Genomic DNA, 57671 nt, shown 5'->3' on the forward strand with positions numbered 1-57671 from the left:
CTGTTCCAGATTCATGTACCTGCGAGCCCAGTCCGGATACGGGGTCCGCTTGATGTGACCCCAGAGGTCGATCAAGTCACCGTCCGCGTCGAGCAGCACGTCCAGCTTGCCGTTGACGTCCTCAGGAGGGACCTCGTTGCCCAACTCAAACTGGGCGATACGGCTGTGAGCGATCGGGATCTTGTCACCGAGCTGCCGCTGCGTGAGCCCGGCGCGGATGCGGAGCTTGCGCAACTTCGCGCCGTAGAGCGCGGCGAGGGAGGCGCTTGGGTCGAGTTCCTTCGGGGCGGGCATTGGCGACTCCCGTTTTCGTTCCGATGCTCCGAAAACCGTTACCCCTGGTGAGCGTAGCGCTACGCCTCCATGCTCATCGCTGAAAGACAGTGATCGGCAAGGAGGCAAGCGGACATGGATACGGGCAGGCGCGGGCGCTCGGCGGAGAAGGCGCAAGAGGCGGAGGCGGCACGGGACGAGCTGCGCGAGGCGTTGGCGGGGGTGGATGTGGTGCTGCCATCACTCGGCGTCGATCTGGTGTCCCTGACGAGCGACTACCTGTCCCCGCTGGTGGAACTCGGTTGCTGCCGGGCCGATGTGGCGTGGAAGTTGGCGGCGGCCCTGAGGAAGTGCGCCCAGTGACCGAAGAATCAGCGCCCGAGCCGGAGGAGGAGACCGACTCGGCCAAAGACGCCACTGTCGGCGTCGTGTGCCACGAGGTACTCCTGGCCAAGGTCCGCGAGGCCAACAAGCGAAGCCTTGCGCCTCGGCGGTAGGAGGTCGGGACATGCAGCGCTTGATGCAGACCCTGGAGGTCATGCCCGATGAGGTGCGGCGAGGGGATGTGATCGCCGTGGGTGGCATCCCGCATCGGGTACGGGATGTAAGGGAGTTGCGGGGGCGGCGGAAACGGCTGGAGTTCGAGGACGGGAACGTCTTCGTTCTGGGCCCGTGGGTCGCGATCAAGGTTTCCCGTGACCGGAACACCGGCGGCGGACCGGTACGCCACCGACGCTGACCGGCCCACCGCTCCCCCACCCTCGCACTCAGAACAGGCTCGGCGGCGCCTCCTCCGGAGGCTTCGCCTTCCGCTGGGTGGGGGCCGCCGCCTTCTTCTTGGCGCCCTTCTTGTCATGCAGACCGGCGGCGACTTCGGCCGCGTAGCGCCGCTGGTTCTCTTCGAGCAGCCGGTCAAGAATCTCCTGCCGGACGACCGGGCCGACGGTGTAGCGAGGCCCCTGCCGTGTGTCGTGAAACCCGTGGTCAAGTCCGCCAGGCTGACTCAGGAGGTCGTCCCAGCTGTAGGCCCGGGCGACCTCCTCATCGATGGCACGGTGGATCTGACGCAGTTCAGCAATGTCGTCCTCCGTACATTCCTGTTCGTGGACGAGGTTGTACGTGCTGGTGAGACCGCCATGCAAATTCACAATCCGGCTACGCCGCTGTTCCAACCGCATCCCCAGCTCGTCAAGCATGGCGGAATACTCCGGACGCGGGAAGGTGGCAGTGACGTCTGAAGGCGAATAGCTCAGATCAGCCTTCATAGTGGCGCTATACGCAATGCTCCACCAATAATGAAACGTGCTACTCAGTACAGCTAGCTGCGCAAAACTATCCGACGGAAATACGACGATTTTATGCGAATACACCAAGCCGGTAGGCATCATAACCGGCATCACAGTCTTACTCACCTGAGCCAGGACGATCACCCGACTCATGCCCTGGATCGCAGCCTGCAAAGCCGGCCGCTTGTCTGCGTAGTGCCAATAACGCTGCGGGAGCGGATTCCTCAATGTGAACGACCCGTCGGGCTTCCTGCGCTGCCGCTCAGGCTTTACCCCTTCTTCGATAATCTTGAACACTTCTCCGTACTGTCGCGCCCGCTCCTCGCTCCAGTCATGGAAATTGATCACCCACCGGCGCGCCGAACCATCTGGCCGCGAGTTAAGGTCCTGCCCAGTGAGATAAGGGAAGAGCACATCGCGATTTCTTGTATCCTTCGCGATCAACGCCTGGGCAGAATCCGGATCCATGGTGAACCCAAGTCCCAAAATATACGAACCGATGAACGCTATAGCCTGATTCCCTGCCAGTCGCTCAGGCGCACCAGCCACCCGCGAAGCCGCCTCCAGCGAAGGAGTAATCTTCCAGACTGGATTATCGTCAGCCAAACGGGGTACACCATCTGAGACAACTGCCTGGCTAATCCACACGGCACAATACTCCAGTACCGCACTTCGAGAAGGCCAGGGCGAGCTTTTCACAGACTGTCGAATTTCCACCCCTTCAGCCACCAGTCGATCCAGTCCAATTTCGCGCGTATCACCCTGCGCCAAAGTATTGGTCGCAATAAGGCCAGCCTGCCCGTTCAGGTTAAGAAACCCGTATGCACGAAGAAGGAAATAGGCCACCAAATCGGCGTTACCTCGAACCCCTCCGCCCAGGTTTTCGACCAAATGCTCACGATAGCTGATACCAAGAGAGCCTGTAAGCTTCTTTCCGCCCAGGAACGGCGGGTTACCCACCACCGCATCAAACCCGCCCCGCTCGTCCCAGACCTCCGGAAACACCAGCGGCAAGTGCACCGCCTCGCGACCGAACGCCCCCGCCGGCTTGCCGGTTGCCAGCCACCCCCGAGCCAGCGTCTCCGCACGCCGCAGCTCGGCAGTCGCCAGTTCCTCGTCATCCCCCGCGTCGGACACCGCGTGCGCCGCCGTCACCGCCGCGAACGACAGCTGGTCCTGATCCTTCTCGGACCGCCCCGCACCCGCCAGCGCCGCGCCCACCACCAAGTCCGCGAAGACGCTCGCCTGGCGGGTCTTCTCACGGACAGACGCCAGCATGGCGCGCTTCCGCTCCAGCTCCTCCAAGCCCGTGCCCGGGATGCCGGCCAGCTTGCGCCGCTCCTCCGCCACCTCCGCAATCAGTTCACGTACGCCGCCCATAAGGAAGGTGTTCTCGTGAAGGCGACGGCCCCGCACCGGATCCAGGTGCATGGCTTCCAGCTGCTCCACCGACGTGATGCCCAGCAGCGAGTCGCCCGCCACCAACCGGTCGTCCAGGAACGTGAACGGCCTGTCCCGGTCCATCGAGACCAGCCACAGCGACAGCTTCGCCATCTCCACGGCCATCGGGTTGATGTCCACGCCGTACAGGCAGTGCTCGATGATCTGCCGACGCGCCTCCACCATCACCGGCTCGGCCTCGGCCTCCACCGCCGACGCGGACAGCGAGTCCGCCGCCTCCAGGTACGCCACCGCCCGCGCGTCGCCCTCCCGGCTCCACGCCTCCACCAGCGCGCCCGCCAGGTAACGGCAGGCCGCCACCAGGAACGCCGCCGAGCCCATCGCGATGTCCGCGACCTTCAGCTTCAGGATGTCCGTCGAGGACTTGGGCCGCCACTGGGTCCGGTCCGACGTCTGGAGCGGGCCGTACTCGTAGACCAACGGCTCCAGCGCGCCGTCCGCGACCTGCTGGGCCAGGGACTTCGGGGTGTAGTGCGTACCGGTGTTCTTCCGGAGCGAGGACTCCGTCACGTACAGCCCGCCCGCGCCGATCACCACCGGCAGGTCCCGCAGGTCGCGCCGGATCAGACGGTAGAACGGCAGCAGCCGCTCCGTCAGTTCGGCGTCGCTGCCCGTCGCCGCCAGCAGCTTGCTCCGCGCCGCCGCTCGCTCCACATCGGACAGCGGCTCCAGCAGCTTCGTCACCTTGGCCGCGCTGCCCAGCCCCGTCGCCTTGTTGTACTCCTCCGCCAGCGCAGCGCCCAGCCCCTCGCCCTCCGTACGGGCCAGGGACTCCAGCCGGGTCAGCAGCACCTCTGCCTCAAGGCCGGCCTTGCCGACGAGGCCGACGACGGTGTCCTCGGCGCGGCGGCCCTGGTACGAGAGGAGGCCCTCGTACACGTAGCCGATCTGCTCGACGTCCAGCGTCCGGAAGGTGAGCCGACGCCGCTCCCGCTTCTTGCCCGTGCCGATCCAGACGTGCTGCACCGACTGGAGCATGTGCAGGACGGTCCGGTCGTCGATGGGCAGCGGGTCCGTCGGGTCGCCGTCCGCCGTGCCCCGGCCCTCCAGCCACGGGAAGGCGTTCGGGTCGAAGATCGAGCCGTCGTACGCGTGCATCCGCAGCGCCGGGTGGTCCACTCCCCCGTACACCGCGTTGAACAGCGCGATGAGCCGGTGCCAGCCCACCCCGGTCTGCTCCAGGTCGTCCTCGGTGGTCTCCCGGGCCCGGTCCTCCAGCTCCTGGCAGAGCCGACCGGCCGAATACGCCTGCACGTACAGCTCGTTGTCGCTCGGCAGCAGCCCGCGCTCCTCGGCGAAGAGGAGGAAGACGACCCGCATCATGACGGCGACGGCGCCGCGGTAGACGTCCTGGGCCGGTACGTCGGCCAGGCCGTTGCCGCCCCGCGCGCGCTCGGTGACGTCGGCGCGGCCGATGGCCTCCACCAGCAGTTCGACGGCCTGGCGGACCTGCACGCCGAGGGCGTCGGTGACGTCCTCCTGGCTGTCCAGCGACTCCTTGAGCAGCGGCAGCAGCGTCTCGGCGTCCTCGACGGCGAAGAAGCGGCGCCTGCTGAGCAGCGACATGAAGGCGCGCACGACGACCCGCTCGACCGGCTCGGTCCAGGCGACCGTGTCGAAGAGCGCCGATGTCGTCACGCCGCCGCGCGGCGCCCAGACCAGGGTCCACCAGCGGCCGTCCGTCACCAGGCCGAGCTCCACCCCGTGGTGGCGGCACAGCTGTGCCATGCGGTCGACGGGGGTCGCCGCCCAGGCCGAGCCGGGGACGCGCTGGGACGGGTGCCGGCCCGCGGGGACGGTCATGCCCAGGATGGCGCAGTCGGCGACCAGGCCGGCCGTGTCCTCGGCGGTGCTGCCCGGTTCGAGGAGGGCGAAGGTGGGGGCGATCCGCTCGTCGTGCTCGGGGACGTCCACCGCGAGCGCCTCGGAGAGCTCCGTGCCCTCGTGCAGCGCGTCGCCCCAGCCCAGGAGCTCGTTCAGGACGAAGTCCGTCCAGGCCCGCTGCCCGGCCGCCGGGGCGGACTGCCAGACCCCGTGCTCGTAGCGCAGCCGGGCCCGAAGCGGCTTGTCGATCGAGTCGAGCTGCGGCCAGGTCTTGAGCAGGACGGGCAGGGTCAGGAAGGGTCCGGACACGTCGACCAGGCTGAGCCAGTCCAGGTGGTCCTGCCGGCCGTCGGGGGCGGGGGCGCCGCTCCGGGTCCGTCCGCGGCCCGTGTTCGTACGGTGGGTGGTGCTCACTTCACGGCCTCCCGGCGGGGAACGACGAAGACGACGGCGACGGGGAACAGCAGGGCCTTGGGCCGGTCGTACCGGGCGGCGATGGCGGCGAGCTCGCGCTGCTTCTCGCTCTCCAGCGCGTCCCGGCGCTGTTCCCAGTTCTCCCGGTCCCGGCGCTGCTGCTCGACCTCGTCGAAGGCCAGCTCCAGCTGGCCTTCCTCCTCCTGCTCCGCGGGGTTGCCGATGGCACGGCGAAGGGACTCGCGGAAGCGGTCGATCTGGGCGGTGATCCGCTCGGCCTCGACGCGGCGGCGCGTCTCCAGGCGGGTCTCCAGTGCGGTCTGGCGGTTGCGGGCCCGCCATTCCAGGGCCGAGACCAGGCCCTCGCTGACGTGCGGCCAGGCGTCGGCGAGCCTGCCGCGCAGGACCGGGGCGGCCTGGGTGGCGTGGTCGGCGAAGGCGTCGTCGAGGATGTCGCGGACCGTGGTGGTCTTCTCCAGGCGGCTGAAGCGGGGCTGGCCGGCGCCTTCCGCCGCGCGGAGCCAGCCGCCCGCCTGGAGGACCTCCTCGTGCAGCCTCACGCCGTCGGCGCCGATGAGGACGAACCGGGCGAAGGCGCCGACGAGGGTGGTCTCCAGCTCCGGGTGGTCGCTGATCACAGCGCTCACGCGGGCGAGGTCGATCTGCTCCTTGTTCCACACGGCGGCGCGCAGCAGCCGGGTGGACATGGAGACGAGGGGGTGCCCGAGGTGGGCGAGGACGACGTCGTCGCGTTCCTTGCCGCGGCTGTCCTTGAGGTTGGCCGCCTCGAAGGTGACCGGGCGCTGGATCTCGGGGCGCAGCTTGTCGGCGAGGCCGTGGGTGGCCCGCTCCCAGGAACCGGTGAGGGTGGGTACCTCGTAGAAGCCCTCGGCGCCGTCCTTGTCGTCGAGGACGGGCCGGATGTCCTGCTGGCGGGCGAGCGGCAGCGCGGTGGAGACCACGCGGGCGATCCGTTCGGGAGTGATGCCGAGGGCGGCCACCGTGCCCGCGACCTGCTCGCTCAGGCGCTGGGCCTGGGCCTGGGCGTCGCGCTCGGCGGCGACGTTCCCGCCGCCCTTCCTGGCCTTGCGGCCGGCGTAGACCTCGGCGCGTTCCACGTCGAAGTCGGTGCCGAGGTCGCCGGTCATCCGGCGCTGTACGGCGTCGGCGAGGACGGCGTTGACCTTGCCGAGGTCCTCTTCCATGCGGGCGACCTTCACCGCGACCCGGGCCAGGAATTCGAGGTCGGCCTCGTAGGTGTCGGTGCTCTTCTCGTAGCCGCTGCCGACGAAGTGCACGACCTCGGGGGCGGTGAGCTGGCCGTAGCGGTCGATGCGGCCGATGCGCTGTTCGAGCTTGTTGGGGTTGAACGGGATGTCGTAGTTGACCAGCCGGTGGCAGTGCCGCTGGAGGTCGATGCCCTCACTGGCCGCGTCGGTGGCGAGCAGGATGCGTACGGGGTTCTCCGAGGGCTCGGCCTGGAAGGCCAGGCGCAGCTGCTCCCGGTCCTCGGTGTTCAGACCGCCGTGCAGGAGGGCGACGCGGTCGCCGCCGAGTCCGTGGTCGCGCAGCAGGTTCTGGAGCCAGATCTGCGTGTCGCGGTACTCGGTGAAGACGACCACGCGCTCGTTGAGCCAGTGCCCGCCCTCGGCCAGGCAGTTGGCCTTGAGGTAGGTGATGAGTTCGCGGGCCTTGGAGTCGGCCTGCGCCTGGTGGCGCTGGGCCCAGTCGCGCATCTGCTCCAGCAGGGCCGACTCGTCGCCGTCGGTGCCGGGCTGGAGGGTGGTGGCACGGGCGATGGCGTCGTCCTCGGCCTCGGCGAGGGGTTCGTCGTCGTAGTCCGCGTAGTCGTCGAAGAAGGTCTCCTGCCAGTCCTCGACCTTCTCGGCCGCCTGCTGCTTCTTGGTCCGGAGCGTCTCCAGGTAGACCTCGATGGTGCGGGCGAAGGCGTCGGGCGAGGAGAACAGCCGCTTCTTGAGCAGCAGGGTGACCAGGTCGGCCGCCTTGCGGCCGCCCTTGAAGCGGGGGCCGAGCTTGGCCCGGCGGAGCTGGGCGTACTCCTTGAGCAGGGCGTGGATGCGGCGCTCGTCCTCGGTGTACTCGACGGACAGCGACGTGGTCCTGCGTTCCAGGAAGCGCCGCTCGCCGGTCTCCGGGTCGCGGATGTCGGTCTTGAGGCGGCGGACGACGGTGTCCTCGACGGCCTGCGGGTCCGGCTCGACGCCGCGTGCGAAGCGCTGGTTGTCGATGATCTCCAGGAGGGCCGTGTACGACTGCTGGTAGCCGTTGTGCGGGGTCGCCGACAGGAAGAGCCGGTGCTCGAAGTGCGGGGAGAGTCGGCGGATCAGCTTCGTCTGCTGGGAGTCGACGGGGTAGTACTGCTTGGGCGCGGAGGGCGCCACGTGGTGGGCCTCGTCGAGGATGAGCAGGTCGAACGCTCGCTTGCCGGGGACGATCGCCTCGGCGTCCTGGGCGGGGAGCACCTCGGCGAGCAGCCGCTGGGCCTTCGGGCCGCGCAGCCAGGGCAGGCTCACGATGCTGCGCGGATGGATGTTGAAGGGGTTCGCGGCGCTGCCGTGGGTTCGCCGGACCTCGGCGGCCCGCTCGGAGTCGATGATCGTGAAGTCGAGGCCGAACTTCTCGGCCATCTCGTCGCGCCACTTCACGGTGAGGCCGGCCGGGCAGACGATCATGATCTTGTGGGCGCGGTTGCGGAGGATCAGCTCCAGCGCGACCAGGCCCGCCTCGATGGTCTTGCCGAGGCCGACGTCGTCCGCGAGGAGGAGGTTCACGCGCGGCGCGGCCACGGCCCGGGAGACGGGTTCGAGCTGGTACGGCTCGACGGCGACGCCGGAACGGAAGGGCGCCTGCAGGGTGCGTACGTCGGCCGAGGTGACCGCTGACCACCGGACGGCGTCCAGGAAGGCGGCCAGGCGCTCCGGCGGGTCGAAGCGGTGCGCGGTGACCTCGGGAAGGGAGCCGGCGAAAAGACGGCGGCGGCCGGGCTCGATCTCCCAGATGACCGAGAGGGTGTCGTTGTAGCGGCCGTCCTCGACGCTGTTGAGCGTGACGAGGGTGCCGGGCGCGCTGATCGCCGCGGAACCCGTGCCGTGATCGACGTCGGCCACGACCCAGCGCTGCCCGCGCACCTCGACGAGATCGCTGATCTCGGGTACGGCAGTGTGGTCCTGCGCGTCGGCGCGGCGGCGTACCGCCCGCTGCGCCACACCCGCCAGGTCGGTGGTCGGCGTCGTCATCGGGTCTCCGCCCCTCCATACCGCCCGGCCAGGGCGATTCACGTCAATCACAGTCATTCAAACACGTACGAAAGCCCGCCCGGCCACACTCGTGGAACTTCGGTGCACCGGCTGCGGCCGAGCCGTCACAGCACGTCGAAGGCGGTGATGCGGGTCAGCTCGTAGTAGGTGCCTCGGCGTGCGAGATCGCCTTCGATCTTGAGCGTCCTGCCCTGCGCATGGGCATCGGTGGCACGGGTGTACTCGTCCTCCGCCAGCGTCACGTGGATCTGGCGCTTCGGGCCGATCTTGCCCGCCACTCCGAGTACGAACGCCTCCACCGTCACCTCGCCGGGGCCGTACTCCGCGGCGCGCTTGAGCTTGGTCGAGCGGCCGATGACGGTCACTCCGGGCTCCGGCTCCTGCTGGCGCAGGTCCTGGGCCCCTTCGCGAAGGACTCGGACCAGGCGGGGTGAGAAGGGTGCCAGGGGTTCCATGGGCGGCACGCGCCACCTCGGGGACCAGGCGAAGTCGATCGAGAAGGCGTGCAGGGTGCTCGTGCCCCGGCCATCGTGTCCGCCGATGCCCGCGAGCGCCTCGCACACGTCCGCGGATACGCCGTCCCCGACGGCATCCGTGAAGGGAGCCGAGTCATCGGCGTCCATCGCCTCCTCGGCCGCTGTGTGGGCTGCCGCGACCGCCTGGTACATCCTGCGCGAGACGCTCCGCGCGAAGGGTTCCGGGTCGTCGCCGAAGAGCGATGGCTGTACGTCCCGCTCCGGCAGCGGCACCTGCACGCTCAGGATGTAGCTGCCCGGCACCGTGGGGCCGAAGCGGGCGCTGTCCACGAAGTCGCGCGCCGCACGCGGCTTGCGGCGCGGCTGGACGAGCCTTGGCTCGATGGTGTGGCAGGCCGCCGCCATCAGCAGGTCCCGGGCACTGGTCACGGCGAGTACCCCCGCCTGAACGGGGATCGTGCCGGACGGTGTGCTCGGCATGGTCCTGATGTATTGCACATCGAGACCAGTCGCCCGTAGGTCCTGGAGAACGGCTGCCGGCGGCCGGGCCTCCAGCTCCGCCAGCGCTCCGACAAGATCCGCCATGCGGTCCGCGAAGTCCGCCAGGTCGGTGTCCATGGGCAGCAGCAATCGCCGCGCCCGACCGGCCCAGTCCCTTTCCCAACGGCGGCTGTAACGGACCTGTCCGACTTCCTGCCAGCCCCTGCTGCGAAGGTAGTGCGCGACGTCATGCGGCCGCAGCCGCTCCAGCTCGTCCTCGGGTACGCCGATCGTGGTCATGGTGCGGGCACCTCCTCACACGCCCGGGCGAAGAACTCGTGCAGAGCGTCGACCGTGAGCAGATTGTCGCGCGGAACAGTGACAGTGACACTGTCCCGGCCGGCCTGTGCGGGGACGTGATGTTGGAGCGAGACCCAGTACGCGCAGCGGCGCAGGACGAGGGCGTTCTCATCCGTGCGGATGTAGTCCGCCGGGTCCGTGGGCACGAGCACGACGACCAGGTAGACGGGCACCTGCCGTTTACCGCGGAGGCGTTTGAACTGCGCGACCGAGAGTGTGACCTTGACCCCGGTGTCCGTGTCCGCAATGCCCTCGACCCGGCGCGTCTTCACCTGGAGCGCGATCTGGACATCGAGCTCGGGCTCCTCGTGATCCCGGCCCAGGATCAGGTCCTTGCCGATGTCCGGATACGGCACAGCCACCTGGAATCCGGCCGCCGCGGCGATCGCGGCCACGAAGGTCTCTCCGTACCAGCCCTGGTGGTTGTTGTGCTCCATGCGCCCCCGTGCTCCGGTCGCAGGCCACCCGCCACGCACCCACGTCCGGAGTGACACCCATCACTGCTCGGGCAGGCTACCCGAGCAGTGATCTTCCGGTAAGGGCCGGATCCGGCCAGGTGAGGACGGTCCGACCGCCGCCGCGTCAGAACACGGCCAGGTCGCCGTCGTCGATCGAACGGCGGGCTTCCGCCAAGGCGACCTCATGGATGAACCACTCCAGTACGGAACGGATCTCCTCGGTGTGCGCGGCGAAGACCTCCAGCGGGAAGGAGGGGCGCAGGTCGAGCTTCGCCTCGGCGAGGTCGATGCCGTCGATGGCGTTGAACCGCTCCATCAGGGCGCGGCGCAGCGGCTCGTCATCGAACGGCGGGCGCCGCTTGAGGTACTGGAAGACGACCTCCGCCGTCCCGGTCACCGGGTAGATGCCGATCGGCCACAGAGCACGCGACGAGCCCGGCCCGCCCGCGTCCACGGTCGGGAAGCAGCTGGTCTCCGTCGCCTTGCCGTAGACCTGGTAGCCGCCCTGCTCCTCCCAGAAGCGGAGTGCTGCCAGGACTCCCTCGACGACCTCCGGCGTCTGGTTGGCGCGCAGCAGCGTTTCGAAGCGGGTGCCGGCCTCGTCAGCGCCGGTCTGCGATGCGGCCGACCCCGACGGGGTCTCCTCCGGCAGCTCCTTGCCCACCAGGACGGCCAGGTCTGTGCTGCTCAGCCGGTGTGCCTTCGAGGCACGACCGTTCTCGTCGAAGGGCACGCCCTCGGCCTCCAGGATGACCTTGGGGTCCCCGGAATGCCGGTCGTCGGTCCACCGGAACCCGCCCGCGATCCGGCCGTCGGCGGTCAGCACGCGGTACGCGCAGTGCAGTCCCGTCCTGGCAGCCACGTGGTTGCCGACCGCGATGGCGCTGGTACCGATGAGGGCGGCAAGCTCACCGTACGACGTCCAGGTCCCGGCCGGTACGGCCAGGAGGATCTCCCGCAACTCCCGCCAGCCCGACCACTCGTCGTCCGACTGCACGACTTCGTCCAGAGGCCCGGGCCACAGGCCCACGACCCGGTCGGCCAGTTCCTCGGCCCTGGCGAGGATCTCCTTGCGGCCCCAGCGCTCCTGCGCGGCGATCTCCTGGTTCATCCGCAGCGCACTGGAGTCGAGCAGCTCCTGCTTGCGGTGGAAGGGGTGGTTGGAGAGTCGTGCGTTCTCACCCGAGAGAGTGAGGTTGCCGAGGGTGTGCACGAGCAGGTTGTGGATCTCCTGGGGGCTCTCGCCGTCCGTGGCTTCCTCGGCCAGCAGGTCGAACCACTGCTGGGCCGGGCTCTGGGGCAGGACGTGTTCGACGGTGAGCGGCGCCTTGTCGTAGTCGACTGGCTCGCTCGATCCGTAGCTCTCCTCCAGCCGGCGCAGGATCTGGAAGCGCTGGTTGCTGCGTCCGGTCTTGTAGAAGGGACGGGTGCGGACGGCGTCACGAACGGCGTCGTCGCCCGGCCACACACGGGCGCCCGTGCGGGGGCGCGAAAGGAACCGGTGTACCGCCTCGGACGGAGAGTTTTCCTTGTCCAGTTCCTTCGGGAGTTCCATGAACACCCGGTTGCTGCCCGTCGTGGACAGGCCCGCGAAGAGGCGCCGCACCATGTAGCTCTCCGCGAACGCGAGCGCCTCAGCCGCCTCCCAGGCCGTGGTCCTGCCCTCGTCCAGGAGGTCCAGGAGGTGCAGGGCCAGCGGGTAGTGGGTCTGGCCGCCCCAGCGCGACAGGCGTTCCAATACCGCCCGCAGCCCGGGATCGCCTTCCCTCTCGGGCTCCAGGATCCGCATGAGGCGGTCGGCGCGCAGGGCGAACCGGGCGATCTCGGCTTCCAGCGCCGCCTCGTCCCCGCTCAGCGGCTCCAGGCGCTTCTTCTGGTCCCGGTAGATCTCGCTCTGCCGGGCGCGGCTGTTCCCTCCGACGACGAGGTCCAGCCACACCAGCAGCTCCAGACGGGCGGGGCCGAGCAGCTCCTGCATCGGGAGCCACCGCTTGCGGTAGACGTCCTCGCCCCTGCTCGGCAGGCACATGAACAGGTAGTTGCGCAGAAGGTCGCTCTGGCTGAGCCCCACGCCGGTGTTGTTGATGGACTCGAAGATGCGGTAGACGTTGTCGCCCTCGGCGGCAGTGATCGCAACGATCGAGAGGCAGTCGCCGAGGACGGACTCGACCGCGTCCGCCCAGGCCTCACCACCGCTCTCCGTCCCGTCGGCCAAGGCAGCGATGAAGAAGCGGTAGGCAGCGCCCACGTTTCCGGCGCCGCCGGCCTTCGGGAGGCTGTCGATGCAGGCCGTGTACGCCTCACGGTCCGCCTGCGTCGGCAGCAGCCGGTAGCTGTCGTACTTTTCCTGGTACGTGTTGACCAGGATGAGGTCGTTGATACGGGCGGCCTTTTTCACCGAGCCCCGAGCACGGTGGTGGTCCCGCAGAGCCGTGAACGCGAGCATCAAGGTGGTCATCCGCTGCTGGCCATCGACGACGAGCCAGCGCTGCATCCCGCCCGCGGCGACGCGCTCGGGCGCCAGCACGACCGAACCGAGGAAGTGACCCGAGCCGGGCCGCCCTTCCTGCCGGTCCTCGACCAGCTCCTGCACGTCGCCCCACAGCTGCTGCAGCTCGTCGCGCTGCCAGCTGTAGGTGCGCTGGTAGAGCGGTACCTGGAACTGCTGCTCCCCCTGGACCAGCTTGCTGAACGTGGTCTCCTGAGCGTGCACGCCCGTCCTCTTCCCAAACCCTAGACGCCGAGCCGCCATTGTCGCCCCATACCGTACGGTGATCAGTCGAAACGTCGGCACACGCACGCCCCGGGGGCACACATGGCGACACTGGGGATCCACAAGGACTTCCTCCTGGAGTTCGCCAAGCTGGAGAAGCCCGTTCAGAAGCGGGTCCACGAGGTCTTCGACAAGTTCCGCGAGCACCGCCATGCCGGGCTTCACCTGGAAAAACTGGAGAACCCCCGTGACTCCCGGATCCGCACCATCCGCATCAGCAAGTTCATGCGCGGCGTCCTTCTCGCACCGGACTCCGGAGACAGTTTTCTCCTCCTGAAGGTCATGGCGCACGACGACGCCATCGCCTGGGCACTGAGTCATCGGGCGACAGTGAACTCTGCGACCCAGGGCATCGACTGCGCGACGACATCGCCTTGGAGCAAGCAACCGCCGACGTGCACCACGCCCCGACCGAGGCGGAAAGCCGGCTCTTCACCGATGTCGCGGACAAGGAACTGACCCGCCTCGGCATCGATCCCGATCTGCTCCCCCTCGTACGGAACCTCAGCACCGAGGCTCATCTCGACGCGCTCCGCAAGATCCTTCCCGAGCAGCAGTACGACGTGCTCGCCGGCCTGGCCGCGGGGCTGACCCCGGAGGACGTCTGGCGCGAGTCCGTGGCCGTGCACGCCGAGCGCACCGCCGCCACCGAGGCGCGGCAGACCCCGGCCGAGGACGAACTCGCCGCCTCCATGGCCCGCTCGCAGGGACGCATCGCCCTGCTCTCCGGGCCCGAGGAGCTGCTGGACGTCCTGTCCCGACCGTTCGACGCGTGGCGGATCTTCCTGCACCCCAGTCAGCGGCGCATCGCGTACCACCCCTCCTACAACGGGCCTGCCCGAGTGACGGGGGGCCCCGGCACCGGCAAAACCGTGGTCGCCCTCCACCGCGCTCTGCATCTGGCGCGGCAGTTGCCGGATGACGCACCCGACGAATCGGTGCTGCTCACGACCTACACCCGGAACCTGGCCGCCGACCTGCGCCACGGACTCGAACTGCTCATCCCGGACCAGGCACTGCGCGCGAAGATCCGTGTCGTCAACATCGACGCCCTCGCGAATCAGCTCGTACGTGAGGACCGGGGTGGCCCGCTGACCATGCTGACCAGCCAGAAGGAGATCAACTCCCGCTGGAACGCCCTCGCCCGCCGACTCGGTCTCGACTACAGCGACGTCTTCCTCGACCAGGAATGGCGACAGGTCGTCCTGGCCCAGGACCTACGCTCGCCCGAGGCCTACCTCAAGGCGTCACGCAGCGGTCGGGGCACGGCGCTGAGCCCGCTGCGGCGCGCACAGGTCTGGCGTGCCGTCGAGGGGTTCACGCGGGACCTACGCCAAGCCGGGGAATGGACGTTCCTCCAAGTCTGCGCCGAGGCCGCCCGGCTGCTGGAGCCGCGCACCGACCGCCCGTTCCGCCACGTGGTGATCGACGAAGCCCAGGACCTCCACCCGGCTCAGTGGCGCCTGCTGCGGGCAGCGGTCGCCCCCGGACCCGACGATCTGTTCATTGCCGGAGACACACACCAGCGCATCTACGGCAACAAGGTGTCACTGCGCAGCCTCGGCGTGAACGTGAGCGGCAGATCCCACCGGCTGCGTATCAACTACCGCACCACGCACGAGATCCTGCAGTGGTCGGCCTCCCTGCTCAGCGGGCAGAGCTTGGACGACATGGACGGCGGAACCGACTCCCTGACGGGGTACCGCTCCGTGCTGAACGGCGGGAACCCCGAGCTGAGGGCATCGGCCGACAAGGCCGAAGAGATCGCGGACCTCACGTCGCGCGTCGCCCAGTGGGTGAACGACGGTGTGGAACCGGGCGAGATCGGGGTGGCCGTTCGATACATGCAACTGGGCAAGGAGATTGCGCAGGCGCTGGAACGAGCCGAGCTGCCCGTTCGCCTCCTCGGCACCGCTCAGGCATCCGGTGACGGCACCGGTGTATGCATCGGGACCATGCACCGCATGAAGGGACTGGAATTCCGCTTCGTCGCTGTCGCCGGTGTGAGCGACAGCGTCGTCCCTCTGGCCTCGACCCTGACACCCGCAGAAGTGGATGCTCAGCAGCACCGAGAGGATCTACTGGGCGAGTTGAGCCTCCTTTTCGTCGCCTGCACTCGCGCACGTGAAGTCCTGCGGGTCTCCTGGCACGGCGCACCGAGCCCGTTCCTCGCAGCGTGACGCAGACCCCGGCCTGCATGTCCCTGCCTTCAGCGGTCGGTGGACACCGCGGTCGGTTCCTGCGCACGCAGAGCACAGACCACATTCCGCGAATCCAAGCGGCCTGTGAGGAGGTAGGCGTCGACGCGTTGGTTGACACACGCGTTCACCAGATCGGTGACACCGTGAGAGCCTGCGCCGCTGTCCGTGATCAGCCGCGAACCTTCCAGTCGCTTGTGCAGCTCCACGGCGCCGGAGTAGGGCGCGGCCGCGTCGCGGGTGCTGTGGACGATGAGGACGGGAGGCAGACCGCTGCCGCTGCGAACGTCGACGGGAGTGTTCGGGCGGATCGGCCAAGTGGCGCACGGCAGGTTCTTCCACGTGTTGGCCCAGGTCATGAACGGTGCCCGCCGGTGGAGGCGGGTGGCATCACGGTCCCAGGTCTTCCAATCGGTGGGCCATGCGTTGTCATTACAGCCCACGGCCGTATACACGGCGTTGGCATTCTCTGCAGCGACGGCGTTGGTGGACTGCGTGGCGGCCGCGATGAGAAGTGTGTCGTCCCCGACACGGTGCGAGCTCCAGATGGAGGCGAGCGGGGCCCAGACCATGTCGTAGTAGAGGGCGTTCTGGAAGAGGGTCGTGAGCTCGGCGGGACCGACGGTGCCGCCGAGCGGGTGTGCCTTCACCTCGGCGTGCAGCTCTTCCCACCCCGCCTGGACGGCGGCTGCGGTACCGCCGAGATGGTAGGTGGCGTCGTGCCGGGCCACCCACGCAGTCCAATCCTGCCAGCGCCTCTGGAACCCCAGGTTCTGCTCGAGGTTGGCCCGATAGCCGAGCTTGGCACGCGAGGGGTCGATGGAGGAGTCGGCAATCATCCGGCGGACATGGCGGGGGAAAAGAGTCGCGTAGACGGCGCCGAGGTAGCCACCGTAGGAGACCCCCACGTAGTTGAGCTGCTTCTCGCCCAGCGCAGCGCGAATGACCTCGAGGTCGCGGGCCGTGTTCTCGGTCGTCAGGAACGGCATCAGTTCGCCACCCCGGACGCGGCACCCTTCGGCGTAGCTTCTGGTGAGCTTGCGTTGGGCGGTCTTGTCGGCCTCGCTGTGCGGAAGCGGGTCGGGCTTGGGCGTGTCGGCGAACTCCCGCGGGTCCTGGCAAGAGAAGAGACCGGAGTGTCCAACGCCGCGAGGGTCGAATCCCACGAAGTCGTATGCCCGGGCGGTCCGGGCCCAGATCGGGTTTCCGTTGGTGACCTGGGTCGGGAAGAGCAGACCAGAGACTCCGGGACCACCGGGGTTGTGGAGCAGGGCGCCCTGCCGCTCCGCCGGGCCGCCGGTGTTCGCGATCCGGTCCACGGTCAAGGTGATGGCTCGGCCATCGGGCTGGGCGTAGTCGAGCGGAACGGTGACCCGACCACACCGGATCGGCGCGGTCAGGCCTGTGTCCGTGGGACAGTCCCGCCAGTCGATGCCGGCCGCGGCAGCGCGTTCGGCAGCGATCCTGGTCCCCTGGTCCACTGCACTGACGTGCGCCGGCCGGGCGTCGCGCGCAGTGGCGGGCGCGGCGGTGACCACTCCGGCCACGAGCGCGCCGACGACCAGGCCACCGGCGGCTCGAAGTGCTGCTGAGCGTTTCACAGCGTGGTTGTTCCTTCGGCTGGGAGCGCCTCACGCCTCGGCGGGCGGCCGTGCGGCGGCACTACGAAGCCTGATTGCTGCGGAGCCATGCGATGCCGCCGACGATGCTCATCGCGCCTGCGCAGGGGATCACGATGGCGGTCAGACTGTCACCGAACAGCGGTGCGACAACAGCAGCAAGCAGACATGCGGCCGCAGCCGCCCACATCAGTCCCTCACCGCGGGCCTTCATCTGGATCCGGCTCTTGGTCATGTTGTTTTCTCCCTTGTTCTGGATGAGCTGGCCGAGCGTTCAGGACGCTTCGTAGCGGGTGAAACGGATCTGTCCGAGCGCAGCGAGGATCACGGTGTAGGCGCCCAGCACCAGAAAGCCCAGCAGGGGCGACGGAGGGCTCATGCCCGCCGCTGCATCGATGACGGTTCCACCGCTGGCCGTGTCTCCTGCCCCACCCGGAAGGTATGCGCCAAGCTGTGCGTACCCGACACGTGCCGCCCCCATCCGCACCATCGGCTCGATGAACCGGGTGACCAGGAGGATGCCGACGATGGCCACCACCTGGTTGCGCACCAGGGCACCGATCGCGACGCCGATCGGCCCCCACAGCGTGAGGACGGCAAGGCTGCCGAGAAGTGCGCTGATCACCTGGGAATCCGCGAGGTGGGGGTCGGCGCCCTGAGCGGAGAGCATCACGGCCGTGACAGCGGCGGAGAGTCCCACCGAGACGACCCCGTAGACGAATGCCACACCGAGCCCGGTCAGCAGCTTGGCCCCGTACACCAGGTGCTTTCTCGGCTCACCGAGCAAGGTGTGCACGATCGTACGGGAGTTGTACTCCTGCGTGACGAGGACGACCCCGAACGCCAACGGGAAGACGTAGGCGATCGCGACGGGCAGGTTGTACAGAAGAACGATCTTGCCCGGGGAGTCGAGACGCAGCGGACTGGCCGGGGCGTGGAGAGCGGCGTAGACGAGGAACGTGCCGAACCCCGTGGTCAACGCAACCATTGCCAGGAGCAAAAACCACCACAACCTGGTCGAGGTGATCTTTGTCAGCTCCGAACCCAACTGGATTTTCACAGCCGCGCTCCGTTGTCCGCGCCGGTCAGGGCCATGAAGGCGGATTCGAGATCGCGGCGCTCGCCCCCGGCACGTTGCAGCAGTTGGTCAAGGCTTCCGGTGTAGAGGAGGCGGCCACGGTGCAATAGCAGTACGTCGTCCACGGTCTGCTCCATCTCGCGCAGGAGGTGGCTGGAGAGCAGGACGCTCCGGCCCTGCTCGACGAACTCACGGAGGAAGTGCCGGAGCCAGAGGATTCCTTCGGGATCCAGACCGTTGGCGGGCTCGTCGAGAACCAGCAGGTCCGGTTCACCGAGCAGCGCCGTGGCGAGTGACAGCCGCTGCTTCATACCCGTCGAGTAGCCGCTCACCGGGCGTCGAGCCGCCTCGGCGAGGCCGACCAGCTCCAGGAGTTCGTCGACGCGCCGGCGAGGGCATCCGGCGGGGCCGGAGTAGCAGCGCAGATGGTCGCGTCCGCTGCGTCCGGCCACGAAGGCCGTACCCTCCAGCGCGGCGCCGATACGGCGGGCCGGACGACGGTGGGATCCGTACGGACGCCCGAAGACATGGGCATGGCCCGTTGTGGGCCTGGTGAGCCCGAGCAGCATGCGCAGCGTGGTGGTCTTGCCCGCCCCGTTGGGTCCGAGAAAGCCGGTGATCCGGCCCTTGTGGACATCGAAGGAAAGGCTGTCCACGGCTCGCACCCCACCGAAGTCGCGGGTCAGCTCCCGGACCGATATGACGGGATCCTCTGGGGCGTTTCCGTCCTGTTTCACTGGTCGTTCTCCTGTGCGTAGTGCTGTGACGTACGGTCGGAGGCTCATACGGGCTGCACGCTCACCTGCGAGTGCACCAGGTCCCGATAAGGGCCCGACAAGGCCACCAGTTCGTGGTGCCGGCCGGTCTGCACCACACGTCCGTCCTGAAGGACGACGATCAGATCCGCGTTCATGATCGTCGAAAGGCGGTGGGCGATGATGATGCGGGTGCACTTCAGGCCGGCGAGGGCCTCGGCGATCCGCGACTCCGTCACCGTGTCCAACGCGCTGGTCGCCTCGTCGAGTACGAGCACACGGGGCTGACGGATCAAGGCGCGTGCCAGGGCGACGCGTTGACGCTGGCCTCCGGACAGGCTTCCGCCCATCTCCCGGATCTGTGTAGCGTACCCCAATGGCATCGCCTCGACGTCCTGGTGGATCTGTGCCTGGCGTGCTGCCCGTTGCACGGCTTCCGGGTCCGCGTCAGGCACGCCGAAGGCGATGTTCTCCGCGATCGTCCGGTTACTGAGGACGATCTCCTGGGGAACGTAGGCGACCCGCCGGTAGAAGGAGTCAGCTCCGATGTCACCGATCGACACCCCGTCGTAGTCGATGCCGCCGGACCCGACCGGGTAGAGCCCCATGAGGAGCTTGCCCAGTGTGCTCTTGCCCGAGCCCGAACTGCCTACGACAGCCACGCTCTGCCCTGCCCTGACGTCGAAAGTGACGTCGCGCAGTGCGGGCGTCCTGGCGCCCGGGTAGGAAAAGCCGACGCCACGCAAGGAGACCGCACCTTCGATGTCCACTTCCTGCTCACCGAACACCGGCTTGACCGGGGGCTGGTGAAGGATGTCGGCGACCCGGGTCACCTGCGCGTTGGCGATGACGAACTGGGAGAAGGCGGTCGACAGCGAGGTCACCGTGCCCAGGCTGGTGGCCGTCATGGCTTGGACCGCCACGGCGGTCCCGAGGTCGAGGCGTCCCCTCCAGACCAGCCACAGTCCGGCCGCCAGCACCAGCAGAGGGCCGAAGACCTGGAACACGGCGTGCCCGCTGGAGGCGGCACCCTGCAGGACGATCCGCCGACGGGTCCGGTCCATCGCACCGGCATAGACCCGCTGCCAGTTGGCGAAGAAGGAGTCCGTCATACCGGAGACCTTCAGCGTCTCGATCGACGACAGGGCCTCCATCTGCAGTGAGGATGACTCGGTGGTCTCGTTGATCTCGAAGGTGGTCACCTTGCGGATCGGCCGGTAGCTCACTGCGGCGACGGTGACCATGCACAGGAACACCGCCACGGCGAGGAGTCCCAGTGGTACGGACTTGATGAAGATGTACCCGAACACGACCACCAGGCTGCCCACGTCCAGCAGCACGGCCGAGACCTGGCTGGAGAGCATGTCCCGCACCGACGCGATGCTGGACAGCCGGAACATCAGTTCGCCCTGAGAGCGGTTGGCGAAGTACTTGTACGGGAGGCCGAGCAGGGTGCGGAAGGTCCGGCCCATCATCAGCTCACCCAGGCCCCGGATGACCGAGGCCAGACAGGCCGACCGCAGCATGGACACTGCGAAGTACCCGGCCATGGGCAATAGGAGGAGCGCCCCCACCACTGGCACCGACAGCTCGGTGAAGTATCGGGCGAAGTGGTTGATGACGTGCTCGATCGCCATCGGCATCAGGACGGTGAACACGTACAGCAGCAGCGACATCAGGGACGCGTGGATCAACGGCCACTTCGCACCGCGCATGGCCCGCAGGAACTCCCACCACACGCTGGGCTCGTGGTGCCGTACCGGCGTGTAGGCGTCGGTGGGTGTCGCTTCCATCACCAGGCCGGAGTAGTGCTTCTCGAACTCCTCGACCGGGTGGGTCCGACGTCCCCCGGAGGGGTCCACGACGGTGGCGCGCCGCTCGGTGAGCTTCTCCAGTACCACCAGGTGGCTGTCGTTCCAGTAGGCGATGAGCGGGAAAGCCAGTTTCCTCAGGCTTCCGGTGCTCGCACGAAACGTGCGGACCTCCATTCCGTGACCGCGCAGGATGTCCGCGGTCTCCTTGATGGTCAAGCCGTCCCGGCCGGTCTCGTACTCACGGCGCAGCCGTGTCACGGAGTTGCGGGAGCCGTGGGCGGACAAGATCATCGCAATGCAGCACAGCGCGCACTCGGCCGGCGCGAACTGGTGGACCTCCTTGACCCGGCGGACGCGCATCAGCGGCCTCCCAGACACAAGGGAAGCCGTACACTCTCGTCCCGCAGCATGAGCTGCGTGTAGTGCCAGCCAGAGCGCCCGTAGAGGAAGGACGGCAGGTCGGTCACGGATCCGATGCCGAACGTCCAGCCCCCCTGTCCATACCGGTCGAGGAAGCGCTCGCTCAGGGCAACCGCCTCGGACCGCAGCTGCGGCCAGCCGAGGTGGTCGGCGAGCCAGCACAGCATGGCCAGCCGCCCTGCGACCCCGTGGCAGAAGCTGATGTCGGGACTGAGGTCGCCGGTGATGATGTGCTCCACCTCGGGCGCGATGGCCTCGCGGGTCTGCTCGGCCGAACAGCCGACGGACCGCAGGAGTTTCGCGGCGGCGAAGGCGGCGCCGGCGTGGCCCTTGCACCATCCGCCGGTGCTGCGGGCGTCCCGCAGTGCCTCGTCCGTCCACCGGTGGCGGAGGTACGACGAGGCGAAGGCGGCCAAGTGCTCGGTGGCACGGCCGCTGGGGTCGGCCCCGCGCAGGACGAGCGCGCTCATCGCCGCGATGCGTCCGAAGCGGCCGTGGGCCAGGCCCAGCGGACCCTGATGTGTGTCCGGCGGGCCGTCCAGTTCGACGAGACGGTCGAGCAGCAGTCCGGTGTCCGGTCCGGTTGCCAGGAGGCCCGCCTCGTCGGCGTACTCGGCGCGGTAGAGGAGGTAGCCGCCGAAGCCGTTGAGGTAGTCGAAGTCCTTCACGGTCAGGCCACGGACGTCGAGGTCCCCAACGGACAGGTCCGGCAGTGGGATGCGGGACGGGTCCACGCCACGGCGGACCAGTTCCAGTCCCGTGACGACGGACGAGAGGGCTCCGGTGAACGGGGAGAAGTCCGTGGGTGCCGTCGTCTCAGGCAGTTCCCGCGGCATCGCCGCGGCATAGACCGCACCGGGGTCCGCGCCGATCACGGGTGCACCGTGCACCCTGGCGGCCTCGGCCAGGTACAGCATCAGCCCGCCGCCCTCGTGCAACGGTGTGTTGACGCTGCCGAGGCGTAGGCCGTCACCGTCCAGCTTGGGCATCAGCCAGGTCGGTTGTTCGTCCTGGCTGACGACTAGTCCGGCGAGCACCGCGTGCCAGCCGCTCGCGTCGGCGAGGCCGGGGCAACAGCTGCCGTGGACGGGCGTGCGGCGCTCCTCCCACACGTCGTCCACCGAGCTGCCCAGGGCATAGCCGATGTACGTCAGATCGCGAACTGCCGGACGCTCGAAGAAGTCGCGTACCGCGCGCTGTACAGCCTCCGTGGGGGTGCTGCCCACGTCGGCGGTGCGGTGGGAGGCGGTGGTGACCGGTTCACCACCGTTGCCGCGCAGCGCACGCGCATCGCATGGCACGTCGAAGAACGGGATGTCGAGGTCCACGAGTTGCGCCGCCTCCGCGTGACGCAGCGCCTCACCCGCCTCCACCCCCTCGACGCCCCGGTGACGCTGCGGCATTTTGCTCAGGAGATCCGTCCGCGTCGCCGTACTGCTCAGGTACGCCGGGTGTGTGGAGGCGTCAAGGAAGCGGGCGTAGACATAGGTCGGGCGGAGCACCTGGCGGACCGACCAGCCCCGATGCCGCTCCACCGTGTCTTCGATCGCCTCCCGGTGGGTCCGGAGCCGTTCCCGGGCCTCGTGGAACCCTGCGGTGATCTGGTCCGACCACAGTCGCGGGTCGAGCGGCTCGCCGGCCACCGTGGCCATGTTGGTACCGTGCGGGGCGCCTGCGGCTACCTGATCGAACCTGATCCGGTCGGTGCCGGCGTCCACCACGCGGTGGGTACGCAGCCGACGCGAGTCCGCCGGCCGGATGCATCCGACAGCCGACATGTCTACGTCCAGAGCGGCGCCGCTGAAGCGTGTCGAGAACAGCATCGTGTTGAGCACCGACGCTTCGGTCTCACGGCCCAGGGCTCCGGCACCTCCTGTGCCGTGGTGTCCGGGCAGGGACACCAGCGTCTCGGTGTCGATGACGACGGGGCCGCCTGGCGTGGCCAGGACGTTCTCATGGTGCAGGTCGGTGGCACCCATCATGGTCAGCAGGGCGGCCGCGCGGCCGAACCGCCTGAAGTACCCCGCTGCTCCCAGGGTTTCGTCCACGTCTCCGTGCCGGACACACTCCTGCCACAGGTATGCGGGGCGGACGATGGCCCTGGGCACGAGGGGACCGAAGAACGCGCCGTCCCGGTCGGCCAGATCGCGGACCGCCTCCAGGAGGGGCTGGGCGCTCTCCTGCTGGGGCTTGTGGATAACGGTCACACCGTTCTGCCAGCGCAGCGAGGACACGGTCCGGCCACCCCGATGGGAGTCCCCCAGGCCCGGGACGAGGGAGATGATGGGGCCGTCTGTCCCATAGGCGGCGCCCAGCTCCGCACGATCCTGCCAGGCGGCGTCCAGGACCTGCTGTGCATGCGTCAGGTGGCGCTCCGCGGTCAGGCGCAGCAGTCGGTCCAGTTCGGGGTAGAGGCCCAGCAGTCTCTGTCGGCCCTCCACGCCGCTCAGCCATGTGTGGAATTCGTCGTACGCCATGGCTGCGCAAACGGGGTCGCTCTCACGGGAACGGAAGGCCGATATGAGTGTGCGCACGCCGGTGCGGCAGTAGGCGTCCATGACGGCACGCAGGAGAGTGCCGGCGACCTGCGGAAGGTCGACGAAGCAGCTGCGCCCTGTTTCCCCCGGCCCGTCCCATGCCCGGATCCCCCGCGCGCACTCCGTCAGGAACGGACGGTAGAAGCCGCCGAACTCCCCGGACCGGTCCTCGACGCACCGCTCCAGCAACTGCTGGAGGACATCATCACTCAACTGCACCATGACACTCGCTGTTCGCTCTCTGCACGGGTGCCGGCCCCGGGACGTCCCGGGGCCGGCATGCCAGGTTTCCGCCTGCTGAGTCCTCAGCAGCGGCCGGTGCAGCCGCTGGTCGGGCACCCGCCCTGCATCGCGGCGCTGAAGGTGGTGATCGCCGTGGTGATACCGGCGCCACAGAGGATGCCGGAGGCGGCAGCGCCGGCGGCGAGCTCGCTCGGCTCCTCGGCCAGCTGGACCAGCTCCTCCTCGGAGACGAAGCCCGTGGTGGCGTCCTTGACGATGTTGCTCATGTTCTGTCCTTTCTCGTTGTGATGCGGGGTACTTGACGAAGGCTCCCGAAGGCTTCGGGAACCCCGTTCAGGAGCGGCCGCGGTGGACTGGCTGCCGCTGTTGCGATCCCGCGGCCGCAAGCAGTGGTGCGGGTCCTACCCGAGGTTCAGCACGCAGGGGTAGCTGTCCGGGGCGATGTGCCGGAGGATCGACCAGGCGAAGCCGGCGCGTCCGACGAGCAGACTGCTGCTGTAGGCGTACTTGGTGTCGGCCCGCTCTGGGTAACGCTCGACGACGTCGGTGAACAGCCGCGGATACAGGTCCTCGTCCAGGCATCCGCCGAAGAGCCCGGGCTGTTCCCGTTCGGCCATGGCGACAATCTCCGCACTGGCGAGATCCCCGTGGCAGTACGTCGGATTGTTGCCGAAGCCACGCTGCAGTGTCAGTTCGGCGAGCCGTTCCATTCGGGCCCGCGGTACCGCGTCCGGCGCGTGCCGGACGGCTGCGAGGGCGCCCAGGAGCATGCCGGGGGCGCCATGGCACCAGCCGTAGGAGCGGTCGGTACCGCCCCAGCCGCGCGGCCAGTCCCCGTCACGCACGTCGTAGGCGTCGAGCACGTCGGAGAGGATGCCGAGTCCGAGGTCGCGCGCCTCCGGGTCGCCGAGAAGCGTTCCGTACTCAAGGAGTACCGGGGCTATGCCCATGGCGCCATGGGCATAGCCGGTGTAGGGCGTGACCCGGCCGTACTGGGACCGGAGCCCGTTGAGGATCGCGGCCTCAGTGCCGGCGATGGAGCGTGCCGCCGCTTCGACGAGTTGCCGGTCCCCGTCGTCCTGAGCGCTACGGTGGAGGACGAGGCACACGGCGAGCGTGCCGGCCATACCGCTCACGAAGTCGCAGCCGACGTCCGGAGCTGCCCGCCGGGCCAGTTCCCCTGCCAGCTCACCGGCGGTCATCGCGCCGCCTGTGCCCAGTAGTCGCCGGACCGTGCTGATCGCGTAGACGGTACCGGCCAGACCGGTCATACCGCCCACCGATATCTTCGGCCCCTCCAGGGCTCCGCGCCGCAGCTGGTCCTCCAGAGGGTCGAGGACCCTCAGCGCCGCTTCGGCGTAGCCGCTGTCCCCGGTTTCCCTGGCGAGTCCGGCCAGGACGAGAGCGAGACCCGGGCTGCCTCCGTACAGGTCGTAGCCCAGCGTTCCCGGGCTCCACTGGCTCTGTTCGGCGGTCATCACCTGAGGGGCGATCCATGTGGCGGGGAAACCTTCGTGCCGGCTCGCGACCATGGTGGCAACGAACTCGTCGCCGATCCGCAGGGCCTCATCGAGCATCCGCTGACGAGACACGTCCACGTGGGGGGAGCCGACGGTACGAACCGGGGTGAAACCGGTGGTCTCCCCTTCTTCCGGCAGCTTGTTGACGAATGCGAGGTCGACCATGTGCAGCTCTCGGTCGATCACCTCCGGGCCGAGTCCGGTGATGCGTGCTCGGACAGCGTCCATGGGGGGTTCGTCGAATGCGTCAGCGCACACCGCGATGCTTCCGACCTGGGAATCCGAGCGGGAGAACAGCGTGGTGGACCGCGCCGTGTACTCGAAGTACGGCACGTCCCAAGCGGCGAGTTGACGGGCTTCATCGTCCACCAATTCGTGGGCGTCTCCCGTGCGCAGAACAACCCGGTGGAGCAATGCGCTGCGCACGACGGGGTCTCGCAGAGCGGTGGGATGGGTGACCATCCGAAGGAGCTGCGAATAGAAGACCGTGGGAATGTTGACGTAACGGAAATGAGCATCGCCGAGGTGTGATTCGATTGCGCCCAGCACCTCGCCGGGATGCGTCCGCGCATACTCAAGAATGCGACGGAACTCCGTCTTGATTATCTCTCGTTGCACTGATACCGCAAGGCCGGCGGCACCGAACACGGACAGGTTCGCGTTGACTGCCACTGTCTCGGCCTCGGCCAGCTCGACGAACATGTCGTCGCGACCCGAATTGTGCACCGCAAACGTACGGTAGGGAATCTTTTGCCCCGGGTCGTAGCCGATGGCACCGATATCCATTCCCCGGTCCGAGTCGCTCGACTTCACGACCATCGGCAGGATACCGATTCCGGCGACCGACTCGCTTATGAACGTGGCGGCCTGGTGCGCCGCAGAGCTCTCACTTTCCGTGACGGTACGGCTCAGGCGCGGTGTCAGCAGCGTCTCGGTGTCGACGACGACTGGGCCGTCCACGCAGGTGACCACATTCTCGTAATGAATGTCCGTGGCCTTGAGTAGATAGAGAATGCCCGCCAGGCGCCCTATGTGGGCAAAATATTCCTTTGCGTCACCGGAAAATTCCTCAGTGCGCACGTACTCGACGAATCCACCTTCGCCGGTGGACACCGCGGTGATGGTGCGCAAACCGGTGCCCAGACGTTCGTTCACCCAGCGGACGAATGCGTGGTAGCCGATCTCCGCCCCGATCGGGTGCGGCTTGTAGAGGATCCGGCTGTTGTCCGCAAACACGATCCGGGCGGCAGACTTTCCGCCGTTGTGGGTGTCGCCCTCGCCCATGTGGATGGCTGAGATCAGTGGCCGGTTGGCGAGGCCTGGAATCTCGGCAGCCAGCCGGTCACGGTGGGCCTCGACCTCGCCGACCAGGTGCAGGAGATAGGACTCGGCCGCATGCACACGGGCACGCGCCGCCCGGAAGAGGCCGGCGTTCCGCCGCAGCAGTTCGGCGTGGCCGGCATCACTGTTGGTCCAGACACGGAAGTCCCGGTACCGCGCCTCAGGCGTGTCGCCGACCAGCAGACCGGCGGCCCGGCGACGGTTCAGTTCATCGAGGAGCGTGCGCAGCATCAGGGCCGCCGTGGCCCCCGTCTGGCCAGTAAGGAAGTCTCTGACCAGGCTGTTCTGGGGGGAGACCACGGGTGAGGCGGCCACCGCGCGATCCAGCCGGTCCGTCCAGCTACGCACGTGGTGCGCAACGTAGTCATGGAACCGGCCTTCGATGTCGAGCGCGGCATCATAGGCGTCCGGCGGCGCAGCATGGACACCCTCCACTCCCCCGCCTTCGGCGCTCGCCGCCTCGCTGAGGAGCTTCCGGTGCAGCCGGTCCCACATCTCACCGGCCGGAAGCTCGGGGAGATAGGTGCGCAGAACTTCCGTCACCGCACTCGCTGTTATTGCACTCGTCATGGTAATTCCGGTTCCACGGAGAACCAGGTGCCGGACTTCACAGGGCCCGGCACCCAGGTCGATCAGCGCTGGCAGTTCTTCTGGCACTCGACTGTGACGGTGCACAGGTGGCCGTTGTTACCCAGCGCCCAGCTGGCCACGGTGTAGGTGACCGTCTCGAAGATGGTGCCCGCACTCAGACCGTCGAGGTTCTGCTCGTTGATTTCTTCAAGAATATCGACATTGCGGTTATGCATGAGACTTGACCTCTTCTTTGACTCCCGAGGACGTTTTCCCCCGGCCGCCACTAGTGTCGATCAGGGTCAACTAGCGCCACTATTGTCGTCAGCGACAGTCTTCGCCAACGCAGCACGACAGCCGAAGTTGTGCGAATGAGAGGCAAGGCAGAGCTGAAGCCGCGAATCAAGCTCGAGCTTCTCGGATATGTTGCTGATATGGGCCCGCACTGTCCGCTCGCTCACGTAGAGCGAGTCGGCCAACGCCTGGTTGGAAACTCCCTGCGAGAGCAGAGCGAACACTTCACGCTCTCGGGAGGTGAGGCGGTCGACGCGCGGCAGAGCTGCCACCCACACCTCAGTCGACTTTACTGCGATCAAACGATCCATCTGATGCTTCCACTCGCAACTGTCCTCGCGAGCCGTGGCCGACGCCGACAGGCTCGCACGCCGATGACTTCAGGCTTCAGGTAACAGAAGGCGAGTCAGATACTGCTTCAGTCGATGCCACCCGAGCAGCGGTGTTGTGCGCGTCGCGCGTGAAATACATGAATTTCCCCCAGAGTTGCAAGCTGGTGGTCAGCCAGCAGCGTCACGCTACCAAACAGGAGAGCGGCCGCGATTAAACCGCCCTTGTGATCTACACCGCAGAATGAACGAACGCGTTGATCTAATGGTCCGTCAACAACGGTACACACAGGCCATGTTCGGTGCATCAGGCGACGCCGGGACTACTCCCTCGGACAAGCGGTCCAGCGCAACTCGATTGATCCGGGGAGATGTTGTCGGCCTCTTTTTGGCTGAAAAATTCCCTGAGGCCTGTGAGGTCGTCCTCGAGAGGGAGCGGGACCCAAGGGGCCTGTCGGCAGACCGGTGAGCCGCAACCTGCGGGGTGCGCGAATGCGGTGACCGGCGCCGGCACAGCGCGGGGTAACGCGGGGTGCACAACCGTCGGGGCGTCCGCCGGACCGATCCGTTCGATCAGAGGGTCGGACACGAGTAGGAAGTAGCGAGGGGCCGACTCCAAGACGCCGTCGGACCCTCTGGGCATCTGCCACGCTGAGCCCGGAAGCGCTTCAACGCCGCCCGCCACGACGGCCGATGACCGATGGCCCAACCCGTCCCAGGGGGACCGCATGACCAAAACGTGACCAACAGTGCCCAGTAACAGACAGAAACACCTGGAAGAGGGCTGACACGGAGGGAAGTTCAGAACCTACGCCACGCCGATAGAACTGCAGGTCAGGGGTGGCACGGGCCGGTTCCATCGAGGGGGCTGCCGTTCACTCATGAGCCTCGAGAAGCGCAGCGAGGCGGTCCACTACCGGCACAGCCGCTCCTGCCTGGCATGGCCCGGTCCTCCCTCCCTGTTCACCACACAGGAGCTACGAGCGAAGATGATCCGGAGGAAGCGCTGCGAGCTGCGCGGACCTGACCCGTGTAGGCCCACTGCCCACATCAGCCACGAGTCCGACGAGCACCTCGCCCGCAAGGAATGCGTCGCGAAGGACTCCGAAGATCACGGCTTCCACGCCGGCATCGAGTCGCACACCGCAGACGGGCACGCGCGCCTCGATGTACGCATCAACGGCGCCAACGGCATCGTCCTTGGCTACGATCCTCAGCTGAGCGCCCAGACAGCCCGCGGAATGCGTGCACGGGAGGGGTTCCGGCGCCCGTGGCGGTGTTCAGTCGGTCTGGGACTTCGCCGACCCCGACCACGCAGGCATCGGCACCGTCCCATACGCCCGCACGCCCAACCTGCCGACCTCCGTCATCCGCGTGCAGAAGAACCACATCGCGCTCCAGGACGGCAACTTCGTCCTGGAGGAGGGCCAGTGCAGCCAGAACGGCGCGCTCACCCGGTGCCCGGAGAAGCCCTACGACCCGGAGAACCCCACCGACGCCGGGTACTGCGGGGGCTGGCACCGCGTCCTCGTGCCCGCCCACCAGTCGAGCACCTTCACGGGGGAAGGCGGTTTGACCCCTTACCCGGTTCATCCTGGAAGCTGCGGCCGGTGAGCGGATCCCGTTCCAGCGGGGCGGCCACCACGGTTGGCTCCCCGCACAGCAGTGGCAGCAATACCTCGAGACGAACGGGCCCGCCCTGGACCACAAGGAGCGCCAGCCACTCGTACGACAGGGGGACCGGCGCGACAGGTGCACCGAGGACCGTCCGGCTTCGGAGGTGCGGGCTGAACCACCGAAGCAGAGACGTGGCGGACGCGCGATCGTCCTTGAGTCCCGACCCCGGGAAGCCGAGGCCGCCAGGGTTCCGGTCGATGCCTCGGGTCAAGCAATCCCGCTCGGCCGCTACGGCCGCGGTCAGCCCGCAAGCCTTCCAGGACCCGAAGGGCTGCCCGAGCACTTCTCGTGCCGCAGGAATCATGCGGCGTGATCTATCGGCCACCGCTGACTGCCCCTCGCTGCGTCACCTGGCGCGAGAGCCCCCTACCCCGGTTCGGGTGGAGGATGTCGTATTTCCGCCCGAGATATCGGTCCTCGGTGCCACAGTGGGCGCAGCACACCCAGCACCCTTTTCCCGAGGAGCAGACCGTGGCCCAGAGCACCACCTTCCGCACCAGCACCAAGCAGGACACCCTCACCAACCACGTTGTGGAGTTCCTCAGCCGGGCCTCCCGCGCACTCCGGAACTTGGCCGACTCGGCTGACCACGCGGCGAAGATGGTGCGAAAAGCGGACTCGGCACGGCGAAGCTGAACCGTCACACCCGGGTAGGCCAGCGGACGTGCTCTCCGCGCGAGCGGAGGTGAGCCGCCCCGCGGAGGAACAAGGCCGGCCGGCCTCCAGCGCACAGCCCTGGCCCCGCCCTACGGGGCCTGGCTCGCCCAACAGGTCGCCTGACTCCCCATCAGAACGAGCGTCATTTGAGCGTCACGAGCGTCATTTCAGCGTCAAGATATCGCCCGTAACGCCCACAATGCACATAACGCACACCGGGAAACCTGCAGGTCAGGCGGCCTTCGCGATGGGTTCAAGGATCGCGACGCACTCCACGTGGTGCGTCATCGGGAAGAGGTCGAAGACGCGCAGGGTGCGGACCTTGTAGCCGTTCTCCTTGAAGTAGCCGAGGTCCCGGGCCAGGGCCGCCGGGTCGCATGCCACGTACGCGATGCGGCGCGCCGAGAGGCCCGTGATGTGGCGGACCGTCTGCTTGCCCGCGCCCGCGCGCGGGGGGTCCAGGACGACCAGGTCGCACTCCGTGATCCCCGTCTTCGGGAGGATCTGCTCGACCTTGCCCTGCTCGATGCGGACCCGCGGGAAGTCCGCCAGGTTGTGGCGGGCGTCCTCCACCGCGCGCTTCGTCGACTCGATGCCGAGGACGGCCCCGGTCTCGCCCAGGCGTTCCGCGAGGGCGCCCGCGAAGATGCCGACGCCGCAGTAGAGGTCGAGGGCCATCTCGCCCTTGCGCGGCATCAGGCCCTGCATGACGGCCTTGATCAGGGTGTCCGCGGCCTGCGGGTGGACCTGCCAGAAGCCGCCCATGCCCACGCGGTACGTACGGCCGTCCGCGCGCTCCCGTACGAAGGGGCGGCCGTGGACGCGGTGGACGCCGCCGTCCTTCTCCTCCACGCGCAGCACGGAGACCGGCTTGTCCAGCTCCACGAGGGGGAGGCGGCCGCCGGGGCGGGGGGTGAGGACGACCTGGCGGTCCTGGGAGCCGGTCGCGGCGATCGCCTCGACGGTGGCCATCTGGGGCCAGTCCTGCTTCTCGATGCCCAGCTCGCTGACGCCCGGCGCCGCGATCATGCAGTGCTCGATGGCCTCGATCTCGTGCGAGCGGTGGCGGCGCAGGCCGACCGTGCCGTCCTCGTCGATGGCGAACTGCACGCGGGTCCGCCACTGCGGCACCTGCCCGGCCGGCAGCTTGTCGCCCTCGGCGGGCATCACGGTGCCGTCCCAGCCGGCTTCCTCCGGGGTGAGGCCGGCGAGCCGCTTCAGCTGCTCGGTGACGACCTCGCCCTTGAGCCGGCGCTGGGCGCCGGGCTTCGCGTGCTGCCAGTCGCAGCCGCCGCACTTGCCGGGGCCGGCGTACGGGCAGGGGGCCTCCACGCGGTCCTTGGAGGCGTCGAGCACGGTGATCGCGTCGGCGCGCAGGTAGCGGGAGTCGACGTCGCCCTCGGTGACCTTGGCGACGACCTTCTCACCGGGCAGGGTGTGGCGGACGAACAGGACGCGGCCGTCCTCGGTCCTGGCGATGCAGTGACCACCGTGCGCGACGGGGCCGACCTCGACCTCGTACTCCTCCCCGACCAGTGACTGCTTCTCGTTCTGCTCGACGCTCGTCATGGTGGGGAGACTCCAAAAAACTGAACCAACGGAAAACGGCCGGACGACCGACCCACCAGTTTACGTGGATCTCGTCCGGCCGTTCACCAACCGGCTCAGCCCTTCGGGGTGGGCTCCTTCGGCGGCCGCGGCGGCCGAGGCGTGTCGACCGGGCCCCGGCGCACCGCACCCGGGGCGTTCCAGTCCTGGCGCTTCTTCGCCCGCCGCTTGGCGAGCTCCGAGGACTCCAGCTGGTAGGGCACCGAGGTGACCATGACACCGGGCGTGAAGAGCAGCCGGCCCTTGAGGCGCAGCGCGCTCTGGTTGTGCAGGAGGTGTTCGTACCAGCGGCCGACGACGTACTCGGGGATGTAGACGCTGACCGCGTCGCGCGGGTTCTCGCTGCGCAGCCCCTTGACGTACTCGACCACCGGGCGGGTGATCTCCCGGTACGGCGAGTCGAGGATCTTGAGCGGGACGTTGATCCCGCGCCGGTCCCACTCCTCGCGCAGCGCCTTGGTCTCGGCCGGGTCCACGCTGATGCTGAGCGCCTCCAGGGTGTCCGAGCGGGTCAGCTTGGCGAACGCCAGGGCGCGCAGCGTGGGCTTGTGGACCTTGGAGACCAGGACGATCGAGTGGACCCGGGAGGGCCGCACGCTGTCGTCGCTGGGGCCCTCGGCGGCGGCGATCTCCGCGGAGACGCGGTCGTAGTGCTTGCGGATCGCGCTCATCGTGCCGTAGAAGATCAGCATGCCGAGCAGGGCCACCCATGCACCGTGGGTGAACTTCGTGGCGAGGACGATGACCAGCACCATGCCGGTGAAGAAGGCGCCGAAGGCGTTGATCGCCCGGGAGCGGTGCATCCGGCGGCGGGCGGCGACCTCGCGCTCCGTCTTCAGGTGGCGGTTCCAGTGCCGGACCATGCCGATCTGGCTCAGCGTGAAGGAGACGAACACGCCGACGATGTAGAGCTGGATCAGCTTGGTCGAGTCCGCGTCGTAGACCCAGACGAGCAGGATGGCCGCGCCGGCGAGGAGCACGATGCCGTTGGAGAAGGCGAGCCGGTCGCCCCGGGTGTGCAGCTGGCGCGGAAGGTAGCGGTCCTGCGCGAGGATCGAGCCGAGCAGCGGGAAGCCGTTGTAGGCGGTGTTCGCCGCCAGGAAGAGCACCAGTGCGGTGGCCGCGGCCAGCAGGATGAAGAGGAAGCTGCCGTCGCCGAAGACGGCCTCGGCCACCTGCGAGATCACCGGGTTCTGGATGTACTCGGGGCCGACCGGGACGCCGTTCGCCAGCAGGTCCTCGGCGGGGTTCTCGGCCATCCTCACGTCGCTGGCCATGGCCAGGCCGATGATCCCGCAGAACATGGTGACCGCCAGGCCGCCCATGTAGGCGAGGGTGGACGCCGCGTTCTTGCTCTTCGGCTTGCGGAAGGCGGGTACGCCGTTGCTGATGGCCTCGACACCGGTCAGGGCCGCACAGCCGGAGGAGAAGGCCCTCAGCAGCAGGAAGACCATCGCGAAGCCGGCCAGCCCCTGTTGCTCGGGTTTGATCTCGAGGTCGGCGGTCGGCGCCGTCAGGGTCTCGCCGAGGACGATGCCCTTCCAGGCACCCCAGCCGATCATGACGAATACGGCGGCGACGAAGACATAGGTCGGGATCGCGAAGAGCTTGCCGGATTCCTTCACACCGCGCAGGTTCATCAGCGTGAGCAGAAGGATCATGACGGTCGCCGAGAGCACCTTGTGCTCGATGACGAAATGCACGGCGGAGCCGAGGTTCTCGACTCCGGAGGAGATCGACACGGCAACGGTCAGGACGTAGTCGACGAGCAGGGCGCTCGCCACGGTCAGGCCGGCCTTGGGTCCGAGATTCGTGTTGGCGACCTCGTAGTCGCCGCCACCGCTCGGGTAGGCGTGGACGTTCTGACGGTAGGACGCCACGACGGTGAACATCAGCACGACGACCGCGAGTGCGATCCAGGGGCTGTACTGGTACGCCGACACGCCCGCGATCGACAGGACCAGCAGGACTTCGCCAGGGGCATATGCCACGGACGACAGCGGGTCGGAGGCGAAGACGGGAAGGGCGATCCGCTTGGGAAGGAGTGTTTCTCCGAGGCGGTCGCTGCGTAGCGCCCGGCCGATCAGGATCCGTTTGGGCACGTCGGTCAGTTTGGACACGCAGAGGATCGTAAGCGTTCGAAATCAGACTGACGAACCCCCCACCCCCTGATACCGCAATCCCGCCGCAATTCCTCCCCGGCGGCACCACGACTGCGGCGCAAGAGGCCCCACCGGTGACCGCCCGTGTGTAGCTTGGGCCATGGTCTGAGACCCTGTTAAACCAGAGCATGCAATGAGGCTGGGAACCAGCGAGTCGCTGACAGCCGGAAGGACGGCCGTGCACATCGTCATCATGGGTTGCGGAAGGGTGGGCTCCGCCCTCGCGCAAACCCTGGAACAGCAGGGGCATACGGTCGCCGTCGTCGACCAGGACCCCACCGCATTCCGCCGGCTCGGCGCCGGATTCGGCGGCCGCCGCGTCACCGGTGTCGGCTTCGACCAGGACACCCTGCGGGAGGCGGGAATCGAGGACGCGGGCGCCTTCGCCGCCGTCAGCAGTGGTGACAATTCCAACATCATCGCCGCCCGCGTGGCCCGTGAGATGTTCGGCGTCGAGAACGTCGCCGCCCGCATCTACGACCCCAAGCGCGCCGAGGTCTACCAGCGTCTCGGCATCCCCACGGTCGCCACCGTGCGCTGGACCGCCGACCAGATGCTGCGCCGGCTGCTGCCCTCGGGCGCCGAGCCGCTGTGGCGCGACCCGAGCGGTGGCGTGCAGCTCGCCGAGGTGCACACCTCCTCCGCGTGGATCGGGCACAAGGTCAGCCAACTCCAGGAGGAGACGGGCGTCCGCGTGGCGTTCCTCACCCGCCTGGGCGAGGCGATGCTGCCCACGTCGGCGACGGTCCTGCAGGAGGGCGACCTCGTCCACGTGATGATGCGCACGGACGAGATCGACAAGGTCGAGGCGGCATTCGCCGAAGGCCCCGAGGAGGCACACGCATGAGGGTCGCGATCGCCGGGGCAGGTGCGGTGGGTCGCTCCATCGCGGGCGAACTGCTGGAGAACGGCCACGAGGTGCTCCTCGTCGACAAGGCCCCGACCGCCATCTCGGTGGAGCGGGTACCGCAGGCAGAGTGGCTGCTGGCCGACGCCTGCGAGATCACCTCGCTGGACGAGGCCGCGCTCCAGCGCTGCAACGTGGTCATCGCGGCCACCGGCGACGACAAGGTCAACCTGGTCGTCTCGCTGCTCGCCAAGACCGAGTACGGGGTCCCGCGCGTGGTGGCCCGCGTCAACAACCCGAAGAACGAGTGGCTCTTCAACGAGTCCTGGGGCGTCGACGTCGCCGTCTCCACGCCGCGCCTGATGTCGGCCCTGGTCGAGGAGGCCGTCAGCGTCGGCGACCTGGTGCGGCTGCTGCGCTTCAGCCACGGCGACGCCAACCTCGTCGAACTGACCCTGCCGGCCGACTCCTCGGTCGCGGGCACCCAGATCGGCGACATCAGCTGGCCCGAGGACACCTCGCTGGTCACGATCATCCGGGGCAACCGGGTCCTCACCCCGCACGGGGAGGAGACCCTGGAGCCGGGCGACGAACTGCTCTTCGTGGCCGCCCAGGCCCGCGAGGAACAGCTGGAGATCCTCCTCCAGGCCCGCCGCTAGCCCTTGGCCCTGCGGGCACGCTCGACGACGAAGGGGGCGCGCCCTGCGGGGCGCGCCCCCTTCGGGCTTCCCGCCGCCGGTCTGCGTGCCCCTGCGCGACCGCGCTGTACGACCGCGGGCTCTCGCTCCCGCGGCTGTCCCGGCCCGGTGGCGCGAAAACCGTGGCCGACAGCCCGCCCCGGCCGCCCAGCCGCCCGGCATCGACCTGCGCACGGCACGCCTTGCCCGGCAGGCGCGCATGCAGCGCTACTGCGCCCTCCGCGACCCGGGCATGCCCGCCCGGCGGCGCGCCACCGGGCCGTCGGCCCTGCCGCGATCCCGGGGCGCGCCCGGCAGCCGCCCGAGTCGTCACGTCAGCGCCCTGCGGACCCCACCCCGCGCCGGGGGCCGTCTGTCCCGTCCGGCCCCCCCTGCGCCCCCGCAGACGCGCGCGTTCCGCCGCCGGGGTCGCGGCAGTGCGTACGCAGTACGAAAGGGGCGGGACCGGCCTGCAGGCCGGTCCCGCCCCTTTCGTCAGCTGTGCGCCGTCAGGCCTTCGGCCCCTTGGCGGCGGCTTCGGCGGCCTCCTTGGCCTCCCACTCGGCGATCACGTCGATCGGCGGCGGCGCCTTGGCCAGGAAGACCCAGGTGAAGTACACCGCGAGCACCATCGGCGGCAGCTTCAGCGCGATGAGTACCCAGCCCAGCTGCGTCGCGTCACCCCACCAGTACAGCGGGAAGAGGATCGCGTACTTCGCGAGGAAGATCAGGCCCCAGGCCAGGCTGGCCTTGACGTACGCCTTCTTGCGCCCGGGGTTGCGGGTGCGCCAGGACAGGTTCTCCTTGAACACCGGGCCGAGGATCACGCCCAGCAACGGGAAGCCCACCAGCGCCGAGACCGTGAAGGCCACGCCCAGGCCGACGCCGTAGATCATGCCCGGCAGGTAGAAGCCCTTCGCGCTGCCCGTGAACAGGGCGAATGCCACGCCCACGCCCACGCCGAACACCCCGCTGAAGGCGTGCTTGACCGTGTCCTTGCGCAGCAGCCGGACGATCACCAGCAGGATCGCGACCGCGCCCGCCGCGATGGCGGACCACTTCACGTCCTTGTTGATCGTGTAGATCATGACGAAGAGCAGCCCGGGCAGCATCGTCTCCACGGTGCCCCGGATGCCGCCGAAGGCATCGAAGAGCGCTGCCTGGGTCACGGCCTTCTGGTCCTCGGACGGCGCGGCCGCATGTCGCGGCCCGGCCGGTTCCGGGGTGGTCGGTTTGTCGAGTGACGTCACCGGTCAGTGCTCCTGTCCGAGCGGGCGGAGTTCGTACTTCGGGTTGAAGAGCACCCGACGGCCGTGGGTCATGGAGATGCGCCCTGAAGCAATCATGCGTCGGCCGGGCTCGATTCCCACGATCGAGCGACGCCCGAGCCAGACCACATCCAGTGCGGCCGAGCCGTCGAAGAGCTCGGCCTCCAGGGCGGGAACGCCCGCACGCGGCCGCAGGGTGACCGTACGCAGGGTTCCGGTCACCTTGACTATCTGACGGTCGTGGCAGTCGCAGATCCGCGTACACCCCGCGGCTTCTGCGTCCTCCTGCAGCTCCGCCGAATGCAGCTCCTCCTGGGAGGTGGACAGCCGCTCAATCATCCGGCGGAACCGGCCCGCAGGCCTGGCCGGCTTCGCGGGCTTCTCGGGACGCGGTTCAGCACTCATACAGGAAGCGTACCGGCGTGCCCACTACCGCTCGAAGCGGTATCCCATGCCCGGCTCGGTGATGAAGTGCCGCGGGTGCGAGGGATCCGCCTCCAGTTTCCGCCGCAGTTGGGCCATGTAGACCCGCAGGTAGTTCGTCTCGGTGCCGTACGAGGGCCCCCAGACCTCCTGGAGCAGCTGCTTCTGGCTGACCAGCTTGCCGCGGTTGCGGACCAGGACCTCCAGCAGGTGCCACTCGGTGGGCGTGAGCCGTACGTCGCGCCCCTCGCGCACGGCCTTCTTCGCGGCCAGGTCCACCGTGAAACCGGCGGTCTCCACGATCACCTCGTCCTCGCCGGCGCCCGCCGCCGGCTCCGCCCGGCGGACGGCGGCGCGCAGCCGCGCCAGCAGCTCGTCCATGCCGAAGGGCTTGGTGACGTAGTCATCGGCGCCCGCGTCCAGGGCCTCGACCTTCTCGTCGGAGCTGTGCCGGGCGGAGAGGACGAGGATCGGCACCCGGGTCCAACCGCGCAGGCCCTTGATCACCTCGACGCCGTCCATGTCGGGCAGCCCGAGGTCGAGGACGACCACGTCGGGGGGGCGGGCCGCCGCGAGTTCCAAGGCGCTGGCGCCGTCGGCCGCGGCGTCGACCTCGTACCTGCGTGCCTTCAGGTTGATCACAAGCGCGCGGACGATCTGCGGCTCGTCTTCCACCACGAGCACCCGGGTCATTGAGGTCCTGCCTTCTGTCGCGTCATCCGATCACGGTCGTGATCAAGTTCCATCGGTTCTGTCGGTTCTGCGGGTGCTGCGGGTACTGCGAATGCCGCGGGCTCTGCCGGTTCCGCGGCCGCGGCCGTGCCCTCGCCGCCGTCCACGGTGGCACGGTCCGGTGCCCGGCCGCCGCGCACGGCGCGCAGCGTGAGCACCATGGTCAGCCCGCCCCCGGGAGTGTCCTCGGCCGTCAGGGTGCCCTCCATGGCCTCGGCGAAGCCGCGGGCCACCGCGAGCCCGAGGCCGACACCGGCCCCGCGCGGGGCGTCCCCGTACCGCTGGAACGGGGCGAAGATCCGGTCCTTGGCCTCGTCGGGCACGCCCCGCCCGCGGTCGACGACCCGTACCTCGACCCGGTCGCCGAGGCAGCTGGCCGCCACCAGGACGCGCTCCCCCGCCGGGCTGTACTTGACGGCGTTCTCCACCACGTTGGCCACGGTCCGCTCCAGCAGCCCCGGGTCCACCGCCACCATGGGCAGCGCCTCCGGCACGTCGAGCGCCACACTGTCCTCCGGTACGCCGCCCAGCGCCATCGGGACCACCTCGTCGAGGTCGATCTCCCGGATCAGCGGGGTGACGGTGCCGGTCTGCAGCCGGGACATGTCGAGCAGGTTGCCCACCAGGTGGTCGAGCCGGTCGGCGCCGTCCTCGATGCCTTCCAGGAGCTCGGCCCGGTCCTCCTCGGACCACTCCACGTCGTCGGAGCGCAGGGAGCTCACGGAGGCCTTGATGGCCGCCAGCGGCGTACGGAGGTCATGGCTGACGGCGGCCAGCAGCGCGGTGCGGATCCGGTTGCCCTCGGCCAGCCGGCGGGCCTCCTCGGCCTCGCCGACCAGCCGCTGGCGGTCCAGGACCACGGCGGCCTGCGCCGCGAACGCGCCTAGCACCCGGCGGTCCTCGGCGGGCAGCACCCGCCCGGACAGGGCCAGGGCCATGTGGTCCCCGATGGGCATGTCCACATCGGCGTCCTCGGGCCGGGCGGCGGGGCTCGGGCCGACGCTGCCGGCCGGGCGCCAGGGCTCCACGTCGCCCGCCCGTTCCAGCAGGGCCACGGACTCCATGGCGAAGGTCTCGCGCACCCGCTCCAGCAGCGCGTCCAGGGTGGTCTCCCCGCGCAGCACGCTGCCGGCCAGGAAGGAGAGGATCTCGGACTCGGCGCGCAGCCGGGCCGCCTGGTGGGTGCGCCGCGCGGCCAGGTCCACCACCGAGGCCACCGAGACGGCGACCCCGAAGAAGACGACGATGGCGACGATGTTCTTGGGGTCGGACACCGTGAACCGGTGCAGGGGCGGCGCGAAGAAGTAGTTGAGCAGCAGCGAGCCGAGGGCGGCGGAGGCCAGGGCCGGCCAGAGCCCGCCGAGCAGCGCGGCGGCCACCGTCAGCGCCAGGAAGAGCAGCATGTCGTTGGCGATCCCGAGGTCCGCCTCGACGTGCGTGAGCAGCAGGCACAGCAGGACGGGGAAGATCGTCCCGACCACCCAGCCGGCCATGATCCGGGTCCGCCCGAGCCGGGCCGCCGAGCGCACCACGGGCAGGCCGCGCCCCTTGGCGACCTCCTCGTGGGTGACGATGTGGACATCGAGGTCCGGCCCCGAGTCGCGGGCGACGCTCGCGCCGACACCGGGGCCGAAGACGTACTGCCAGGAGCGGCGGCGGCTGGAGCCGAGCACGATCTGGGTGGCGTTGACCCCGCGCGCGAAGGCGAGCAGGGCGTCGGGGATGTTGTCGCCGATCACATGGTGAAACGTTCCGCCCAGGTCCTCGACCAGGGTCCGCTGGACGGCGAGCTCCTTCGGCGAGGCGGCGGTCAGCCCGTCGCTGCGGGCGATGTAGACGGCGAGGATCTCGCTGCCCGAGCCCTTGGCGGCCATCCGCGCGGCGCGCCGGATCAGGGTGCGCCCCTCCGGTCCGCCGGTGAGCCCCACCACGATCCGCTCCCGCGCCTGCCAGGTCGAGCGGATGTCGTGCTCGCCCCGGTACTGCTGGAGGTACTCGTCCGCCCGGTCGGCCACCCACAGCAGCGCGAGCTCGCGCAGTGCGGTGAGGTTACCCGGCCGGAAGTAGTTCGACAGGGCCGCGTCGACCTTCTCGGGCCGGTATATGTTCCCGTGCGCCATCCGCCGGCGCAGCGCCTGCGGGGACATGTCGACCAGCTCGACCTGGTCGGCCCGGCGGACCACCTCGTCCGGCACCGTCTCCCGCTGCCGCACCCCGGTGATCGACTCGACCACGTCCCCGAGGGACTCCAGGTGCTGGATGTTCACGGTGGACACGACGTCGATGCCGGCCCGCAGCAGCTCCTCCACGTCCTGCCAGCGCTTGGCGTTGCGCGAGCCGGGCACGTTGGTGTGCGCGAGCTCGTCCACCAGCGCTATGGCGGGCCGGCGGGCGAGCAGGGCGTCCACGTCCATCTCGGTGAAGGAGGCGTCCCGGTACTTCAGGGCCCTGCGCTCCACCTGTTCGAGGCCGTGGAGCATGACCTCCGTGCGCGGCCGGCCGTGGTGCTCGACGAAGCCGACGACGCAGTCCGCGCCGCGCTCCACCCGGCGATGGCCCTCGGAGAGCATCGCGTAGGTCTTGCCCACACCGGGCGCCGCGCCGAGGTAGATCCTGAGCTTGCCGCGTCCCATGCGCCCCATTCTCCGGGACGTCCACGCGGCGCACGCACCGATCGGCACCCCCGCGGCGATCCCTGACGGATCCCTGACGCGGCGCGTACAGCGGCGCGCGTACCAGGGGCGGGGGCGGGGCAGTGGGTGGGGGCAGGGGGCGGACACAGGCTGGACACGGGGCGGGCACGGGCGGGGACAGCGAGCGGGCACGGGCCGGGACAGCGAGCGGGCACGAGCGCGAAAAGCAGGTGGGCCCCACCCCGAAGGAGTAGGGCCCACCGGCCGAAACGCATGACGGTCCCCCCTGTGCGCGGGGGCCGTCCGAGGTCAGCGGACCTCGGTGATCTCCGGGCCGCGTTCGAGCTGCCCCATGCCGCCGCCGAAGCGGGAGCCCTCCTGGTCGTCCGTCTGCACGCCGTCCGGCACCATTTGGGCGTCGTTGGGCAGCTTCAGGACGATCGGGTCGCGGGGAGCCATCGGGCCGTCGCCGCGGACGACGACGGTGTCCCGGAAGATCTGCTCCAGCACACCCGCCGATTCGGGACGCACCGCGCCCTGGCCGGAGATGACACCGCGCAGGAACCAGCGAGGGCCGTCGACGCCCACGAAGCGGACCAGCTGGGCGCCGGTCTGCCCGTCGGGGAGCGGTACGGGCACCTGTGCGCGCAGCTCCCAGCCCAGCGAACCCTGGGCCTCGTCGATGATGCCGCCCTGCTGGGTGATACCCGTGGCGATCTCCTCGCGGACCTCGCCCCAGATGCCCTCCTTCTTGGGCGCGGCGAAGGCCTGCAGCTGCACGGCACTGTCGCCCAGGACCACGGTCGCGGCCACGATCGCGTCACCGGCGACCTCGACGCGCAGCTCCATGCCCTCGACACCGGGTACGAGGATGCCGCCCAGGTCGACCCGGCCGTCGGCCGGGTTCCCGAGTACCTCGGAGACGTCCCAGGGGCCGTCGGGCCGCGGGGCCGGCGGCAGGTTCACCCGGCGCGGCTGGGCATCGCTGTCCTGCCCGCCCGCCTCGTCCTGCTCGGCGACGCCGTCTACGACCTGCTCGGCCGCGCCGCCGTCATGGGCGGAGTCGTTCTTCTTGCGACGTCCGAACACGTCACTGTCCTTCCCGGTCGGTTACGACCGAAGCGTAGCCATTCCCACCCTGCTGACCAGCCCCGGATCCGGCCACGGCCGCATGACCGCCGGTGGAGCCGAAACCCCCCTCGGCCCGGGCCGAGCCGGGAAGTTCCGCCACCTCGTGGAAGCGCACCTTCTCGACCCGCTGGACAACCAGCTGGGCAATGCGGTCGAAACGCTCGAACCGGACGCTCTCGCGAGGGTCGAGATTGACCACGATCACCTTGATCTCCCCACGGTACCCGGCATCCACCGTCCCCGGGGCATTCACGAGCGCGAGCCCGCAGCGGGCGGCCAGGCCCGACCGCGGGTGCACGAAGGCCGCGTACCCGTCGGGCAGGGCGATCGAGACTCCGGTGGGCAGGACGGCGCGCTCGCCGGGCTCCAGCTCGGCGGCCTCGGTGGTGACGAGGTCGCAGCCGGCGTCGCCGGGGTGCCCGTACGCCGGAATCGGCACCTCCGGGTCGACGCGTCGGATCAGTACGTCGACCGGTCGGCGGGAGTCGTGGTTGGTCTGGGACATCAGGGGTTCACCTCAAAGGCGCGTGCGCGCCTGACCTGGTCCGGGTCGGCCATCGCCGCCCGGATCTCCTCGGGCCGTCCGTTGTCGATGAAGTGGTCGACCTTCACCTCGATGAAGAGGGCGTCGGCGCGCACGGCGACCGGGCCCTGCGGTCCACCTATCCGGCCGACGGCCGTGCAGTAGATCTTCCGTCCGGCGACGGCGGTGACCTCGGCCTCCAGGTACAGCACGGTGTCCACCGGCACCGGCCGCACGAAGTCGGTCTCCAGCCGTCCCGTCACCGCGATGACGCGCAGCAGCCAGTTCAGGGAACCGAGCGTCTCGTCGAGCGCGGTGGCGAGCACCCCGCCGTGGGCGAGACCGGGTGCGCCCTGGTGCGCGGGCTTGACGGTGAACTCCGCGGTGACGCGTACGCCCTCGCCCGCCCGGGCCTCCAGGTGCAGTCCGTGGGGCTGGCCCCCGCCGCAGCCGAAGCAGTGCTCGTAGTGCGCACCGAGGAGCTCGCCGGGTGCGGGCGCGTCGGGGTGCCGGACCGGTGCGGCGGCATCGTCCGGGGGCGTCAACACTGTGTTTCGTCCACTCACAGCCGCAGACCTTACCCGCGCGGCTACCCACCGGTCGCCTCGTGGCAGGCTTGGCCGTATGCAGCTCTCCACCGCGCACCACGACGAACGCCTGACCGCTCCCCGCGCCTGGTGGGGCATCGCCGTACTGATCGGCCTGGCCTGCGCGCTGATGCTGCTGCCGCTGGGCACGATGCCGCTGCTCGCCGGTCTGGTCGGGGGCACCGCGCTGGCCGGCCTGGCGGTGAGTTCGTACGGCTCCGCGCGCGTGCGCGTGGTGGGAGGTGCGCTGGCGGCCGGGAACGCGCGGATCCCGGTGACGGCCCTGGGCGAGCCCGAGATCCTGGACGCGGAGGAGTCGCGCGCCTGGCGCACGTACAAGGCGGACGCCCGGGCCTTCATGCTGATGCGCAGCTACGTGCCGACCGCGGTCCGGATCGAGATCACCGACCCGGCCGACCCGACCCCGTACGTCTACGTCTCCACCCGCGAGCCGCAGGCTCTGGTCGCGGCGCTGCTCGCGGCCCGGACCCCGGCGGCCTGACCGCTCGGCCCCGCCGTCCTCCGCCGGGGCGATCCGCCCCGGCGGAGGACCTCAGCCGTGCCCGGAGGGATCCGGGGCCTCCAGTGCGGCCCTGGTTGCCTCGGGAAGGGGCTGTACGGGGTGCTCCAGGGGCGGCAGGGACCGCAGGGCCTCCCAGCCCACGGCCCGGCGGCGCAGGTCACCACGGACCTTCTCGGCGAGTTTGCGGGTGTCCCGCCGGTTCATGACCGCGCCGACGGCGGCGCCCACCATGAACGGCATGAGGTTGGGCAGGTTGCGGAACATCCGCTTCATGATCTGCTGGCGCAGTTCGCGCTTCACCTGCCCGCCGAGCGCCGCGTTCAGCGTGGTCGGCTTGGTCAGGTCGACCCCGCGCTCCTCCGTCCAGGCGGTCAGGTAGGCGAAGCTGCGTTCCTTGAGGTTGCCGTGCGGCCGCTGGCCGTAGACCTCGTGGAGCTCGGCGATGAGCTTCAGCTCGATGGCCGCGACCGCGGTGATCTCGGCCGCCAGCTCCGCCGGCATCGCGGGCGGCACCGGCAGCATGGCCGCCGCGCCGACGCCCGCACCCACGGTCGAGGTGGCGTTGGCGGCGCCCGAGATCAGCTTCTCGGCGAGCTGATCGGGGCCGAGGCCCGGGAACTGGGCGCGCAGTGTCGCGAGGTCCCGAACCGGAACGCGCGGAGCGTTCTCGATGATCCTGTCGGTGAGGTACAGGGCGGCGCCCCTGACGGTTTCGCCGCCCTTGCGTACACCGTTCCGGACGGCTTGCATCCGACGCGCCCCGAAACCACGCCGGGACCCCTCGTCGGCATCGGTGGCCGACGGCACCGCCGGGGCGGTGTCGGAGGGCACGGCTATCGCCGCACTGGCGGAGCCGCCGGGAGCTCCCGGACCCGTTTCCGGATCCATGGGTGCCACCTGCGTCTCCGCCGATTCACCAGCCTTTCGGAAGCGACCCTTCCGAAAGGGTGTGGAGCCAGCCACGGCCGACGCCTCTCAGTCGCAGTCGCGACAGATCGGCTGACCGTTCTTCTCACGTGCCAGCTGGCTGCGGTGGTGCACCAGGAAGCAGCTCATGCAGGTGAACTCATCGGCCTGCTTGGGCAGGACCCGGACGGCCAGCTCCTCATTGGAGAGGTCCGCACCGGGAAGCTCCATGCTTTCGACAGAGTCGAATTCGTCCATGTCCGCGGACGAGGTCGACTTCTCGTTGCGCCGAGCCTTCAGTTCTTCGATGCTGTCGTTGTCGACGTCATCGTCGGTCTTGCGCGGGGTGTCGTAGTCCGTTGCCATTGTTCGCTCTCCCCCTCTGGGTGTTAGCGGTGTCTCAGCGCACGTAACGCACGAGAGGCCGGACTTGTGCCCGACCTGAGGCGGAGATTTTGCCTCACATCAAGGTCTGTTACTCAATCGACACCCAGCCGCCCGCCTGAAGGGCGATTGGCTGGGATGACGAGCGGGACCGTACACGGTCCGGGTGCCGTCATGCACAAACGCCACCCCGTGTATTTCCCGCCATCCGAGGGGCCGGAAACCCGGACTTCCCGGGCGTTCCGGCCGCGCGTGGGTCACTGAACGCACATGGGCCGACACCGGCCACTGTGATCGATCACACAGCGCCGGTTGCTTTCACAGGACAAGCATTCAGCCAAAAGCGAACACGTGACAGCGTCCTCACAAGGGAAGAGTGACACGCATCACGAGGCCACCGCCTTCCCGCGGCATCGCCTGGATCCTGCCGCCGTGTGCGCGCGCCACGGAGCGCGCGATCGACAGACCCAGCCCGACACCCTTGTCGCTGCCCGTGCGCTCCGTACGCAGCCGCCTGAAGGGCTCGAAGAGGTTGTCCACCTCGTACGCGGGAACAACGGGACCCGTGTTCGATACCAGGAGGACCGCCTGATCGTGCTGGGCCTCGGTGACGACCTCGACCCAGCCGTCCTCCGGCACGTTGTACCGGACGGCGTTCTGGACCAGGTTGAGGGCGATCCGCTCCAGCAGCACCCCGTTGCCCTGTACGACGGCCGGCGCACGCTCACCGCGGATCTCCACGCCCTTCGCCTCGGCCTCACCGCGCACCTGGTCGACGGCGCGCGAGGCGACCTCCGCCAGGTCCACGGGTTTGCGCTCGACGATCTGGTTCTCGCTGCGGGCCAGCAGCAGCAGGCCCTCGACCAGCTGCTCGCTGCGCTCGTTGGTGGCCAGCAGGGTCTTGCCGAGCTGCTGGAGCTCGACGGGCGCCCCGGGATCGGAGAGGTGGACCTCCAGCAGCGTCCGGTTGATCGCGAGCGGTGTCCGCAGCTCGTGCGAGGCATTCGCGACGAACCTCTGCTGAGCCGTGAAGGCCCGCTCCAGCCGGTCGAGCATCTCGTCGAAGGTGTCGGCGAGCTCCTTGAGCTCGTCGTCCGGCCCGTCCAGCTCGATCCGCCGGGTCAGGTCGGAGCCGACCACCCGGCGCGCGGTCCGGGTGATCTTGCCGAGCGGCGAGAGCACCCGGCCGGCCATTGCGTAGCCGAAGGCGAAGGCGATGATGCTCAGGCCCAGCAGGGCCATGAGCGACCGGCTCAGCAGGTCGTCGAGGGCGTGCCGGCGCTGTTCGAGGACGCACTGGTTGACCGCCGCGTTGAACTGCTCCGGCTCCAGCGGGCCGCCCATCACGCCCGAGCAGTTGGTGCTGGAGACCTTGACCTGGCCGCCGACGATCTGGAACGGCAGCGCGTTGCCCTGCCGCAGCGCCTGCGCCGCCAGCAGATAGATGATCGACAGCAGCAGGATGCCCGCGATCAGGAACATCCCGCCGTACAGCAGGGTGAGGCGTATGCGGATGGTCGGCCGCAGCCACGGGAAGGGACCCTCGGGCTGGCCGGGGTCCCAGGTCGGTTTCGGTGGTGCGACCGGTGGCGCCGGGGTGACGGGCACGCGCTTCAAATCCGGTATCCGGAACCGGGCACGGTGACGATGACCGGCGGCTCGCCCAGCTTGCGGCGCAGGGTCATCACGGTCACCCGCACGACGTTGGTGAAGGGGTCGGTGTTCTCGTCCCAGGCCTTCTCCAGCAGCTGCTCGGCCGAGACGACGGTGCCCTCGCTGCGCATGAGGACCTCCAGCACCGCGAACTCCTTCGGGGCCAGCTGGACCTCCTTGCCCTCACGGAACACCTCGCGCCGGTTCGGGTCCAGCTTGATCCCGGCCCGCTCCAGTACGGGCGGCAGCGCGACCGTGGTGCGCCGGCCGAGCGCCCGTACGCGGGCGGTCAGCTCGGTGAAGGCGAAGGGCTTGGGCAGGTAGTCGTCCGCGCCGAGCTCCAGGCCCTCCACCCGGTCGCTCACGTCGCCGGAGGCGGTCAGCATCAGCACGCGGGTGGGCATGCCGAGCTCGACGATCTTCCGGCACACGTCGTCACCGTGCACGAGCGGGAGGTCCCGGTCGAGCACGACCACATCGTAGTCGTTGACCCCGACCCGCTCCAGGGCGGCGGCGCCGTCGTACACGACGTCCACGGCCATGGCCTCCCGGCGCAGGCCGGTGGCCACCGCATCGGCGAGCAGCTGCTCGTCCTCGACGACGAGTACGCGCACGTCGTTTCCTTCCTCCGAGCCCAGAAGGGCACACGTGTATTGCGTCGCCCATCCTGCCCGTTTCGGCCGTAAACCGGCTGTAAGGCGGTCCGTGCACGGGGCCGGCGGGGCGGAAGTGAGGATTCCTTGGCCTTGCGAGGTTTCTGGGCCCAGGGTGCAGGGGAGGACGAGATCACACCCCATCCACTCCCTGACGGCGGACAGCCACGTGCCGCCGCCGACCCACGAAGAGGGGGCGAACCCACCATGGACGCATTCACCGCGGGTCTCCTGCAGCGCATCAGGACCACGCAGTCGGACCTCAGGCACGCCCGCGAGACGGGCGACGACTTCCTCGCGGAAGTGGAACAGGCGGAGCTGGAGGATCTCCAGCGCCTGGCCGCCGAACACGGTGTCCCGGTCTCCGCCGCCGTGCCCGCCTGCTGATCCCCCGATCTGCCGGACCTGCTGTTCCCGCACGGCACTGCACGACTTCTGCACGACTTCTGCACGGCTTCTGCCGCTGCAGAACCTGCACGTCCGCACGAACTCTGCACGACCTCTGCACGACGTGAACCCCGGACGCCCGAGCGGGCGTCCGGGGTTCCGTGCTTTCAGTCGTGCCAGGCCCCGAACTCCTCCAGCAGCGGCTGCAGCGAGGCGAAGACGGCCGGTGTGGCGGCCAGGGTCAACTCGCCCGAGGCCGGCTCACCCGGACGGCCCCCCGTCAGGGCCCCGGCCTCCCGGGCGATCAGGTCACCGGCCGCCAGGTCCCACGGATTGAGGCCCCGCTCGTAGTACCCGTCCAGCCGCCCGGCCGCCACGTCGCACAGGTCCAGCGCCGCCGACCCGCCCCGCCGGATGTCCCGTACCAGCGGGATGATCCGCGCCGCGACCTCGGCCTGGTGGGCCCGTCGGGTCTGCACGTAGGCGAAGCCGGTCCCGAGCAGCGCCTGGTCCAGCGGCGCCGCCGACCGGCAGGCGAGGCGCGTCGTGCCCAGCCATGCCCCGCCACCCAGCACCGCGTGGTAGGTCTCGCCGCGCATCGGCGCCGCCACGACGCCCACCACGGTCTCGCCCCCGTACTCCGCCGCGATGGACACGCCCCAGCTCGGAAGTCCGTAGAGGTAGTTCACGGTGCCGTCCAGCGGGTCGACGACCCAGCGCACCCCGCTCGTCCCCGGGGTGTCAGCACCCTCCTCGCCCAGCAGCCCGTCCTCGGGCCGCCGTTCGGCGAGGATGCCGGTGATCAGCTTCTCCGCCGCGATGTCCATCTCGGTCACCACGTCGATGGGGCTGCTCTTCGTCGCCGCCACGGCCAGATCGGCCGGGCGGCCGTCGCGCAGCAGAGCCCCGGCCTGCCGGGCGGCCTCCAGGCCCACGTCCAGCAGTTCGGCCTTCAGCTCGTCAGAGATCACGGTCCCACTTCCTACGCGTACGGACTGTCCACGCCCGCGGCCGCCGGCCGGGGGCCCCGCGCCGGGCAGCAGCCCACCGCGCACAGGTCATGACTTCGGCCGAGCGTGCCCACCCAGCACTCCGCGACCGGCTCCCCTCGTTCCTTGGCGGCCCGCTCCAGCACCAGCTCCCGCACCGCTCCGGCGAAGCGCGGGTCGGCGCCGACGGTCGCGGAACGCCGGACGGGCAGGCCCAGCTCGGCCGCCTTCGCGGTGGCCTCGGTGTCCAGGTCGTAGAGGACTTCCATGTGGTCGGAGACGAAGCCGATGGGGACCATGACGACGCCGGGCGCACCGGCGGCGTGCAGGGCCTCCAGGTAGTCGCAGATGTCCGGCTCCAGCCACGGGATGTGCGGGGCGCCGCTGCGGGACTGGTAGACGAGTTCCCATGAGTGCGCGACCCCGGTCCGCGCCGCGACCTCGTCCGCGATCACCCGGGCCACGTCGAGGTGCTGCTTGACGTACGCCCCGCCCTCGCCGCCCTCGGTGTGGTCCTCCACGGGGCCGGAGGTGTCGGCGGCGGCGGTCGGGATCGAGTGGGTGGTGAAGGCGAGGTGCGCGCCGGAGCGCACCTCCTCGGGAAGCGCGGCGAGCGAGGCCACCACTCCGTCGATCATGGGCTCCACGAAGCCGGGGTGGTTGAAGTAGTGGCGCAGCTTGTCGACCCGCGGCAACTCCACGCCCTCCTCGGCCAGGGTGGACAGCGCGTCGGCGAGGTTCTCGCGGTACTGGCGGCAGCCCGAGTACGAGGCGTACGCGCTGGTCGCGAGCACCGCGATGCGGCGGCGTCCGTCAGCGGCCATCTCCCGCATCACGTCGGTCAGGTACGGGGCCCAGTTCCGGTTGCCCCAGTAGACCGGCAGGTCCAGCCCGTGCCCGGCGAAATCCTTGCGCAGCGCGTCCAGCAACTCGCGGTTCTGCCCGTTGATCGGGCTGACCCCGCCGAACCCGAAGTAGTGCTGCCCGACCTCCTTGAGCCGCTCGCGCGGGATGCCGCGCCCGCGGGTGACGTTCTCCAGGAAGGGCACGACGTCGTCGGGTCCCTCGGGGCCGCCGAAGGAGAGCAGCAGGAGGGCGTCGTAAGGGGCGGCGGAGCCGCCGTCGGGGGCACGGAGCTGGTCTGACATGCCTCGAATCCTGCCACCCGCCGTCCGCGACCGGGCAACGGACCCGGCCCGTCCCACGCTTCGGACAACAGGTAAGGTCACCCTAACTTCCTGTCGGTATTTTCCCCATGCGGGCGCCTTGTCGGCAGACGTAACCTGTCTGAGCCAATCCCGTCCCTTACGGAGGGCACCACCTTGCCCAGTCCCTACCGCGCGATATTCGCGACCCCCGGCACCAAGGGGTTCACAGCCGCCGGCCTCCTGGGCCGGATGCCGCTGTCCATGGTGGGCATCGGTGTCCTCACGATGATCACCGAGCTGGGCGGCAGCTACGCCCTCGCCGGCGGCATCACCGCCACCATCGCCCTGTCCGCCGCCGCCGTGGGCCCCCAGGTGTCCCGGCTCGTCGATCAGTACGGGCAACGGCGGGTGCTGCGCCCGGCCACCCTGATCGCGGCCGCCGCGGTGACCGGCCTGCTGGTTGCCTCGGCGGGCGGCTGGCCGAGCTGGACCCTCTTCGTCTTCGCCGTCGTCGCCGGGTGCGTGCCCAGCGTCGGGTCGATGGTCCGGGCCCGCTGGACGGCCCTGTTCCGCGACACCCCGCAGCTGCACACGGCCTACTCCTTCGAGTCGATCGTCGACGAGCTCTGCTTCATCGTCGGCCCGCCGCTGGCCGCGACCCTGTCGGCCGGCTGGTTCCCCGAGGCCGGTCCGGTGGTCGCCCTCGTCTGCCTGGTGACGGGCGTGTGGTGGCTGACGGCACTGACCGCCACCGAGCCCGAGCCGCATCCGCACCAGGAGCACACGGACCGGTCCTCGGCGCTGCGCTCCCCCGGCCTCCAGGTCCTGGTGGCGACCTTCGTCGCGACCGGCGCGATCTTCGGCTCGGTGGACGTGGCCACCCTGGCCTTCGCCGAGGAGCACGGCAGTAAGCCCCTCGGCGGGGTGTTCCTGGCGATCTGGGCGTTCGGATCCTGCCTCGCGGGCATCGTCTTCGGCCTCATGCACTTCAAGGGCAGGGCCGAACCTCGCTGGGTACTGGGCATCAGCGCGATGGCCGTGAGTATGATCCCCCTCCTACTGGCCGGGAACTTGCCGTTTCTGGCCGTGGCGCTCTTCGTCTCGGGCCTCGCCATCGCTCCCACGATGATCACCACGATGGCCCTGATCGAGGCGCACGTGCCACACGCGAAGCTGACCGAGGGCATGACCTGGATCAGCACCGGCCTCGCGGTCGGAATCGCGCTCGGGTCCTCCGTGACCGGCTGGGTCGTCGACGCAGCCGGTGCGCAGACCGGGTACGTCGTCTCCGTATCGGCGGGAGTGGCCGCGGCGGCGGTTGCGTTCGCGGGATACCGCCGGCTGACCAGGCCGGCGCAAGGGGAGGAGCCAGCAACCGATGGGGACGGCGACAGCAGGGAAGAGCAGCGGGGAACGGACCGCGTGGCATAACTGGGCGGGCAACATCACCGCCACACCGGCCCGAGTGGTGACCCCGGCCTCGGTCGGGGAACTCCAGGAGGCGGTCCGCCGGGCCGCCGAGGACGGGCTGCGGGTGAAGGCGGTCGGCACGGGCCACTCCTTCACCGCGGCCGCCGCCACCGACGGGGTGCTCGTACGCCCGCAGGCCCTGGCCGGGATCCGGTCGATCGACCGGGCCGCCGGGACCGTCACGGTGGCGGCGGGCACGGTCCTCAAGGACCTCAACGTGGCCCTGGCCCGGGAGGGCCTGTCGCTCACCAACATGGGCGACATCATGGAGCAGACGGTCTCCGGCGCCACCAGCACCGGCACGCACGGAACCGGCCGCGACTCGGCCTCCATCGCCGCCCAGATCCGGGGCCTGGAACTGGTCACCGCCGACGGCCGGCTGCTGACCTGCTCCGAGAAGGAGGAACCCGAGGTCTTCGCGGCGGCCCGGCTCGGCATCGGCGCGCTCGGCATCGTCACCGCGATCACCTTCGCCGTGGAGCCGATCTTCTTCCTGACCGCCCGGGAGGAGCCGATGGGGTTCGACCGGGTGACGGCCGAGTTCGAGGAGCACTTCGCGGAGAACGAGCACTTCGAGTTCTACTGGTTCCCGCACACGGGCAACTGCAACACCAAGCGGAACAACCGCAGCCAGGGCCCGGCCGCCCCGCCCGGACCGGTCAGCGCCTGGATCGAGGACGAGCTGCTCTCCAACGGCCTCTTCCAGGCCGTCAACTCGCTGGGCCGCGCGGTCCCGGCCACCATCCCCTCCATCGCCCGCGTGGCCAGCCGCGCCCTGTCGGCACGCACCTACACGGACATCCCGTACAAGGTGTTCACCAGCCCGCGCCGGGTGCGGTTCGTGGAGATGGAGTACGCACTCCCGCGCGGGCAGGTCGTCGAGGCACTGCGGGAGCTGCGCGCGATGGTCGACCGCTCGGGGCTGCGGATCAGCTTCCCCGTGGAGGTGCGGACGGCTCCGGCGGACGACATCACGCTGTCGACGGCGTCCGGCCGCGACACGGCGTACATCGCGGTGCACATGTACAAGGGCACCCCGTACCAGGGCTACTTCACGGCCGCCGAGCGCATCTTCACCGCGCACGGCGGCCGCCCGCACTGGGGCAAGGTGCACACGCGGGACGCGCAGTACTTCGCCGAGGCCTACCCGCGGTTCGGTGAGTTCACCGCGCTGCGCGACCGGCTCGACCCCGACCGGGTCTTCGGCAACGACTACCTGCGGCGGGTCCTGGGCGACTGACCGGTCCCGGCCCCGCACGGCAGCTCAGCACTGCTCGACACCGCTCACGACCGCCTGCGGCCGCCTGCGACTGCTCACGACTGCGGAGCGCTCTGCCGCGCCGCCGGTGTCGACGCGTCCGGACCGGGCGCGGGGGCCGACGGCGTGGGGCTCGGGGAGGAGGTCGGGGTCTGCTTCGACGGGGAGGGACCGGGCGTCGGCTCCCCGGAGGCCCCGGCGTTCCCGGAGTTCCCCGGGTCGCCGGAGCCCGAGGGGCTCGGCCCGGGGCTCGGGCTGTGGTCGCCCCGAGGGTGCGAGGGGCTCGGCGAGGTCCCGGGCCCGGGGCTCCGCCCGCCCTTCCCGTCGGCCCCCGGCTCGTCCCGGGGCGGGGCGGGGCGGTCCTCGCTCGCCCTGCGGGTACCGCCGGAGAAGAGGGTGCCGCCGCCGCTGCTGACCGAGGTGCCGGCCATCGCCTCGTAGGTGCCGAGGCCGCCGATGGCGATGGCGAAGGCCGCGCCGGAGGCGACCGCGGTGCGCTTCCAGCCCCGTACCCGGGTGCCGTGCACGGTGGCCGCGCCGAACTCCTCCGTGGGGGCGACGGCGCCCCGCTCCGCTGCCTCGTCCGCGGTCCGCGGCTCCTCGCGGGGCTGCGGTACCCGACGGGCCCCGGTCCGGGTGCTCTCCCGCAGCTGGTCGCCGGTGCGCCGGAAGAAGTGCTGGATGACGGGTCCGCCCGCGGTGGCGACGACGCTGACCACACCGGCCCCGAGGATGGTCCCGTAGACGCCCATCTTCGAGGCGAGCAGGGCCGCCGCGACGGTGGCGAGGGAGGAGCCGGCGACCTGGGCGGCGCTCAGGTCGAGCTTCTTCTTCTCCGGTTCGTCCTCGACGTCCCGCGTGGCCTTCTGACCCATCGCCATCCCCGGTGTGTCCCGCCTCTCGCGCTTCTCCTCTTCCAGGAGTTACCGACCCCTGAGCGAAGCAGATAGTTCCGTTTCTGGTGATTATGTGAAGCAAGACACCCGAAAACGGACCACGGGTGCAGGTCGGACCCGATCGAGGGCACGCCAACTCCCGCCGTCCGAGCAAAGTTCGGCGGCGCGGCGGTCCACCCAGGTGGCCCGAATGGAGTACTGTGGCGAGCCCTGGGGCCGTCCTTCCTTTCGGATGTCCGGACTCGGGAGAGGGGGCCGACTGATGGAACACGGCACTCAAAGACCGGTGATGCCGCGGTATTGCACGGACGCCTGCTGCGCACAGTAACCACTCGGTCACTGTGCGTACCCAACAGGTAACCGTGCCATAACGGCGATCAAGGGCGCATGCCCGACACGCCGGTTTAACTCGGCAAGGTTGTGGCAGGCTGCACCCGGGCAGGCCACACTCGACTAGCGGAAGCAGCGACGCACGTGACGTCGGCAGGCACCACCCGGGAGGTCCCCATGCCCGAACTGCGTGTCGTGGCCGTCTCAAATGACGGCACACGACTGGTGCTCAAGGCTGCGGACAGCACGGAGTACACGCTTCCGATCGACGAGCGGCTCCGGGCCGCCGTCCGCAACGATCGCGCGCGCCTGAACCAGATCGAGATCGAGGTGGAGAGCCACCTCCGCCCCCGCGACATCCAGGCCCGCATACGAGCCGGTGCCTCCGCGGAGGAGGTCGCTCAACTGGCCGGCATCCCCGTCGACCGCGTACGCCGCTTCGAGGGTCCGGTGCTCGCCGAGCGCGCGTTCATGGCCGAGCGTGCCCGCAAGACCCCCGTGCGCCGTCCCGGCGAGAACACCGGTCCGCAGCTCGGCGAGGCCGTGCAGGAGCGGCTGACCCTGCGCGGCGCCGAGAAGGAATCCGTCCAGTGGGACTCCTGGCGCCGCGACGACGGCACGTGGGAGGTCCTCCTCGTCTACCGGGTCGCGGGTGAACCGCACTCGGCGAGCTGGACCTACGACCCGCCGCGCCGGCTGGTCGTGGCCGTCGACGACGAGGCCCGTTCGCTGATCGGCGAGTCGGAGGACCTGCCGGCGACGCCGGAGCCGAGCTTCCCGTTCGTGCCGAGGATCGCGCGGCTGCCGCGCGACCGGCCGCTGGACCGCGCCCTGGACCGGCAGCTGGACCGGGCCGACAGCCGGCCGGCGCCCGCACCGGAACCGGAAGAGGAACGGGACACCCTGACCAGCCTGCTGGAAGCGGTCCCGAGCTTCCGCGGCGACATGGTCGTCCCGGAGCGCACCGAGGCACCGGACACCGAACCGGAGGCCGAGGAGCCGCCGGCCCCCGCCGCCTCGGCGGGCGCGGGCGCCGCGTACGCCGATGTCCTGATGCCCCGTACGGTGGCGGGTCACCGCGACCGGCTGACCGGCACCACCGACCGCCAGGCCGAGGCCGACGGGGTCCGCCCCGGGCGCCGTGCGGCCGTACCGAGCTGGGACGAGATCGTCTTCGGCACCCGCCGCAAGAAGCAGGAGTAGCGGCCCGCCGACACCCGGAGCGGCGGGCCGAAGGGTCCGGCGGGACCGGTGAGCGGGCCGGTTCGCGCCGGGGCCGGGCGGGCGCCCGGCCCCGTCCCGGCTACTGGGGGTCCGGACCCGTGGCCACCGGGCGGGCCGGGTCGGCGGACCATTCGGACCAGCTGCCCGCGTAGAGGTCCGACTCGATGCCGGCCACTTCCAGGGCCAGTACCTCGTGCGCTGCGGAGACCCCGGAGCCGCAGTACACCCCCACCGCCGCCCCCTCGGACGCGCCGAGCCCCTCGAACCTCGCGCGCAGGGTGTCCGCCGGCAGGAAGCGGCCGTCCGGGCCCACGTTCTCCGTGGTCGGGGCCGACAGTGCGCCGGGGATGTGGCCGCCGACCGGGTCGATGGGCTCGACCTCGCCGCGGTAGCGCTCGCCCGCCCGGGCGTCCAGGAGGACCCCGTCACGCGCGCGCAGGGCCGCCGCGTCCGCGTCCAGCAACCCGACCGCCCCCGGAGTTGGCTTGAAATCGCTCTCCGCAGGAGTCACCCGATCGGTCGTCACCACGCCACCGGCCGCCGTCCAGGCGGCCAGCCCGCCGTCCAGAACCCGCACGTTCGGGTGACCTGTCCAACGCAGCAACCACCACGCGCGGGCGGCCGCCCAGCCCAGACCGCCGTCGTACACAACGACCGGACCGTCCGCCGGGACGCCCGCCCGCCGCATCGCCTCGCCGAAGGCCTCCGGGTCCGGCAGCGGGTGCCGCCCGCCCGACCCGGGTGGACCTGCCAGTTCCCGATCGAGGTCGACGTACACCGCCCCGGGCAGGTGTCCTGCCTCGTAGGCGGGCCGCTGGTCGGGGCCGCCGAGCTGCCAGCGGACGTCCAGCAGCACCGGCGGGCGGAGGCCCGCCAGCTCGGTCCTCAGTTCGGCGGCGGAGAGGATCGCAGATTTCGCAGTCATGCCGGCCATCTTCCTCCCCGCCCCGCACACGCGTAACAAGCCCGTCATCGGCGGGCCGCATCGATCCGGTCAACTCCGTGCCGCGCCCCCTCGATGCGGCCCGGTCGGGGCGCGCCGAGTCCCCGGGAGTGGAAGCATCAGCACCGGTAAGCGCCACGACGGAGGAGACGGCTGACATGACCGAGGCAGCGGAACCAACCCGGCGCACGCCCGGTACCCCGTGCTGGGTGAGCCTCATGGTGCACGGCCTCGGGACCACCGAGGACTTCTACGCCGATCTGTTCGGCTGGGAGTACGAACCCGGTCCCGAGCAGCTCGGCCCGTACGTCCGCGCGGTGCTGGACGGCCACGAGGTGGCCGGGATCGGCGAGATGCCGCCGGACCGGCATCTGCCGGTGGCCTGGACGACGTACCTCGCCACGGACGACGCGGACGCGACCGCCGAATCGATCCGCGCCTGCGGCGGCACGGTGGCGGTGGGCCCGCTCGATGCCGGGATCGCGGGGCGGGTGGCGATCTGCTCCGACCCGCTGGGCGCCATCTTCGGCCTGTGGCAGGCGCAGAGCCGCATGGGCACCCGGCTGCACAGCGGACCGGGTACCCCGGTGTGGAACGAACTGGTCACCCAGGACACCTCGACGGTCGGGAAGTTCTACGAGCACGTCTTCGGCCACGAGGCGCAGACGCACGCCACCGCCTCCGACGACTTCGACTACCTGACCCTGCACCTGGAGGGCCGCCCGGTGGCCGCCGTGCACGGTGTCGGCCGCTCGCTGCCGCACGACCGGGGGCCGCACTGGATGGCGTACTTCGAGGTGGAGGACACCGACGTGGCCGCGGCCCGGGTCGTCGAGCTCGGCGGGCGCGTCGTCGATCCGCCCCACGAGGGTCCGCGCGGCCGGCAGGCCACGGTCGCGGACCCCGAGGGCGCGGTCTTCGCCATCGTGCCGGCCCGGCGCTGAGCCCGGTCAGTCCGCCCTCGGCCCGGGAGCCCGCCCGAAGTGGCGGGCGGTGGGCACGAGGGCGGCCGCGGCGGGTACGAGGAAGCAGGCTCCGGCGCACACGGCGAGGACCGGGGTGACGCCGAAGACGCCGATGGCCGGGGCCATCAGGGCGAGGCCCAGCGGGGCGAGGCCGTAGGACAGCAGGAAGTCCAGCGAGGAGACCCGGGCGAGCTTGTCCGGGGCGACCTCGCGCTGGGTGGCCGTGAACCAGGGCACGTTGAACAGCTCGATCCCGATGCCGGCGACGACGTAGGCGGCGATCACCACGGCCGGGTGCACGGGCAGCATCAGGCTCAGCGGCGCGAAGCCGTAGAGAGCCAGTCCGGCGAGGGCGCTCCAGCCTTCGGAACGGGGCCGCCTGCGGGCGGTGACCAGGGCGCCGCCGAGGGCGCCCACGGTGTAGGCGGTCATGGCGGCGGCCAGTACCCACTCGGTGCCGTAGCGGTCGCGGCTGACGAGGGGCAGGGCCACGCCGGTGGCGGAGTAGCCCAGCGCGATCACCGCGGTCAGGGCCCCGAGTCCGGCGAGGAACCACGGGTGGCGGCGGGCCTCGCGTATCCCGTCGACGAATTCGGCGCGCAGCGATGCGCGCGGGGCGGGGGCCGGGGCGACCGGTCCGGCCGGCGCGGGTGATGCTTCGGCGGGTCGCGGGGCGGCGGGTCGGCCCGGCAGAAGGGCGGCGACCAGCCAGAGGAGGCCGATCCCCAGCAGCAGCGTCCCGGCGTCGACGAACGCCGCGAGCAGCGCCGTCAGGGTGGGTCCCGCCAGCGTGGAGGTCCGTACCGCCATGGTCATCGCGGCGTTGGCCTGCTGCCTGCGGTCGGCGGCGACGGTCTCGGCGGTGAGCGCCTGGAAGGCGGGGCGGCAGGCTCCCTGCCCGGCGCCCGCGAGGGCGGCGGCCAGGGTCATCAGTATCAGCGAGCGGCCGAGTCCGAGGGCGAGCAGCGGGGCGGCGACCGCGGCGGCGAGGGCGGACCAGAGCACGACGGCGCGGCGTGAGTGACGGTCGGCCAGCACGCCGCCGACGGCGACGGCGGCGAGGAAGCCGGCCGTCCGGGCGGCGAGGACCAGCCCCAGGGCGGCCGCACCGAGTTCCCGGTGCAGGACCGCGAGGCCCAGGACGAAGGGCAGGGCCCAGGTCGCGAGCCCAGAGGCGGTGGTGCCGGCCCACAGGCGCAGGAACGCGGTGTCGCGC

The 57671-nt window shown here is 69.8% G+C and carries 48 protein-coding genes (1 of these 48 running past the window's edge); 14 read left to right on the forward strand and 34 right to left on the reverse strand.

Going from position 1 to position 57671, the window contains the following annotated elements:
* Positions 1-294 (reverse strand): helix-turn-helix domain-containing protein (locus IE257_RS38600; RefSeq protein WP_229920713.1); only part of this gene is annotated, 294 nt, incomplete at its 3' end.
* A gap of 114 nt (positions 295-408) precedes the next feature.
* On the opposite strand from IE257_RS38600, the gene IE257_RS28565 reads away from it, so the two are divergent.
* The 3 genes from IE257_RS28565 to IE257_RS28575 are packed head-to-tail and all read left to right on the forward strand — an operon-like array spanning position 409 to position 1012.
* On the forward strand, positions 409-636 hold the full coding sequence (locus IE257_RS28565; RefSeq protein ID WP_189972764.1) for a hypothetical protein: 228 nt from the start codon (positions 409-411) through the stop codon (positions 634-636).
* Positions 633-770 (forward strand): hypothetical protein, encoded by a 138-nt coding sequence (locus IE257_RS28570; protein ID WP_189972765.1) that lies wholly within the window; start codon positions 633-635, stop codon positions 768-770. The genes IE257_RS28565 and IE257_RS28570 overlap by 4 nt, the downstream gene beginning before the upstream one ends.
* An 11-nt stretch (positions 771-781) precedes the next feature.
* Positions 782-1012, forward strand: a complete 231-nt coding sequence (locus IE257_RS28575; RefSeq protein WP_189972766.1) for a hypothetical protein — start codon at positions 782-784, stop codon at positions 1010-1012.
* A 28-nt stretch (positions 1013-1040) separates the two neighbouring features.
* Here IE257_RS28575 and IE257_RS28580 read toward each other — a convergent pair whose 3' ends face one another.
* The 5 genes from IE257_RS28580 to IE257_RS28600 all read right to left on the reverse strand — a co-directional run bounded on the left by IE257_RS28580 (position 1041) and on the right by IE257_RS28600 (position 13023).
* Positions 1041-5258 carry an Eco57I restriction-modification methylase domain-containing protein gene (locus IE257_RS28580; protein WP_189972767.1) on the reverse strand — a complete coding sequence of 1406 codons (4218 nt, stop codon included), beginning with the start codon at positions 5256-5258 and terminating at the stop codon, positions 1041-1043.
* Positions 5255-8515 carry a DISARM system SNF2-like helicase DrmD gene (gene drmD / locus IE257_RS28585; RefSeq protein WP_189972768.1) on the reverse strand — a complete coding sequence of 1087 codons (3261 nt, stop codon included), beginning with the start codon at positions 8513-8515 and terminating at the stop codon, positions 5255-5257. Before drmD ends, IE257_RS28580 begins: the two co-directional genes overlap by 4 nt.
* Positions 8516-8640: 125 nt before the next feature.
* Positions 8641-9792, reverse strand: a complete 1152-nt coding sequence (locus tag IE257_RS28590; protein ID WP_189972769.1) for a hypothetical protein — start codon at positions 9790-9792, stop codon at positions 8641-8643.
* On the reverse strand, positions 9789-10289 hold the full coding sequence (locus IE257_RS28595; RefSeq protein ID WP_189972770.1) for a DUF4365 domain-containing protein: 501 nt from the start codon (positions 10287-10289) through the stop codon (positions 9789-9791). Before IE257_RS28595 ends, IE257_RS28590 begins: the two co-directional genes overlap by 4 nt.
* 145 nt (positions 10290-10434) lie before the next feature.
* Positions 10435-13023, reverse strand: coding sequence for a GmrSD restriction endonuclease domain-containing protein (locus IE257_RS28600; protein WP_189972771.1), 2589 nt, complete (start codon positions 13021-13023; stop codon positions 10435-10437).
* Positions 13024-13125: 102 nt separating this feature from the next.
* Between IE257_RS28600 and IE257_RS38605 the strand changes: the two genes are divergently transcribed.
* Together IE257_RS38605 and IE257_RS28605 are read left to right on the forward strand one after the other, a co-directional pair.
* Complete coding sequence (locus IE257_RS38605) at positions 13126-13542, forward strand: hypothetical protein (protein WP_229920714.1); 417 nt, start codon at positions 13126-13128, stop codon at positions 13540-13542.
* A complete protein-coding gene (locus tag IE257_RS28605) occupies positions 13458-15263 on the forward strand; it encodes a UvrD-helicase domain-containing protein (RefSeq protein WP_229920715.1) in 1806 nt (601 codons plus the stop codon). Before IE257_RS38605 ends, IE257_RS28605 begins: the two co-directional genes overlap by 85 nt.
* A gap of 29 nt (positions 15264-15292) precedes the next feature.
* Here the strand turns inward: IE257_RS28605 and IE257_RS28610 are convergent, their stop codons facing one another.
* The 10 genes from IE257_RS28610 to IE257_RS28655 all read right to left on the reverse strand — a co-directional run bounded on the left by IE257_RS28610 (position 15293) and on the right by IE257_RS28655 (position 27783).
* On the reverse strand, positions 15293-16882 hold the full coding sequence (locus IE257_RS28610; RefSeq protein WP_189972772.1) for an alpha/beta hydrolase: 1590 nt from the start codon (positions 16880-16882) through the stop codon (positions 15293-15295).
* A gap of 61 nt (positions 16883-16943) precedes the next feature.
* Complete coding sequence (locus IE257_RS28615) at positions 16944-17135, reverse strand: hypothetical protein (protein ID WP_189972773.1); 192 nt, start codon at positions 17133-17135, stop codon at positions 16944-16946.
* 39 nt (positions 17136-17174) lie between these two features.
* Positions 17175-17960 (reverse strand): ABC transporter permease, encoded by a 786-nt coding sequence (locus IE257_RS28620; protein WP_189972774.1) that lies wholly within the window; start codon positions 17958-17960, stop codon positions 17175-17177.
* Complete coding sequence (locus IE257_RS28625; protein WP_229920716.1) at positions 17957-18715, reverse strand: ABC transporter ATP-binding protein; 759 nt, start codon at positions 18713-18715, stop codon at positions 17957-17959. The genes IE257_RS28620 and IE257_RS28625 overlap by 4 nt, the downstream gene beginning before the upstream one ends.
* Before the next feature lie 44 nt (positions 18716-18759).
* A complete protein-coding gene (locus IE257_RS28630; RefSeq protein ID WP_209468407.1) occupies positions 18760-20907 on the reverse strand; it encodes a peptidase domain-containing ABC transporter in 2148 nt (715 codons plus the stop codon).
* Positions 20907-23717, reverse strand: coding sequence for a type 2 lanthipeptide synthetase LanM (lanM, locus tag IE257_RS28635; protein ID WP_189972776.1), 2811 nt, complete (start codon positions 23715-23717; stop codon positions 20907-20909). The genes IE257_RS28630 and lanM overlap by 1 nt, the downstream gene beginning before the upstream one ends.
* Before the next feature lie 92 nt (positions 23718-23809).
* Positions 23810-24013 carry a hypothetical protein gene (locus IE257_RS28640; protein ID WP_189972777.1) on the reverse strand — a complete coding sequence of 68 codons (204 nt, stop codon included), beginning with the start codon at positions 24011-24013 and terminating at the stop codon, positions 23810-23812.
* Positions 24014-24148: 135 nt separating this feature from the next.
* On the reverse strand, positions 24149-27151 hold the full coding sequence (locus IE257_RS28645; RefSeq protein ID WP_189972778.1) for a type 2 lanthipeptide synthetase LanM family protein: 3003 nt from the start codon (positions 27149-27151) through the stop codon (positions 24149-24151).
* Positions 27152-27240: 89 nt separating this feature from the next.
* Positions 27241-27465, reverse strand: a complete 225-nt coding sequence (locus IE257_RS28650; RefSeq protein WP_268251443.1) for a plantaricin C family lantibiotic — start codon at positions 27463-27465, stop codon at positions 27241-27243.
* A gap of 15 nt (positions 27466-27480) precedes the next feature.
* Positions 27481-27783 (reverse strand): helix-turn-helix domain-containing protein, encoded by a 303-nt coding sequence (locus IE257_RS28655; protein WP_189972780.1) that lies wholly within the window; start codon positions 27781-27783, stop codon positions 27481-27483.
* 1263 nt (positions 27784-29046) lie between these two features.
* On the opposite strand from IE257_RS28655, the gene IE257_RS28660 reads away from it, so the two are divergent.
* Positions 29047-29415, forward strand: a complete 369-nt coding sequence (locus tag IE257_RS28660; protein WP_189972781.1) for a hypothetical protein — start codon at positions 29047-29049, stop codon at positions 29413-29415.
* A 951-nt stretch (positions 29416-30366) separates the two neighbouring features.
* Here the strand turns inward: IE257_RS28660 and IE257_RS28665 are convergent.
* Together IE257_RS28665 and IE257_RS28670 are read right to left on the reverse strand one after the other, a co-directional pair.
* Positions 30367-31704 carry a class I SAM-dependent RNA methyltransferase gene (locus tag IE257_RS28665; RefSeq protein WP_189972782.1) on the reverse strand — a complete coding sequence of 446 codons (1338 nt, stop codon included), beginning with the start codon at positions 31702-31704 and terminating at the stop codon, positions 30367-30369.
* A gap of 95 nt (positions 31705-31799) precedes the next feature.
* Positions 31800-33863 carry an APC family permease gene (locus IE257_RS28670; RefSeq protein ID WP_189972783.1) on the reverse strand — a complete coding sequence of 688 codons (2064 nt, stop codon included), beginning with the start codon at positions 33861-33863 and terminating at the stop codon, positions 31800-31802.
* Between the two features lie 220 nt (positions 33864-34083).
* Between IE257_RS28670 and IE257_RS28675 the strand changes: the two genes are divergently transcribed.
* On the forward strand, positions 34084-34752 hold the full coding sequence (locus IE257_RS28675; RefSeq protein ID WP_189972891.1) for a potassium channel family protein: 669 nt from the start codon (positions 34084-34086) through the stop codon (positions 34750-34752).
* Complete coding sequence (locus IE257_RS28680) at positions 34749-35411, forward strand: potassium channel family protein (protein WP_189972784.1); 663 nt, start codon at positions 34749-34751, stop codon at positions 35409-35411. Before IE257_RS28675 ends, IE257_RS28680 begins: the two co-directional genes overlap by 4 nt.
* A gap of 527 nt (positions 35412-35938) precedes the next feature.
* Here the strand turns inward: IE257_RS28680 and IE257_RS28685 are convergent.
* From IE257_RS28685 to IE257_RS28715, 7 genes are all read right to left on the reverse strand, one after another.
* A complete protein-coding gene (locus IE257_RS28685) occupies positions 35939-36679 on the reverse strand; it encodes a DUF3159 domain-containing protein (protein WP_189972785.1) in 741 nt (246 codons plus the stop codon).
* A gap of 3 nt (positions 36680-36682) precedes the next feature.
* Positions 36683-37102, reverse strand: coding sequence for an OB-fold nucleic acid binding domain-containing protein (locus IE257_RS28690; RefSeq protein ID WP_078626234.1), 420 nt, complete (start codon positions 37100-37102; stop codon positions 36683-36685).
* Between the two features lie 24 nt (positions 37103-37126).
* On the reverse strand, positions 37127-37813 hold the full coding sequence (locus IE257_RS28695) for a response regulator (protein WP_189972786.1): 687 nt from the start codon (positions 37811-37813) through the stop codon (positions 37127-37129).
* Entirely contained in the window at positions 37810-40485 is a 2676-nt protein-coding gene (locus IE257_RS28700) for a DUF4118 domain-containing protein (RefSeq protein WP_189972787.1), read from the reverse strand. The genes IE257_RS28695 and IE257_RS28700 overlap by 4 nt, the downstream gene beginning before the upstream one ends.
* A 309-nt stretch (positions 40486-40794) precedes the next feature.
* Positions 40795-41574, reverse strand: coding sequence for a DUF3710 domain-containing protein (locus IE257_RS28705; protein WP_189972788.1), 780 nt, complete (start codon positions 41572-41574; stop codon positions 40795-40797).
* A 1-nt stretch (position 41575) separates the two neighbouring features.
* Complete coding sequence (gene dut / locus IE257_RS28710) at positions 41576-42121, reverse strand: dUTP diphosphatase (protein ID WP_189972789.1); 546 nt, start codon at positions 42119-42121, stop codon at positions 41576-41578.
* On the reverse strand, positions 42121-42705 hold the full coding sequence (locus tag IE257_RS28715; RefSeq protein ID WP_189972790.1) for a PaaI family thioesterase: 585 nt from the start codon (positions 42703-42705) through the stop codon (positions 42121-42123). The genes dut and IE257_RS28715 overlap by 1 nt, the downstream gene beginning before the upstream one ends.
* Positions 42706-42763: 58 nt before the next feature.
* Here IE257_RS28715 and IE257_RS28720 point away from each other — a divergent pair, with 58 nt between their 5' ends.
* Positions 42764-43228, forward strand: a complete 465-nt coding sequence (locus IE257_RS28720) for a DUF3093 domain-containing protein (protein ID WP_189972791.1) — start codon at positions 42764-42766, stop codon at positions 43226-43228.
* Between the two features lie 51 nt (positions 43229-43279).
* Here IE257_RS28720 and IE257_RS28725 read toward each other — a convergent pair whose 3' ends face one another.
* From IE257_RS28725 to IE257_RS28740, 4 genes are all read right to left on the reverse strand, one after another.
* On the reverse strand, positions 43280-44212 hold the full coding sequence (locus IE257_RS28725; RefSeq protein WP_189972792.1) for a hypothetical protein: 933 nt from the start codon (positions 44210-44212) through the stop codon (positions 43280-43282).
* Positions 44213-44224: 12 nt separating this feature from the next.
* Entirely contained in the window at positions 44225-44521 is a 297-nt protein-coding gene (locus IE257_RS28730) for a DUF4193 domain-containing protein (protein ID WP_030008769.1), read from the reverse strand.
* Between the two features lie 381 nt (positions 44522-44902).
* Positions 44903-46147, reverse strand: a complete 1245-nt coding sequence (locus IE257_RS28735; RefSeq protein WP_030385669.1) for a sensor histidine kinase — start codon at positions 46145-46147, stop codon at positions 44903-44905.
* Between the two features lie 5 nt (positions 46148-46152).
* Entirely contained in the window at positions 46153-46806 is a 654-nt protein-coding gene (locus tag IE257_RS28740; RefSeq protein ID WP_030008767.1) for a response regulator transcription factor, read from the reverse strand.
* 246 nt (positions 46807-47052) lie between these two features.
* On the opposite strand from IE257_RS28740, the gene IE257_RS28745 reads away from it, so the two are divergent.
* Positions 47053-47232 carry a hypothetical protein gene (locus tag IE257_RS28745; RefSeq protein ID WP_030385668.1) on the forward strand — a complete coding sequence of 60 codons (180 nt, stop codon included), beginning with the start codon at positions 47053-47055 and terminating at the stop codon, positions 47230-47232.
* A gap of 167 nt (positions 47233-47399) precedes the next feature.
* Here the strand turns inward: IE257_RS28745 and IE257_RS28750 are convergent, their stop codons facing one another.
* Together IE257_RS28750 and IE257_RS28755 are read right to left on the reverse strand one after the other, a co-directional pair.
* Positions 47400-48203, reverse strand: a complete 804-nt coding sequence (locus tag IE257_RS28750) for an inositol monophosphatase family protein (protein ID WP_372453096.1) — start codon at positions 48201-48203, stop codon at positions 47400-47402.
* 11 nt (positions 48204-48214) lie between these two features.
* Positions 48215-49369 (reverse strand): ferrochelatase, encoded by a 1155-nt coding sequence (locus tag IE257_RS28755; RefSeq protein WP_189972793.1) that lies wholly within the window; start codon positions 49367-49369, stop codon positions 48215-48217.
* A gap of 174 nt (positions 49370-49543) precedes the next feature.
* On the opposite strand from IE257_RS28755, the gene IE257_RS28760 reads away from it, so the two are divergent.
* Both IE257_RS28760 and IE257_RS28765 read left to right on the forward strand, forming a co-directional pair.
* Positions 49544-50800 carry an MFS transporter gene (locus IE257_RS28760; protein WP_189972794.1) on the forward strand — a complete coding sequence of 419 codons (1257 nt, stop codon included), beginning with the start codon at positions 49544-49546 and terminating at the stop codon, positions 50798-50800.
* Positions 50748-52079, forward strand: a complete 1332-nt coding sequence (locus IE257_RS28765; RefSeq protein WP_189972795.1) for a D-arabinono-1,4-lactone oxidase — start codon at positions 50748-50750, stop codon at positions 52077-52079. The genes IE257_RS28760 and IE257_RS28765 overlap by 53 nt, the downstream gene beginning before the upstream one ends.
* A 74-nt stretch (positions 52080-52153) precedes the next feature.
* On the opposite strand, the gene IE257_RS28770 is transcribed toward IE257_RS28765, so the two are convergent.
* Positions 52154-52978: a hypothetical protein gene (locus tag IE257_RS28770; protein ID WP_229920717.1), complete on the reverse strand. Its 825-nt coding sequence runs from the start codon at positions 52976-52978 to the stop codon at positions 52154-52156.
* Between the two features lie 489 nt (positions 52979-53467).
* On the opposite strand from IE257_RS28770, the gene sepH reads away from it, so the two are divergent.
* A complete protein-coding gene (gene sepH, locus IE257_RS28775; RefSeq protein WP_189972796.1) occupies positions 53468-54526 on the forward strand; it encodes a septation protein SepH in 1059 nt (352 codons plus the stop codon).
* Positions 54527-54626: 100 nt separating this feature from the next.
* Here sepH and IE257_RS28780 read toward each other — a convergent pair whose 3' ends face one another.
* The gene (locus tag IE257_RS28780; RefSeq protein ID WP_189972797.1) at positions 54627-55472 is read right to left on the reverse strand and encodes a sulfurtransferase; all 846 of its coding nucleotides are present in this window, start codon (positions 55470-55472) and stop codon (positions 54627-54629) included.
* A 176-nt stretch (positions 55473-55648) separates the two neighbouring features.
* Here IE257_RS28780 and IE257_RS28785 point away from each other — a divergent pair, with 176 nt between their 5' ends.
* On the forward strand, positions 55649-56434 hold the full coding sequence (locus IE257_RS28785) for a VOC family protein (RefSeq protein WP_189972798.1): 786 nt from the start codon (positions 55649-55651) through the stop codon (positions 56432-56434).
* Positions 56435-56440: 6 nt separating this feature from the next.
* On the opposite strand, the gene IE257_RS28790 is transcribed toward IE257_RS28785, so the two are convergent.
* Positions 56441-57671, reverse strand: the 3' portion of a protein-coding gene (locus IE257_RS28790; protein ID WP_372453095.1) for an MFS transporter. 74 nt of this gene lie beyond the right edge of the window; only the last 1231 of its 1305 coding nucleotides appear in the window; the start codon falls outside the window, past its right edge — the gene reads right to left on this strand; it ends in the stop codon at positions 56441-56443.

Source organism: Streptomyces avidinii (genome assembly GCF_014650695.1).
Lineage (GTDB): Bacteria > Actinomycetota > Actinomycetes > Streptomycetales > Streptomycetaceae > Streptomyces > Streptomyces avidinii.

Excerpts from the sequence above, each read along its gene's own strand:
- IE257_RS28565 (WP_189972764.1), top strand. The coding sequence starts at position 409 with ATGGATACGGGCAGGCGCGGGCGCTCGGCGGAGAAGGCGCAAGAGGCG.
- IE257_RS28575 (WP_189972766.1), top strand. The coding sequence starts at position 782 with ATGCAGCGCTTGATGCAGACCCTGGAGGTCATGCCCGATGAGGTGCGG.
- drmD (WP_189972768.1), bottom strand. The coding sequence starts at position 8,515 with ATGACGACGCCGACCACCGACCTGGCGGGTGTGGCGCAGCGGGCGGTA.
- IE257_RS28590 (WP_189972769.1), bottom strand. The coding sequence starts at position 9,792 with ATGACCACGATCGGCGTACCCGAGGACGAGCTGGAGCGGCTGCGGCCG.
- IE257_RS28595 (WP_189972770.1), bottom strand. The coding sequence starts at position 10,289 with ATGGAGCACAACAACCACCAGGGCTGGTACGGAGAGACCTTCGTGGCC.
- IE257_RS38605 (WP_229920714.1), top strand. The coding sequence starts at position 13,126 with ATGGCGACACTGGGGATCCACAAGGACTTCCTCCTGGAGTTCGCCAAG.
- IE257_RS28615 (WP_189972773.1), bottom strand. The coding sequence starts at position 17,135 with ATGACCAAGAGCCGGATCCAGATGAAGGCCCGCGGTGAGGGACTGATG.
- IE257_RS28630 (WP_209468407.1), bottom strand. The coding sequence starts at position 20,907 with ATGCGCGTCCGCCGGGTCAAGGAGGTCCACCAGTTCGCGCCGGCCGAG.
- IE257_RS28640 (WP_189972777.1), bottom strand. The coding sequence starts at position 24,013 with ATGAGCAACATCGTCAAGGACGCCACCACGGGCTTCGTCTCCGAGGAG.
- IE257_RS28655 (WP_189972780.1), bottom strand. The coding sequence starts at position 27,783 with ATGGATCGTTTGATCGCAGTAAAGTCGACTGAGGTGTGGGTGGCAGCT.
- IE257_RS28665 (WP_189972782.1), bottom strand. The coding sequence starts at position 31,704 with ATGACGAGCGTCGAGCAGAACGAGAAGCAGTCACTGGTCGGGGAGGAG.
- IE257_RS28680 (WP_189972784.1), top strand. The coding sequence starts at position 34,749 with ATGAGGGTCGCGATCGCCGGGGCAGGTGCGGTGGGTCGCTCCATCGCG.
- IE257_RS28690 (WP_078626234.1), bottom strand. The coding sequence starts at position 37,102 with ATGAGTGCTGAACCGCGTCCCGAGAAGCCCGCGAAGCCGGCCAGGCCT.
- IE257_RS28695 (WP_189972786.1), bottom strand. The coding sequence starts at position 37,813 with ATGACCCGGGTGCTCGTGGTGGAAGACGAGCCGCAGATCGTCCGCGCG.
- IE257_RS28700 (WP_189972787.1), bottom strand. The coding sequence starts at position 40,485 with ATGGGACGCGGCAAGCTCAGGATCTACCTCGGCGCGGCGCCCGGTGTG.
- dut (WP_189972789.1), bottom strand. The coding sequence starts at position 42,121 with ATGTCCCAGACCAACCACGACTCCCGCCGACCGGTCGACGTACTGATC.
- IE257_RS28720 (WP_189972791.1), top strand. The coding sequence starts at position 42,764 with ATGCAGCTCTCCACCGCGCACCACGACGAACGCCTGACCGCTCCCCGC.
- IE257_RS28730 (WP_030008769.1), bottom strand. The coding sequence starts at position 44,521 with ATGGCAACGGACTACGACACCCCGCGCAAGACCGACGATGACGTCGAC.
- IE257_RS28745 (WP_030385668.1), top strand. The coding sequence starts at position 47,053 with ATGGACGCATTCACCGCGGGTCTCCTGCAGCGCATCAGGACCACGCAG.
- IE257_RS28755 (WP_189972793.1), bottom strand. The coding sequence starts at position 49,369 with ATGTCAGACCAGCTCCGTGCCCCCGACGGCGGCTCCGCCGCCCCTTAC.
- IE257_RS28765 (WP_189972795.1), top strand. The coding sequence starts at position 50,748 with ATGGGGACGGCGACAGCAGGGAAGAGCAGCGGGGAACGGACCGCGTGG.
- IE257_RS28770 (WP_229920717.1), bottom strand. The coding sequence starts at position 52,978 with ATGGCGATGGGTCAGAAGGCCACGCGGGACGTCGAGGACGAACCGGAG.
- IE257_RS28780 (WP_189972797.1), bottom strand. The coding sequence starts at position 55,472 with ATGACTGCGAAATCTGCGATCCTCTCCGCCGCCGAACTGAGGACCGAG.
- IE257_RS28785 (WP_189972798.1), top strand. The coding sequence starts at position 55,649 with ATGACCGAGGCAGCGGAACCAACCCGGCGCACGCCCGGTACCCCGTGC.